This window comes from Bosea sp. Tri-49 (genome assembly GCF_003952665.1).
GTDB lineage: Bacteria > Pseudomonadota > Alphaproteobacteria > Rhizobiales > Beijerinckiaceae > Allobosea.
Genome location: NZ_CP017946.1, coordinates 3350898 through 3405923, shown reverse-complemented (window position 1 = coordinate 3405923; position 55026 = coordinate 3350898). Strand labels below are relative to the sequence as shown.

57 protein-coding genes, 2 pseudogenes and 1 riboswitch (2 of these 60 running past the window's edge) are annotated in these 55026 nt (G+C 66.6%); of the genes and pseudogenes, 35 read left to right on the top strand and 24 right to left on the bottom strand.

Translation table 11 applies throughout. The annotated features are described in order from the left end of the window. Positions 1–921 carry the 5' portion of a [protein-PII] uridylyltransferase gene (locus tag BLM15_RS16610; protein WP_442859462.1) on the bottom strand. It extends 1845 nt beyond the left edge of the window, so 921 of the gene's 2766 nt are visible here — the first part of the coding sequence; its start codon is at positions 919–921; the stop codon falls past the left edge of the window. Between the two features lie 333 nt (positions 922–1254). On the opposite strand from BLM15_RS16610, the gene BLM15_RS16605 reads away from it, so the two are divergent. The 7 genes from BLM15_RS16605 to BLM15_RS16575 all read left to right on the top strand — a co-directional run bounded on the left by BLM15_RS16605 (position 1255) and on the right by BLM15_RS16575 (position 6340). Continuing rightward, positions 1255–2220, top strand: coding sequence for an aliphatic sulfonate ABC transporter substrate-binding protein (locus tag BLM15_RS16605; protein WP_126116219.1), 966 nt, complete (start codon positions 1255–1257; stop codon positions 2218–2220). Between the two features lie 20 nt (positions 2221–2240). Next, positions 2241–3074 carry an ABC transporter permease gene (locus tag BLM15_RS16600; RefSeq protein ID WP_126113791.1) on the top strand — a complete coding sequence of 278 codons (834 nt, stop codon included), beginning with the start codon at positions 2241–2243 and terminating at the stop codon, positions 3072–3074. Positions 3075–3084: 10 nt separating this feature from the next. Next, positions 3085–3867 (top strand): ABC transporter ATP-binding protein, encoded by a 783-nt coding sequence (locus BLM15_RS16595; RefSeq protein ID WP_126113790.1) that lies wholly within the window; start codon positions 3085–3087, stop codon positions 3865–3867. 45 nt (positions 3868–3912) lie between these two features. Further along, positions 3913–4317: a VOC family protein gene (locus BLM15_RS16590; protein WP_126113789.1), complete on the top strand. Its 405-nt coding sequence runs from the start codon at positions 3913–3915 to the stop codon at positions 4315–4317. Between the two features lie 66 nt (positions 4318–4383). Beyond that, on the top strand, positions 4384–4935 hold the full coding sequence (locus tag BLM15_RS16585; protein WP_126113788.1) for a GNAT family N-acetyltransferase: 552 nt from the start codon (positions 4384–4386) through the stop codon (positions 4933–4935). 136 nt (positions 4936–5071) lie between these two features. After that, entirely contained in the window at positions 5072–5785 is a 714-nt protein-coding gene (locus BLM15_RS16580; protein ID WP_164547540.1) for an ATP-binding cassette domain-containing protein, read from the top strand. Between the two features lie 45 nt (positions 5786–5830). Further along, a complete protein-coding gene (locus tag BLM15_RS16575) occupies positions 5831–6340 on the top strand; it encodes an OsmC family protein (RefSeq protein ID WP_126113786.1) in 510 nt (169 codons plus the stop codon). Between the two features lie 10 nt (positions 6341–6350). Here the strand turns inward: BLM15_RS16575 and BLM15_RS16570 are convergent, their stop codons facing one another. Further along, entirely contained in the window at positions 6351–7592 is a 1242-nt protein-coding gene (locus BLM15_RS16570; protein WP_126113785.1) for an MFS transporter, read from the bottom strand. Between the two features lie 314 nt (positions 7593–7906). On the opposite strand from BLM15_RS16570, the gene BLM15_RS16565 reads away from it, so the two are divergent. Continuing rightward, complete coding sequence (locus BLM15_RS16565) at positions 7907–8446, top strand: hypothetical protein (protein ID WP_126113784.1); 540 nt, start codon at positions 7907–7909, stop codon at positions 8444–8446. A 15-nt stretch (positions 8447–8461) separates the two neighbouring features. Here the strand turns inward: BLM15_RS16565 and BLM15_RS16560 are convergent, their stop codons facing one another. Further along, complete coding sequence (locus BLM15_RS16560; RefSeq protein WP_126113783.1) at positions 8462–9646, bottom strand: DNA recombination protein RmuC; 1185 nt, start codon at positions 9644–9646, stop codon at positions 8462–8464. A gap of 114 nt (positions 9647–9760) precedes the next feature. On the opposite strand from BLM15_RS16560, the gene def reads away from it, so the two are divergent. The 3 genes from def to truA are packed head-to-tail and all read left to right on the top strand — an operon-like array spanning position 9761 to position 11998. Beyond that, positions 9761–10294 (top strand): peptide deformylase, encoded by a 534-nt coding sequence (def, locus tag BLM15_RS16555; RefSeq protein WP_126113782.1) that lies wholly within the window; start codon positions 9761–9763, stop codon positions 10292–10294. A 34-nt stretch (positions 10295–10328) separates the two neighbouring features. Beyond that, positions 10329–11258, top strand: a complete 930-nt coding sequence (gene fmt, locus BLM15_RS16550; protein ID WP_126113781.1) for a methionyl-tRNA formyltransferase — start codon at positions 10329–10331, stop codon at positions 11256–11258. Between the two features lie 2 nt (positions 11259–11260). After that, the gene (truA, locus tag BLM15_RS16545; protein ID WP_126113780.1) at positions 11261–11998 is read left to right on the top strand and encodes a tRNA pseudouridine(38-40) synthase TruA; all 738 of its coding nucleotides are present in this window, start codon (positions 11261–11263) and stop codon (positions 11996–11998) included. 7 nt (positions 11999–12005) lie between these two features. On the opposite strand, the gene BLM15_RS16540 is transcribed toward truA, so the two are convergent. The 3 genes from BLM15_RS16540 to BLM15_RS16530 form a co-directional block, all read right to left on the bottom strand. Continuing rightward, positions 12006–12593, bottom strand: coding sequence for a hypothetical protein (locus BLM15_RS16540; RefSeq protein WP_126113779.1), 588 nt, complete (start codon positions 12591–12593; stop codon positions 12006–12008). 67 nt (positions 12594–12660) lie between these two features. Further along, a complete protein-coding gene (gene dapE / locus BLM15_RS16535) occupies positions 12661–13863 on the bottom strand; it encodes a succinyl-diaminopimelate desuccinylase (RefSeq protein ID WP_126113778.1) in 1203 nt (400 codons plus the stop codon). After that, complete coding sequence (locus BLM15_RS16530) at positions 13860–14288, bottom strand: DUF805 domain-containing protein (protein WP_126113777.1); 429 nt, start codon at positions 14286–14288, stop codon at positions 13860–13862. The genes dapE and BLM15_RS16530 overlap by 4 nt, the downstream gene beginning before the upstream one ends. 234 nt (positions 14289–14522) lie before the next feature. On the opposite strand from BLM15_RS16530, the gene BLM15_RS16525 reads away from it, so the two are divergent. The 9 genes from BLM15_RS16525 (at position 14523) to BLM15_RS16485 (ending at position 22793) form a co-directional block, all read left to right on the top strand. Beyond that, the gene (locus BLM15_RS16525; RefSeq protein ID WP_126113776.1) at positions 14523–15137 is read left to right on the top strand and encodes a ribonuclease D; all 615 of its coding nucleotides are present in this window, start codon (positions 14523–14525) and stop codon (positions 15135–15137) included. Between the two features lie 116 nt (positions 15138–15253). After that, positions 15254–15991, top strand: a complete 738-nt coding sequence (lptC, locus tag BLM15_RS16520; RefSeq protein WP_126113775.1) for an LPS export ABC transporter periplasmic protein LptC — start codon at positions 15254–15256, stop codon at positions 15989–15991. 41 nt (positions 15992–16032) lie between these two features. Beyond that, positions 16033–16680, top strand: coding sequence for an LptA/OstA family protein (locus BLM15_RS16515; protein ID WP_236846328.1), 648 nt, complete (start codon positions 16033–16035; stop codon positions 16678–16680). Positions 16681–16877: 197 nt separating this feature from the next. Continuing rightward, positions 16878–17699 carry an LPS export ABC transporter ATP-binding protein gene (gene lptB, locus BLM15_RS16510; protein WP_126116217.1) on the top strand — a complete coding sequence of 274 codons (822 nt, stop codon included), beginning with the start codon at positions 16878–16880 and terminating at the stop codon, positions 17697–17699. 158 nt (positions 17700–17857) lie between these two features. After that, on the top strand, positions 17858–19390 hold the full coding sequence (gene rpoN, locus BLM15_RS16505; protein ID WP_126113774.1) for an RNA polymerase factor sigma-54: 1533 nt from the start codon (positions 17858–17860) through the stop codon (positions 19388–19390). A 188-nt stretch (positions 19391–19578) separates the two neighbouring features. After that, positions 19579–20166 (top strand): ribosome hibernation-promoting factor, HPF/YfiA family, encoded by a 588-nt coding sequence (gene hpf / locus BLM15_RS16500; RefSeq protein WP_126113773.1) that lies wholly within the window; start codon positions 19579–19581, stop codon positions 20164–20166. A gap of 84 nt (positions 20167–20250) precedes the next feature. After that, a complete protein-coding gene (gene ptsN, locus BLM15_RS16495) occupies positions 20251–20712 on the top strand; it encodes a PTS IIA-like nitrogen regulatory protein PtsN (protein WP_126113772.1) in 462 nt (153 codons plus the stop codon). Between the two features lie 135 nt (positions 20713–20847). Beyond that, positions 20848–22464: a fumarate hydratase gene (locus BLM15_RS16490; RefSeq protein ID WP_126113771.1), complete on the top strand. Its 1617-nt coding sequence runs from the start codon at positions 20848–20850 to the stop codon at positions 22462–22464. Next, a complete protein-coding gene (locus BLM15_RS16485) occupies positions 22461–22793 on the top strand; it encodes a hypothetical protein (RefSeq protein ID WP_126113770.1) in 333 nt (110 codons plus the stop codon). Before BLM15_RS16490 ends, BLM15_RS16485 begins: the two co-directional genes overlap by 4 nt. On the opposite strand, the gene BLM15_RS16480 is transcribed toward BLM15_RS16485, so the two are convergent. After that, on the bottom strand, positions 22794–23591 hold the full coding sequence (locus BLM15_RS16480; protein ID WP_335904803.1) for an alpha/beta hydrolase family protein: 798 nt from the start codon (positions 23589–23591) through the stop codon (positions 22794–22796). Between the two features lie 173 nt (positions 23592–23764). Continuing rightward, positions 23765–24628, bottom strand: coding sequence for an AraC family transcriptional regulator (locus BLM15_RS16475; protein WP_126113768.1), 864 nt, complete (start codon positions 24626–24628; stop codon positions 23765–23767). Positions 24629–24882: 254 nt separating this feature from the next. Between BLM15_RS16475 and BLM15_RS16470 the strand changes: the two genes are divergently transcribed. Both BLM15_RS16470 and BLM15_RS16465 read left to right on the top strand, forming a co-directional pair. Then, complete coding sequence (locus BLM15_RS16470) at positions 24883–25539, top strand: MBL fold metallo-hydrolase (RefSeq protein WP_126113767.1); 657 nt, start codon at positions 24883–24885, stop codon at positions 25537–25539. Between the two features lie 364 nt (positions 25540–25903). After that, entirely contained in the window at positions 25904–27361 is a 1458-nt protein-coding gene (locus BLM15_RS16465) for a phospholipase D-like domain-containing protein (RefSeq protein WP_126113766.1), read from the top strand. Positions 27362–27379: 18 nt separating this feature from the next. Here BLM15_RS16465 and BLM15_RS16460 read toward each other — a convergent pair whose 3' ends face one another. After that, on the bottom strand, positions 27380–27898 hold the full coding sequence (locus BLM15_RS16460) for a DUF1993 domain-containing protein (protein ID WP_126113765.1): 519 nt from the start codon (positions 27896–27898) through the stop codon (positions 27380–27382). 86 nt (positions 27899–27984) lie between these two features. Next, positions 27985–28554 (bottom strand): elongation factor P, encoded by a 570-nt coding sequence (gene efp, locus BLM15_RS16455; RefSeq protein WP_091833646.1) that lies wholly within the window; start codon positions 28552–28554, stop codon positions 27985–27987. Positions 28555–28686: 132 nt separating this feature from the next. Here efp and epmA point away from each other — a divergent pair, with 132 nt between their 5' ends. The 6 genes from epmA (at position 28687) to BLM15_RS16425 (ending at position 32987) form a co-directional block, all read left to right on the top strand. Then, positions 28687–29748 carry an EF-P lysine aminoacylase EpmA gene (gene epmA, locus BLM15_RS16450; RefSeq protein ID WP_126113764.1) on the top strand — a complete coding sequence of 354 codons (1062 nt, stop codon included), beginning with the start codon at positions 28687–28689 and terminating at the stop codon, positions 29746–29748. Then, the gene (locus BLM15_RS16445; RefSeq protein ID WP_126113763.1) at positions 29748–30812 is read left to right on the top strand and encodes a lysine-2,3-aminomutase-like protein; all 1065 of its coding nucleotides are present in this window, start codon (positions 29748–29750) and stop codon (positions 30810–30812) included. The genes epmA and BLM15_RS16445 overlap by 1 nt, the downstream gene beginning before the upstream one ends. Positions 30813–30850: 38 nt before the next feature. Next, entirely contained in the window at positions 30851–31525 is a 675-nt protein-coding gene (locus tag BLM15_RS16440) for a DsbA family oxidoreductase (RefSeq protein WP_126113762.1), read from the top strand. 120 nt (positions 31526–31645) lie between these two features. Next, positions 31646–32353, top strand: coding sequence for an orotidine-5'-phosphate decarboxylase (gene pyrF / locus BLM15_RS16435; RefSeq protein WP_126113761.1), 708 nt, complete (start codon positions 31646–31648; stop codon positions 32351–32353). 35 nt (positions 32354–32388) lie between these two features. Then, positions 32389–32676, top strand: a complete 288-nt coding sequence (locus BLM15_RS16430) for a DUF1330 domain-containing protein (RefSeq protein ID WP_126113760.1) — start codon at positions 32389–32391, stop codon at positions 32674–32676. Positions 32677–32678: 2 nt separating this feature from the next. Then, complete coding sequence (locus BLM15_RS16425) at positions 32679–32987, top strand: DUF1330 domain-containing protein (RefSeq protein WP_110490220.1); 309 nt, start codon at positions 32679–32681, stop codon at positions 32985–32987. A 12-nt stretch (positions 32988–32999) separates the two neighbouring features. Here BLM15_RS16425 and BLM15_RS16420 read toward each other — a convergent pair whose 3' ends face one another. The 3 genes from BLM15_RS16420 to BLM15_RS16410 all read right to left on the bottom strand — a co-directional run bounded on the left by BLM15_RS16420 (position 33000) and on the right by BLM15_RS16410 (position 36160). Then, on the bottom strand, positions 33000–34097 hold the full coding sequence (locus tag BLM15_RS16420; protein WP_126113759.1) for an NADH:flavin oxidoreductase/NADH oxidase: 1098 nt from the start codon (positions 34095–34097) through the stop codon (positions 33000–33002). 43 nt (positions 34098–34140) lie between these two features. Further along, positions 34141–35079: an AEC family transporter gene (locus BLM15_RS16415; RefSeq protein ID WP_126113758.1), complete on the bottom strand. Its 939-nt coding sequence runs from the start codon at positions 35077–35079 to the stop codon at positions 34141–34143. Positions 35080–35155: 76 nt separating this feature from the next. Further along, entirely contained in the window at positions 35156–36160 is a 1005-nt protein-coding gene (locus BLM15_RS16410; RefSeq protein WP_126113757.1) for a DUF808 domain-containing protein, read from the bottom strand. A 175-nt stretch (positions 36161–36335) separates the two neighbouring features. On the opposite strand from BLM15_RS16410, the gene BLM15_RS16405 reads away from it, so the two are divergent. The 4 genes from BLM15_RS16405 (at position 36336) to BLM15_RS16390 (ending at position 42488) form a co-directional block, all read left to right on the top strand. Next, on the top strand, positions 36336–37154 hold the full coding sequence (locus BLM15_RS16405) for an ImuA family protein (protein WP_126113756.1): 819 nt from the start codon (positions 36336–36338) through the stop codon (positions 37152–37154). Beyond that, entirely contained in the window at positions 37072–38607 is a 1536-nt protein-coding gene (locus BLM15_RS16400; RefSeq protein ID WP_126113755.1) for a Y-family DNA polymerase, read from the top strand. The genes BLM15_RS16405 and BLM15_RS16400 overlap by 83 nt, the downstream gene beginning before the upstream one ends. Further along, positions 38604–41966, top strand: a complete 3363-nt coding sequence (locus tag BLM15_RS16395) for an error-prone DNA polymerase (RefSeq protein ID WP_126113754.1) — start codon at positions 38604–38606, stop codon at positions 41964–41966. Before BLM15_RS16400 ends, BLM15_RS16395 begins: the two co-directional genes overlap by 4 nt. Before the next feature lie 108 nt (positions 41967–42074). After that, positions 42075–42488, top strand: coding sequence for a (R)-mandelonitrile lyase (locus BLM15_RS16390; protein WP_126113753.1), 414 nt, complete (start codon positions 42075–42077; stop codon positions 42486–42488). Between the two features lie 33 nt (positions 42489–42521). Here the strand turns inward: BLM15_RS16390 and minE are convergent, their stop codons facing one another. The 3 genes from minE to minC are packed head-to-tail and all read right to left on the bottom strand — an operon-like array spanning position 42522 to position 44373. Further along, positions 42522–42785: a cell division topological specificity factor MinE gene (gene minE / locus BLM15_RS16385; RefSeq protein WP_057188104.1), complete on the bottom strand. Its 264-nt coding sequence runs from the start codon at positions 42783–42785 to the stop codon at positions 42522–42524. After that, complete coding sequence (gene minD, locus BLM15_RS16380) at positions 42782–43597, bottom strand: septum site-determining protein MinD (protein ID WP_126113752.1); 816 nt, start codon at positions 43595–43597, stop codon at positions 42782–42784. The genes minE and minD overlap by 4 nt, the downstream gene beginning before the upstream one ends. Positions 43598–43632: 35 nt before the next feature. Continuing rightward, the gene (gene minC, locus BLM15_RS16375) at positions 43633–44373 is read right to left on the bottom strand and encodes a septum site-determining protein MinC (RefSeq protein ID WP_126113751.1); all 741 of its coding nucleotides are present in this window, start codon (positions 44371–44373) and stop codon (positions 43633–43635) included. Positions 44374–44671: 298 nt separating this feature from the next. Next, a riboswitch (glycine riboswitch) is annotated at positions 44672–44772 on the top strand. Between the two features lie 151 nt (positions 44773–44923). Between minC and BLM15_RS16370 the strand changes: the two are divergent. Together BLM15_RS16370 and lhpI are read left to right on the top strand one after the other, a co-directional pair. Next, a pseudogene (locus BLM15_RS16370) lies at positions 44924–46167 on the top strand (D-amino acid dehydrogenase). A gap of 218 nt (positions 46168–46385) precedes the next feature. Continuing rightward, positions 46386–48101, top strand: coding sequence for a cis-3-hydroxy-L-proline dehydratase (gene lhpI / locus BLM15_RS16365; protein ID WP_126113750.1), 1716 nt, complete (start codon positions 46386–46388; stop codon positions 48099–48101). Between the two features lie 22 nt (positions 48102–48123). On the opposite strand, the gene BLM15_RS16360 is transcribed toward lhpI, so the two are convergent. From BLM15_RS16360 to BLM15_RS16330, 8 genes and pseudogenes are all read right to left on the bottom strand, one after another. Then, positions 48124–49065: a DMT family transporter gene (locus BLM15_RS16360; RefSeq protein ID WP_126113749.1), complete on the bottom strand. Its 942-nt coding sequence runs from the start codon at positions 49063–49065 to the stop codon at positions 48124–48126. After that, positions 49055–49867 carry an ABC transporter permease gene (locus tag BLM15_RS16355; RefSeq protein WP_236846327.1) on the bottom strand — a complete coding sequence of 271 codons (813 nt, stop codon included), beginning with the start codon at positions 49865–49867 and terminating at the stop codon, positions 49055–49057. The genes BLM15_RS16360 and BLM15_RS16355 overlap by 11 nt, the downstream gene beginning before the upstream one ends. Before the next feature lie 42 nt (positions 49868–49909). Next, positions 49910–50875 (bottom strand): ABC transporter substrate-binding protein, encoded by a 966-nt coding sequence (locus BLM15_RS16350; protein WP_236846326.1) that lies wholly within the window; start codon positions 50873–50875, stop codon positions 49910–49912. Between the two features lie 97 nt (positions 50876–50972). After that, positions 50973–51965, bottom strand: a complete 993-nt coding sequence (locus tag BLM15_RS16345; protein WP_126113748.1) for an ABC transporter substrate-binding protein — start codon at positions 51963–51965, stop codon at positions 50973–50975. Positions 51966–52086: 121 nt separating this feature from the next. Beyond that, entirely contained in the window at positions 52087–52851 is a 765-nt protein-coding gene (locus BLM15_RS16340) for a LysR substrate-binding domain-containing protein (protein ID WP_126113747.1), read from the bottom strand. A gap of 39 nt (positions 52852–52890) precedes the next feature. Beyond that, positions 52891–52965, bottom strand: a pseudogene (locus tag BLM15_RS32325) (LysR family transcriptional regulator); the annotation flags it as partial. Between the two features lie 127 nt (positions 52966–53092). Further along, the gene (locus tag BLM15_RS16335; protein WP_126113746.1) at positions 53093–53848 is read right to left on the bottom strand and encodes an ABC transporter permease; all 756 of its coding nucleotides are present in this window, start codon (positions 53846–53848) and stop codon (positions 53093–53095) included. A gap of 3 nt (positions 53849–53851) precedes the next feature. Next, positions 53852–54703, bottom strand: coding sequence for an ABC transporter ATP-binding protein (locus tag BLM15_RS16330; RefSeq protein ID WP_126113745.1), 852 nt, complete (start codon positions 54701–54703; stop codon positions 53852–53854). A gap of 313 nt (positions 54704–55016) precedes the next feature. Between BLM15_RS16330 and BLM15_RS16325 the strand changes: the two genes are divergently transcribed. Further along, on the top strand, positions 55017–55026 hold the start of the coding sequence (locus BLM15_RS16325; RefSeq protein ID WP_206438527.1) for a MarR family winged helix-turn-helix transcriptional regulator. The gene runs 497 nt beyond the window's last position; the window shows 10 of its 507 coding nt (coding positions 1–10); the start codon lies at positions 55017–55019; its stop codon lies beyond the right edge, outside the window.

Here is a 55026-nt window from a genome sequence, read left to right as displayed (position 1 = left end):
GCCGGCATAGCCGATGGCGGCTGCGACCTGACGCTGCAGGTCGAAGGAGAGCCGTTCCTCGGCCCGGCCGGTGATGAAATGCATCCAGCAGCGCACCCGCCAGAGGAACTCCTCCGAGCGCTGGAACATCGCGAACTCGCGCGCATCGAACAGCCCGGCCTCGACCAGCTCGGCGGAATCGTCGACGCGGTAGGAATACTTGGCGATCCAGAACAGCGTGTTGAGGTCGCGCAGGCCACCCTTGCCGTCCTTGACATTGGGCTCGACGAGATAGCGCGACGAGCCGGCGCGGGCGACGCGGGTCTCGCGCTCGGCGAGCTTGGCCTCGGTGAAGGCGGCGGCCGTGCCCTCGGCGATCTCTGCGCCATAACGCCGGACGAGATCGGCGAACAGCGCCGCATCGCCGCAGATCAGCCGCGCTTCCAAGAGCGCGGTGCGGATCGTCATGTCGGCCCGGCCTTCGCGGATACAGTCGTCGACCGAGCGCACGGAGTGGCCGACCTTCAGCTTCAGGTCCCATAGCGGGTAGAGCATGGCCTCGACCACGCTCTCGCCCCAGGCGGTCTGCTTGTCGGGGAAGAGGAAGAGCAGGTCGACATCCGAACCCGGCGCCAGCGTGCCGCGGCCATAACCGCCGACGGCGACGACGGCGATGCGCTCGCCGGCAGAAGGGTTGTCGACCGGATAAAAATGCTGCGTCGCTGCTGCGTGCAGGCTGGCGACGACGCTGTCCATCACGCCGGAGAGCCGCTTGGCGCAGGACAGGCCGTTGCGCGTACGGGCCAGGATCTCCCGCGCTGACTGGCGCCCTTCGTCGAGATTGTCGCGAAGCGCGCTGACCAGCGCGCTTCGCAGGCCGTCGCGATCCCCTTTGTCGAATGGCCGCGCCAACCTGCCTACCGCAGCTGTGGGATTATCGATGAACTCGGCGAGGCGGGGCGCTGGCTTGTCGGGGGAGGGCGGCACTGAACGAGGCTCTTCGACGCTTTCGGCTGACGCGCGGCACCTGATCTCTAGCACGATTGCGGTGAGGCGCGGAAACATAATTCAACACGGAATTGATGTGAAAACTGACATCTCACATGAATGTCCGTCTTGTTTGACAAACAGAACGTGCGCACCTAAAAATCGGACACGCGCCGATTTGAGCCAGCAGCTTGCGGGCGCGAAACAAGTGCAGCTAAAGCGGGGGCGCCGGAGGCAATAGCCTCCACCCTTTCGCGCAAAGTCTTCGAAGGGGACGCCATGCCGATCATCTCAGCTTTGACCCGCCGCGCCGTGCTCGCCGGCCTCGCCGCAACCTCGCTTGCCTGGAGCGGCGCTGAGGCGCAGGCGCCCAAGGAGATTCGCGTCGACTACGCCACCTATAACCCCGTCAGCCTGGTGCTGAAGGACCGTGGCATCCTCGAAAAGGTGCTGGAGGCCGATGGCATCAAGGTGCGCTGGGTGCTCTCGGCCGGCTCGAACAAGGCGCTGGAATTCCTCAATGCCGGCTCGCTTGATTTCGGCTCGACCGCCGGCGCCGCCGCGCTGATCGCCAAGATCAACGGCAATCCGATCAAGTCGATCTATGTCTATTCGCGTCCGGAATGGACGGCTCTGGTCACCGGCGCCAAGACCGACATCACCAAGGTCGCCGACCTCAGGGGCAAGCGCGTCGCCGTCACCCGCGGCACCGATCCGCACATCTTCCTCGTTCGTTCGCTCGCCGAAGCGGGGCTGACCGAGAAGGACGTCAAGCTCGTGCTGCTGCAGCACGCCGACGGGCGGCTCGCGCTCGAGCGCGGCGATGTCGAGGCCTGGGCCGGGCTCGACCCGATGATGGCCGCCGCCGAGGTCGAGGCCGGCGCCAAGCTTTTCCACCGCAAGGCTGCCGACAACACCTGGGGCGTCCTCAACGTCCGCGAGGAGTTCGCCGAGAAGAACCCCGAGCTCGTCCGCAAAGTGCTCAAGGCCTATGAGGAGGCACGCGCCATCGCGCTCGCCAACCCGGCCGAGGTCAGGAAGGCGCTGGTCGAGGCGACCAAGCTCTCCGACGCGGTGATCGAGCGCCAGCTCACCCGCACCGAGCTGACCCACAGCACGATCGGCCCGGCGCAGGCCGAGACCATTCTCGCCGCGGGCCTGGCCTTGCAGCAGGCCGGAGTCCTGCCCGCCACTGCCGACGTCAAGGCGAGCGTCGACGCGCTGATCGACAAGCGCTTTGCTGCGACCAACTGAGCGGGCATGATCCCGTCGCGATGAGTTCGATCGAGATCGCAGACGCCATCGACGAGAAGCCGGCCGCGCCGCCTGCGCGGCCGGCTTCTCGCGTCGGCTTGCGGCTCGCCGGCTTCCTGCTGCCCGTCGTCCTCGCGATCATCTGGGAAATCCTGGTCCGCGCCGGTCTCGCCAATGGTCGGCTGATGCCGCCGCCAAGCGTGGTCGGCAAAACGCTCTGGCAGCTCGCCGTCAGCGGCGAGCTCTGGACTCATGCCTTGGCGACACTCTGGCGTGTTGCCGCGGGCTTCGGCATCGGCGCCGCCGTCGGCACCGCGCTCGGCGCCCTGACCGGCGCCCTGCCGCTGGCGCGCGGTCTGCTCGACCCGACCTTGCAGGCCCTGCGCGCCATCCCCTCGATCGCCTGGGTGCCGCTCTTCATCCTCTGGTTCGGCATCTTCGAGGCCTCGAAGGTGGCGCTGATCGCCGTCGGTGTCTTCTTCCCCGTCTATCTTGGCGTCGCCGCCGCGATCCTCTCGATCGACCGCAAGATCGTCGAGGTCGGCCGCGTCTTCCGGCTTGGCCGCCTCGCCATGGTCCGGCGCGTGCTCTTGCCAGCGATCCTGCCCGACTGGTTCACGGCGCTGCGCGGCGGCCTCGGGCTCGGCTTCATGTTCGTCGTCGCTGCCGAGATCATGGGCGCCAGCGAGGGTCTCGGCTATCTCCTGGTCGACGGCCAGCAGCTCGGCCGCCCCGACACGATCATCGCCGCGATCATCGCCTTCGCGGTGCTCGGCAAGCTCGCCGATGGATTGCTGCTCGCCATCACCCGCCCCTTCCTCGCCTGGCAGGACACCGCCAGGGACAGGCTCTGAGGGGACCGCCATGCTGGTCTTCGACGGCCTCTCCAAGACCTATGCCGACGGCACCCGCGCGCTCTCCGCGATCGACATCTCCGTCGCCGCCGGCGAAATCCTGGCGCTGGTCGGCGGCTCCGGTTGCGGCAAGACCACTTTGCTGCGCCTCGTTGCCGGGCTCGATCGCCCGAGCGAGGGGCGCATCCTGCTCGACGATGCCGCCATCACCGAGCCGCGGGCCGATGTCGGTGTGATCTTCCAGGAGCCGCGCCTGCTGCCCTGGCTTTCCGTCGCCGACAATGCCGGCTTCGGCCTCAGCCATCTGCCCGCAGCGGAACGCAACCGCCTCGTCACCGGTGCGCTCGCCCGCGTCGGCCTCGCCGGCTATGAGGCGCGCTGGCCGCGCGAGCTTTCCGGCGGACAGCAGCAGCGCGTCGCCATCGCCCGCGCCCTCGTCACGCGGCCCAAGCTCCTGCTGATGGACGAGCCCTTCTCGGCGCTCGACGCGACCACGCGCGCCAGTCTGCACGGCCATCTCCTCGCCCTCTGGGAGGAGAGCCGGCCGACCGTGGTGATGGTCACCCACGACGTCGAGGAGGCCGTGACGCTGGCCGACCGCATCGTCGTGATGCAGCCGCGGCCCGGCCGCATCTTCGACGAGCTCGACAACCCGCTGACCCGTCCGCGCGACCGGCTCTCGCCCGCCTTCGAGGCGATCAAGCGTGAGGCATTGCGCACGCTCGACCGCTCGCTTACCGACAGTGAGCCGCGTCAGCACAAGGCGGCCGAGAGTGCCGGCATGTGGTGGTGAGCCTCTCGGCGCGGAACAAGCCTGCCCGCGCCGGGTTCACCTCGCATGATCGATCACACCGGCATCGTCGTCACCGATCTCGCCAAGGCGCGCCGGTTCTATGACGCGATCGCCCGGCCGCTCGGCCTCGCCACCGCCTCCAACAGTCCGGAATCTTTCCTGTTTGGCCGCAGCGCTGAGGAGCCGATCCCCTATCTCTGGATCGGTACGCTCCGCCCCTCCTATTGGGTCGAAGGTTCGCGCGCCGGGCTGAATCAGGCCCATATCGCCTTCATCGCACCGGACAAGGCGGCTGTAGACGCATTCTACCAAGCGGCACGATCTGCCGGCGGACGCGACAATGGCCCGCCCGGTCCACGCGAGGGCGCCGGCGACTATTACGGCGCCTTCGTGCTCGACCCCGACGGTAACAATATCGAGGCCTGCGTGCGCGGCGTGCCGGCGCGCTGACCGCGCGGTTCCGCAGGCTCGCGCTTCGTGCCAGCCTGCGCGGGATTGCAGCCGACCGGTCTCACGATGATCTCCACGAAACGTCTTCAGTTGCGGCCGTCGGTTGCGGCAGACGCGCAGCGGGCCTTCGAGATCCAATCCGACTGGGCAGTCACGCGCATGCTGCGGATGGCCTCGTTCCCGCCCGATCGGACGGAGACCGAGGCCTGGTTCGCCGATCACCCCCGCCAATGGCGCGACGGCGAGGCCTATCGTTTCGCCGCGATGCTGGATGGCCGGATGATCGGCTTGGTCGACATCGATGAGATCGCCGGCAGCGAGGGCGAGCTCGGCTACTGGTTCGAGCGAGTAGCCTGGGGGCACGGTTTCGCCTCCGAGTCGGCGAGGGCGGTGGTGCGGTTCGCTTTCGCCGAAGCGGGCCTGTCGGCGCTCCGTTCGGGCCATGCGGCCGACAATGTGGCCTCGGGACGTATTCTGGCGAGGCTTGGTTTCCGCTTGCTCGACCAGGTCGAGCGCAGCTCGCGCTCCCGCGGCGAGACCGTGCTACAATGCCGCTACCGACTGATGCGGGACGAGTTCGTCGAGCGAGATCGTCTGTTTGACAAAACGGACGCCTAGACCGTATGAAAGGACATACGCGCCGATTTGAGCCTCAGCTTGCGGGCGCGAAACAAATGCAGCTAAAGCGCGGGAACGAAGAGATGGCCTGATGCCGTCGACGCTCCCTCCGCCTTGTCTTGGAAGGAGCCAGTTGATGTCGGCCGTTCTTCACAGTCTCCCCCGCTCTCTCGATGCCGCTCTGCCGCGCCCGGCGGCAGGCCAGGTTGTGGCGCTGCTCGGCGCCTCCATTGAGGCGCGCTCGGCGGCGCTTCGTGGATTTGCGGGGCTCGCATCCGGAGAGGGGACGGTTCCGACTCCGGAGATCGGCCTGCTCTGCGCCCGGCCACGCTTCTTCCCCTGGCTCAGCCTCATCGAGAACCTCGCCTTCGCTTTGCCGAAGGCGACGCCGTTCGAGCGCGAAGGCCTGATCGCCAATGTGCTGGTCCGCGTCGGCCTCGCCGGGCAGGCGGCGCAGCGCCCAGCCGCACTCTCGCCCGAGGAATTGCTGCGGCTCGCCATCGCCCGTCTCCTGCTGGTCAGGCCGAGGCTGCTGCTGATCGACGAGCCCTTTGCGGCGCTCGACGCCGAGGCGAGAGAGCGGCTGGCCGCCTTCCTGCCGGAGCTGTGTACGCAGGGGCGCCCCGCCGTCGTTATTGCGGCCGGCTCCGCCGAGGAGGCCGTACGTTTGGCCGACCGCATCCTCGTTCTGCCGCAGGGAGCGGGGCCGGTGGCCTTCAGTCTCGACAATCTGCTGAGCCGCCCGCGCGACGAGCGCTCCGTCGGCTTCGTCGCGCTGCGCCGTGAATTGCGCCGGGCGCTCGAAAAGGAAAGTCGGAATGTCGTGCCGGAGGTGGAGGCAGCCGCCTGAACCAGCTAGACAGGCCGCGACCCGTTTCTGCCGAGGATCAAGATCATGGACGTCACCGCGCTGCGCGCTCTGCAGGCCCCGCTCAAGGACAAGTACCGTGAGGCGCCCGATGCGGCGGTGATCACGCTGAAGGCCAAGGGCGAGCTCGACGACCAGCACATCGCCTGCAAGGTCGAGACCGGCCGGGCGATCGCGCTTGCCGGCCTGCATCCTGCGACCGGCGGCTCCGGCGCTGAGCTCTGCTCCGGCGACATGCTGCTCGAGGCGCTTGTCGCCTGCGCCGGCGTCACGCTGAAGGCGGTCGCGACCGCGCTTGAAATCGACTTGAAGAAGGGCACGGTCCGTGCCGAGGGCGATCTCGATTTCCGCGGCACGCTCGGCGTCGCCAAGGATGCCGCCGTCGGCTTCAAGGCGATCCGCCTTGCCTTCGACGTCGAGACCGACGCGCCGCAGGAGAAGCTCGATACCTTGCTCAAGCTGACTGAACGCTACTGCGTCGTCTTCCAGACCCTGAACGTCAAGCCGGAGCTGTCGGCGGTGTTGCAGACCGCCTGAGCTAACGCGCTCAGCCGGGCAGGGGGCGCGGCGTCCCGTCAGGATCCGTTGCTTCCGGCTCCTGCGAGATCGGCGCGGTCAGCGGGGTGATGATCGCGAAGGGCCGTTCGGCCATCTGCTCTGCGGCCGCCCGCTGCCGGATGCGCAAGCCGGCGACGGCCGCGAGAGCGGCGGTCGCGGCAGCCATCAGATAGAGCAGCCCGTTGATGTCGAGACGCGCCATCACCTGGGCGCCGAGGATCGGGCCGAACGCCGAGCCGATGCCGCTGACCAGGATCAGCCGGCCGCTGACGGCGACGATACGGTCCTGTGGCATGCGATCGAGCGCATGCGCGACGCAGACCGGATAGAGCGTCGACATGAAGCCGCCGAGCAGGGCGGCGACCGGCAGCACCAGCGCCAGATGACGCGGCACGAGATCGAGCAGCACTGCCGCAGCGGAAAAGCCCAGCGCGAGCCCTGCCAGCACGACCCGGCGGTCGCCCCGATCCGACAGCCTGCCGACCGGGACCTGAAAGGCGAATCCGCCGAGCACCGCGACAAGCATGAACAGGGCGATGGTCTCCTGGGGAATGTTGTTCCGGGCCATCCAGGCCGGGAACAGCGCGTAGAAGGCGCTGGTGACGATGCCCGAGACGACGCAGCCGATCACCGAGACCGGCGCCTGTCGCGTCAGCTCGCCATAGGCGAGGGACGTGTCGCTCGGAAGCGGCGGCGCCTCGGCGCGCGTCGCGCTTACCATCATCAGCGCCAGCGCGAAGAGCGCGACGACGATGTTGAACGGCGTCGTCGAGGCGACGGGCAGCTTGCCGATCAGGAGTTGGCCGGCCGCCAGCGCCAGGAACGTGCCGACCATGTAGATCGAGAAGATTCGCCCGCGCTGGTCCGGCGGTGCCTTGGCGTTGAGCCAGCTTTCCGTCGTGATGAACAGGCCGACGCAGCCGATGCCGATCGCCATCCGGCACAGGATCCAGCCGAGCGGCGAGACGAAGAGTGGCATTGCCGCGGTCGCGACCACCACCAGGCCGGCGAAGGCGGCGTAGGCGCGGATATGACCGATGCGCTGGATGACGCGACCGCAGCCGATGGCGCCGATCGAGAAGCCGACGAAATAGGCGCTGAGCACGAGGCCGGTGAGCGTCGCCCCGAAATCCTCGATCGTCAGGCGCAGCGACAGGAACGTGTTGAAGAAGCCGTTGGCGAGCTGCACGAGGCTCGTCGCGGCGATGAGCGTTCCGATCTGGACGAGCACGTCTGAAGGCCTCCGGCGCAAATCTGGGGAGGCCCCAGCTCAACGCCGGAATGTGCTCTCGCCATGGCAGGCCGGGATCAGGCGTGTGCTGCGTGGGTGCCGGCGGGACGCTGAAGGCGGTCGATATCGAGTTGAGAGAAGGTGTTCGCCGAAGCGTGGAGCGCTTCATCCCGGCCATCCGGAGCGCGGCGGGTAAAAAGGCCGATCTCGTCACAAAGGCGTTTCTGCAGCTGCGATACAGGCTCTGATCAGGCCAAGCTCGAACCGTCCTGCATTGCTCGCCCCGATTGCAGGCGCCGCAACAGGAGATGCGTATGCCGATTATCGCGACCATCGTCGGCGCTATCACCACCGGTGTGATCTACTGGATGATCTGGGGCGGCGGCATGGAATATGTCAGCCAGCGTCTCAGCGCCGGCAGCGAGCAGAAGCGCCGCGAGCTCCTGAGCAAGCGTCGCGCCGAGGCCGAAGCCGAGGCGCGCCGCACCGCGTTGAAGACGCTGCCGGAAAGCCGCGACGGCGCCGTCGCGCTGATGTGCCTCGTCGCCAATGAGCGCGGCGAGCCGACGACCGAGCAGCTCGACCTGATCCGCAGCGAAATGCGCGTCATGCTGGAATACGGCGCCGATCTGGAGGAGCGCCTCGTCCTGGCGCGTCATGCCGTGAAGGCGTCTCCCTCGAAGACGATCGCCCTAATGGATCTGCGCGACCTGCTGCGGCCTCATCTCAACCGGGCGGAGTTCGAGGAACTCTTTTCGATGCTGCGCCGGGTCGCTGCGCTTCACGGCGGCCCGACCGACGGTCAGGACAGCCTGATTGGCGAGGCCGAGCGGCAATTGCCGCGGCCACGCTGAGACCGGTTGCGGCTCCTACTCCGCCGCCTTCAGCTTCACCTCTTTGGCGAAGGGCAGCGCCGGCTCGTTGGGGCGAGCATCGTCGAATTCGAGCGCGCCGATCCTCTCGGCCCGGCCGGTGACCTTGCCGGCCGAGGTCTTGATCTGGGTGACATCGTCCTGCGCCTGGCGGAAATGATTGTCGAGCTTGTCGACGCGCTCGCCGAGGCGGCGGACATCGTCGAGCAGTTTGCCGACCTCCGACTGGATCACCTGCGCCTCCTCGCGCATGCGGGCATCGCGGACCAGCGACTGCATCAGCTGGATCGCTAGCGCCAGCAGCGAGGGCGAGACGATCATCACCCTGGCGCGATGTGCCTTCTGGATGACGTCGTCGAAATGCTCGTGCAGGTCGGCATAGATCGATTCCGAGGGCACGAAGAGCAGCGCCATGTCCTGCGTCTCGCCCGGCAGGAAATAGCGCTCGGCGATGTCCTTGACGTGCTGGCCGACATCGCCGCGAACCCGCGCCGAGGCCTGCTTCTTTGCCTCGTCGCCGCGCGCTTCGCGCAGCATGGTGAAGCTCTCCAGCGGGAACTTCGCGTCGATGACGAGGCCGCGCCCGTCGCCCGGCAGGGTAACCAGGCAGTCCGGTCGCTTGCCACTCGAGAGTGTGGGCTGAAACGAAAAGAACGCGGCCGGAAGCCCGTCGCGGATGATCGCCTCCATCCGGCCTTGGCCATAGGCGCCGCGCGCCTGCTTGTTGGAAAGCACGTCCTTCAGCGTCACCACCTCGCCGGTGAGCTCGGTCAGGTTCTTCTGGGCGCTGTCGATGACGGCGAGCCGCTCCTGCAATTTGCCGAGGCTCTCGCTGGTCTGGCGGACATTCTGCTCCAGCCCGGCGCCGACCTGCTGGCGCAACCCGTCCATCCGGTCGGCCATGACACGGGCGAGGTCGCCCTGCCGGGTCGAGAGGATCTCGGCCATGGTCTGCATCCGGCCGGTGAGCTCGGCTTGCAGCCGGTTCATCTCGGCGACCTTGTCATCCATTTCGCGGGCGCGCTCGGCCGCCATCGCCGCTTCCATCTCGCGCCGGCGCGAGCCGCGCCAGGACGAGAGCAGCGCCAGCAGAAGCAAAGCAAGGGTCAGCCCGGCAAAGCCGAAGGTGGCCTCGGCCCAGCTCACCGGGCGCTCCAGCAGGACGAAGGCGATCTGGTTCATCCCGGGAGCCTACACGATTCGCGTGGCAATTCTGGAACGAAAGCGGAACAGTTTGACCGCTTCCCCACAAGAGCTTATGTCGCCGCAACTCCCGACAATTGTTTCGAGCGCCCTATGGCTATCCGTCCTCTCGTCATCCTGCCCGACTCGATGCTGCGCAAGGTTTCCGCACCGATCGGCGACATCACGCCGGAGATTCGCAAGCTGGCGGAAGACATGCTCGAGACGATGTACGACGCGCCGGGAATCGGCCTGGCCGCGATCCAGATCGGCGAGCCGATCCGCCTCGTCACCCTCGACGTCTCGAAGAAGGCGGAGGAGGGTGAGGAGCAGGCGCGCGAGCCGATGGTCCTCATCAATCCTGAGGTGACCTGGAGTTCGAAGGAGCTCAGCTCCTATGAAGAAGGCTGCCTCTCGATCCCCGAATATTACGAGGAGGTCGAGCGGCCGGCGCAGGTCAAGGTCAGCTATCGCGATCTCGATGGCAAGGCGCAGGAGATCGAGGCCGACGGCCTGCTCGCCACCTGCCTGCAGCACGAGATCGACCACCTCAACGGCGTGCTCTTCATCGATTATCTGTCGCGGCTGAAGCGGGAGCGCGTGACCAAGCGCTTCGCCAAGGCAGCGAAACGGGACAGCGCGGCCTGAACGGCAGGCCGGTAGCTATGGACAGCGTCATCGCATGAGTTTGCGCGTCATCTTCATGGGCACGCCGGATTTCGCCGTGCCCACTTTGACCGAGATCATCGGCCAGGGCCACGAGGTCGTCTCCGTCTACACCCGCGCCCCGGCGCCGGCCGGACGTGGGATGGAGCTGCGGCCCTCGCCGGTTCAGGTCACGGCCGAGCGCTTCGGCATCCCGGTGTTCTCGCCGAAGACGCTGAGGACCGCTGAGGCCGTCGAGATCATGGCCTCGCACCAGGCCGATGTCGCCGTCGTCGTTGCCTATGGCCTGATCCTGCCCAAGGCGATCCTCGAGGTGCCGGAGCTCGGCTGCCTCAACCTGCACGCTTCGCTGCTGCCGCGCTGGCGCGGCGCCGCGCCGATCCAGCGCGCCATCATGGCCGGCGATGCCGAGACCGGCGTCTGCGTGATGAAGATGGAGGAGGGGCTCGACACCGGCCCCGTCGCCATGGTCGAGACGCTGGCGATCGACGGCAACGCCACGGCCGGCGACATGCACGACCGTCTTGCAGAGCTCGGCGCCGATCTGATGGTCCGGGCGCTGCCGGCCCTCGGCCGCGGCGGCCTGCGCTTCACGCCGCAGCCCGAAGAGGGCGTCACCTATGCCAGCAAGATCGGCAATGACGAGGCCAAGCTGAGCTGGAACCGGCCGGCGCAACAGGTCCACGATGTCGTGCGCGGCCTCTCGCCTTTCCCGGGCGCCTTCGTCGAGGTCGATCTCGGTAAGGGGCCGGAGCGTTTGAAGTTGCTGCGCACCGCGCGCGCCGGCGGCGCGGCAGAGCCCGGCACGCTGCTCGACGATGACGGCACGGTCGCCTGCGCGGTCGGGGCGGTGAAGCTGCTCCAGGTCCAGCGCGCCGGCAAAGGGCCGATGAGCGCCCAGGAGTTCCTGCGGGGGGCACGACTCTCGGCGGGCGCGAAGCTGTAGCGATGCCGCGTTACAAGCTCGTCATCGAATATGACGGCACGCCCTTCTCAGGCTGGCAGCGCCAGCTCAACGGGCCGTCGGTACAGCAGAGTGTCGAAGAAGCGATCGAGGCCTTCTGCGGCCACGCCGTGCGCCTGCATTGCGCCGGGCGCACCGATGCCGGCGTCCACGCCACCCATCAGGTCGCCCATGTCGATCTCGACAAGGAGTGGCGCACCGATGTCGTGCGCGACGCCAGCAATGCCAGGCTGAAGCGCCTGCCGGTGGCGGTGCTGAGTGCCGAGGCGGTGCCCGATACGTTCGATGCCCGCATCTCGGCGCTGCGCCGTTATTACATCTATCGCATCCTCGACCGTCGGGCGCAGCCTGCCCTCGATGCCAACCGCGTCTGGCATGTCCCGGTCAGGCTCGACCACGAGGCGATGGACCGCGCCGCCAAGGCGCTGCTCGGCCATCACGACTTCACCACCTTCCGTGCCGCCGAATGCCAGGCCAACAGCCCGATGCGCACGCTCGACCGGTTCGACTGCCGTCGCGAGGGGGCCGAGATCGTCGCCTATGTCCATGCCCGTTCCTTCCTGCATCATCAGGTCCGCTCCATGGTCGGCTGCCTGAAGATGGTCGGCATGGGGCGCTGGCCGGAGAACAAGGTCGGCAAGGTGCTGGTAGCGCGCGATCGCTCGCAATGCGCCGCGCTGGCGCCGCCGACCGGGCTTTACCTCGCCGGCGTCGATTACTGAGATCGGATCAGAATCCGGCCAGCCCGAAGCTCTTCAGCACCGCATAATCGGCAACCAGGCTGGCGCAGGCGATCGCCCCTGCGACGCGGCTTTCGGCGCCAAAGGCGGCCCTCGCTACGCAATAACGCAGCCGCAGCACGATCGCCGCGAAGGCGAGGCTCTGGAAGCCGGCGATGCCAGGATTCGACCAGCCCAGCGCGAAGACTGTCGCCGGCACCGCCATCAGTGCCGCCGAGAGGATGCCGGCCCAGTTCCAGGCGATGATGAAGCCGGTGAAGCGCGGATTGTGGGTGAGGTTCGGCACGAGCCCGACCAGCAGCGCCGGCACTGCAAGGATCGCCAGTATCTCGGCGGTGACGATGGTGGCGACGAGGCCGGGGGCGTCGAAGAGCCCGCCGCTGTTCGAGAGGCCGGCGAGCGTGCGCTCGGCCGCCAGTGCCGGGATCATCGATGGCACGACCAGCACCAGCGCGAGATAGGAGCGCCAGAAGCCGTCGCGGCTGAGATCGAGATCAGGCAAGGCCTTCGCGTCGGCCCGCAGCAGGCGCCAGGAGGCGGCGAGCGATCGCGTCACATCGTCGGCAGCAAGCCTCATGGCCCAACCCTCCGGACGTCACGGTATTAGACTTTCGTCTAAACTGTGGGCATCAGGGTCGGTTCCGTCAAGCGCGCCGCGCTGCGGCAAAATAATCCGTCAGTAAACGATGCGTGATCCGCTCCAGCGTCATCAAATCGGCCGTGGCGACCCGCTCGTCGATCTGGTGCATGGTCTGGCCGACGACACCGTATTCGACCACCGGGCAGTAGTTCTTGATGAAGCGGGCGTCGGAGGTGCCGCCGGTCGTCGACAGGGCAGGGCGCTTGCCGGTCTCGGCTTCGACTGCATCCGCGACCATGGCGACGAACGGTCCCGGCTGGGTCAGGAAGGCGACCGCATTGGTCGGCTCGAAGCTGACCTCGTAGCGCACCGCATTGCCGGCCGCCTCGCGCAGCCGCCGCTCGATCTCGGCGGCCAGCGTCTCCGGCGTCCACAGATCGTTGAAGCGGATGTTGAAGACGGCCCTGGCCTGCGCCGGGATCACGTTCGTCGCCGGATTGCCGACATCGAGCGTTGTCACCTCGAGATTGCTCGGGTCGAAATGCTTGGTGCCGGCGTCGAGCGGCGTCGCGTCCAGTGCCGCCAGCAGCCGAACCATGCCGCGGATCGGGTTCTGGGCCAGATGCGGATAGCCGACATGGCCCTGCACGCCCTGAATGGTGAGCTTGCCGGTCAGCGAGCCGCGTCGGCCGATCTTGATCATGTCGCTCATCGCAGCCGGATTGGTCGGCTCGCCGAGCAGGCAATGGTCGAAGCGCTCGCCGCGCTGATCGGCCCAGGCGAGCAGCTTGACCGTGCCGTTGACGGCCGCTCCTTCCTCGTCGCCGGTGACGAGGAAGGAGATCGAGCCGGGCGCCTGCGGGTTCTTGCGGCGATAGCGGATCGCGCCAGCGACCATGGCCGCGAGCCCGCCCTTCATGTCGCAGGCGCCGCGACCATAGAGGACGCCATCGACGATCTCGGCGGCGAAGGGATCACGTGTCCAGGCGGCGAGATCACCGGGTGGCACGACATCGGTATGGCCGGCGATGACGAGGACCGGTCCCTCGCTGCCGATGCGGGCATAGAGGTTTTCGATGTCCGGCATGCCGGGCTCGGAGAAGATCGGGCGCTCGACGCTGAAGCCCTCGGCGCTCAGCACGGCGCCGAGCAACGCGAGCGCGCCGCCTTCTACTGGCGTCACCGAAGGACAGCGCACCAGAGCCTGGGTGAGGGCGATCGGGTCGGCGGGATCGAAGTCGAGGAGGGCGGGCGCGTTCGGGCTCATGATGCCCGTTTAGCAGCCCCTTCTTGCTCCGCAAGCGTCGCATCTGGGTTGATGCCCGGCATCAGGCCGAGATCGATCAGCGCGACCAGCCAGGCCATCGTCGAGATCGCGACCAGCGAAGGCGCCCAGGCATAGCCGAGCAGCGGTTGCAGTTCCCGCGGCAGGACGATGGCGCAGATCAGCAATATGCCGAAGAGCGACGAGCCGCCGCGGTCGGTGGCGCGCTTGGCAGCTAAGGCAGCCCAGGGAAATAGGGCGAAGGTGTTGGCGAAGGCGACAATCATCGCCGCACTGTGCCTGTCAGTCAGGCGCGGTGCGCCCCACTGGATCGCCAGCAGGCAGAGTGCGAGCGCGATACTGCCAAGCCAGAACTGGCGTAGGCCGATGCGGCCGTCGAGATCGGTGAACAGGCGGATTGCGGACATGCGTCAGGCTCCGATTCCGCATCCTTGCATGCCCGCACGCTCGAATGAAGCATATGCTTAATAAAAGGTTAATGCGCCCGAACCGGTTGTGTTGCCAGAGAAAAAGCTTGAATGCGGCCGGGCGCGCCGCTAGCTGCGAAGCGTTCTCCGGAATTCTGAGGAAGCCATTCGGCGTGACTGGCGGATGGCGGGTTGATTGAGCGGCGCGCGGCGCTGCCGAGCGAGGTTTTGGGCATGACCATTCGTCTGCATCGCGGCGATCTGCCGGAGGGGTTCCAGCCTGGGCCGATCCTGGCGATCGACACCGAGACCCTGGGGCTTAACCCGCAGCGCGACCGGCTCTGCGTGGTTCAGCTCTCGCGCGGCGACGGCACCGCCGATGTCGTGCAGATTCCGAAAGATGCGCCGGCGCCGGCCAATCTCTGCCGCGTCCTTGCCGATCCCGGCGTATTGAAGCTCTTTCACTTCGCCCGTTTCGACATCGCTGCGCTGGAAAAGGCGTTCGAGGTCGTCACCGCGCCGGTCTACTGCACCAAGATCGCCTCCAAGCTGGTACGCACCTATACCGACCGGCACGGTCTGAAGGATCTGGTCCGGGAGCTACTCGGCGTCGACTTGTCCAAGCAGCAGCAGTCCTCGGATTGGGGCGCCGAGACGTTGACCGAAGCGCAGCTCGGCTATGCCGCAGCCGACGTGCTGCATCTTCATGCCTTGAAAGCGAAGCTCGACGTGATGCTGGAGCGCGAGGGGCGCGGGCATCTCGCCAAGGCCTGCTTCGATTTCCTGCCGACGCGCGCCGAGCTCGATCTCGCCGGCTGGCCCGAGGTCGACATCTTCGCACATACGTAAAGTTGAGTTATCTGAACTAAGCTATTCGCCGAGCGGCTGCCGAACCGGTCGCGCGCGCCTGTTGGGACGCGCCGGTTCGACATGAAAAAGCCGCTGGCGGCTGGCAATTGGCGGGCATGACCTTGGCGATCACGACCCCTGAGACACGAAGCCCGGCAGCGATGCGGGCGCAGATCCGGCAGCGTGCCTTCCAGGCGGCGCGCCGGCATTCTGCACTCGTGCGCTTGCTGCGGCGGCTGATCCCGGTCGGAGCCGTCGTCGCGGTGGTCGGCCTGATCGTCGTCCCCTTCTTCAATCCGTTGCGTCAGGTCGGCAATGTCTCACTGGGCGGAATCAGCCTGTCGGGCGGCAAGGTCGTGATGGAGGCTCCGAAGCTCGCCGGCTACCGCAAGGACAATAGCCCCTACGAGGTCACGGCCGATTCGGCGCTGCAGGACGTGCGCAATCCGACGCAGATCGAGCTGGTCAAGATGACGGCCCGCGTGCTGATGAAGAACGAGGGCTGGATCAACATCAACGCCCAGAGCGGCCATTTCGATCAGCAGAAGGAAAAGCTGAAGCTGGTCGACGATGTGAAGATCCGCACCGAGTCGGGCTATGATGTCCGCATGCGAACGGCCGATGTCGACTTCAAGGGCGGAACGGTCAACTCGCGCGAGCCGGTCAAGGTCAATCTCGGCACCACCACGGTCGACGCCGACACGCTCGACGTGAAGGACAATGGAGCGCTGATCACTTTCGAAGGCCGCGTGCATGTCCTGATCGAGAATGCACCGGCGCGCAGCCTCGCGGGGCCGGAGCGCGAAGGCAGCACGCCGAACCTCGAAGCCCTTCGTTCTACTGCGAAGCCGTGAGATCATCGTACCGAGCCATGCAGGTCAACCACAGGTCACCGATGAAACCCTTCGTTCTTGCTCTCGCTGTTCTGATCGCGCCAGCGCTCGCGACGGCGACATTCGCTCAGCAGCCGGCTGCCAAGCCTGCCAAGGCGCGTGGCGGCGCGCCGGGCTCGCCCTTCGGCGGCATGGGCGGCGACAGCAAGGAGCCGATCAAGATCGATGCGAACAAGCTCGATGTGCTCGACAAGGACAACAAGGCGGTCTTCTCCGGCAATGTCGTCGCCGTGCAGGGCGAGACCACCGTGCGCTGCTCGGTAATGACGGTGTTCTACGAAGGCCGTGGCCAGGGCGGCACGCCGAAGCCGGCTCAGCCGGCCGCGCAGGGCCAGGGTCAGGGCAATGACGGCGCGATCAAGCGTATCGAATGCGCTGGTCCTGTGACCGTCGTCTCGAAGACGCAGGCTGCGACCTCGGACAACGCCGTCTTCGACCGCGCCAACAACAAAGTGATCATGACCGGCAATGTCGCGTTGAACGATGGCCCGAACATCACGCGGGGCGACCAGCTCGTCTACGATACCCAGACCGGCGTCGCCAACGTGACCTCGAAGGGCCGCGTCCAGGGCTTCTTCGTGCCGAACTCGGGAGAGGCCGGCAAGGACAACAAGGCGGGAGCCAAACCGGCGGCCGCACCGACCAACTGAATTCCTTTGCGGCTGGGGCGGCCGCAGGAAGGCGTTGCCAGTTGGGCGCGCCTCGCATACCAGAGCGGACCCATGTCGAACGCCAGCAGCTCGCGCTTTTTCCTGTGACGGTGTCTCTTTCTCCTCCTCCGGCGGCTGGCCAGCAGGCGCAGCCCGGCGTAACGCGGCCGGCCAAGGCGCCGGCGGCGCGCTCTGGCCTGTTCACCAGGCTCGGCGGGCTCTTCGGCAAGGGCAAGGACAAGCTGGCGCCTGAAGAGGACGTGCAGCCTGGTCCCATCGCGAGTGCTGTCGGCGGCAGCGGTATCCTGGCCGTCAGCGGCCTGCGCAAGACCTATGGTGCCCGCAACGTCGTGAGCGAGGCCTCGCTCTATGTTCGCAACGGCGAGGCGGTCGGCCTGCTCGGGCCGAACGGCGCCGGCAAGACCACGATCTTCTACATGATCACCGGCCTGGTCAGCGCCGATATGGGCGTGATCTCGCTCGAAGGGAACGACATCACCACCCTGCCGATGTACCAACGCGCCCGGCTCGGCATCGGCTACCTGCCGCAGGAGGCCTCGATCTTCCGCGGCCTCTCGGTCGAGGACAATATCCGCGCCGTGCTGGAGGTGGTCGAGCCGAACCGCAAAAAGCGCGAACGCGAGCTCGACAAGCTGCTCGACGAGTTCAACATCGCCCGCCTGCGCAAGGCGCCCTCGATCGCGCTCTCGGGCGGCGAGCGGCGGCGCTGCGAGATCGCCCGCGCGCTCGCCGGCCGCCCCTCGTTCATCCTGCTCGACGAGCCCTTCGCCGGTATCGACCCGATCGCGGTCGGCGACATCCAGGAGCTGGTGCGGCAATTGACCGATCGCGGCATCGGCGTGCTGATCACCGACCACAATGTCCGCGAGACTCTGGGCCTCGTCGACCGCGCCTACATCATCCATTCGGGTCGTGTGCTGACCGAAGGCTCGCCGGCCGAGATCATCGCCAATGCCGATGTCCGCCGCGTCTATCTCGGCGAGGACTTCCGGCTCTGAGCGGAATCGGTGGGCGCTCTGCCTGCCGATGTTGCAGCGCATTAACTTCCCGGGGCGAAAGCCCCCGAAGAGCTTTGACGCCGCCGCGGCCTCCGGCTAGTCTGGCTGACAGGCAAGAACCGTGCCGAATTGCCGCAGGCTGAGGAGTCAGGGTCGCGATGGCGATGATGCCACGCATGGAGCTGCGCCAGGGCCAGTCCTTGGTGATGACGCCGCAATTGCTGCAGGCGATCAAGCTGCTCCAGCTCTCCCATCTTGAACTGCAGAGCTTCGTCGAGGGCGAACTCGAGCGCAATCCGCTGCTCGAACGCAGCGACGAGGCTCCGGAGCCGGGCTTGCTGAATGGCGCGGGTGAAAGCCCGCATACAGCCGACGCAGAAACCTACGCTCGCGCCGAGAGCCTCAACACCCAGGAAGGCATGGAAGGCAGGCTTGGCACCGGGCTCGACAACGTCTTCCAGAACGAGCAACCGCAGGCGGCGCGGCTCGAGACGCAAGGGGCCGACAGCCTGCCGATCATCGGCGGGAGTTATGGCGGCTCTGGCGGCTCCTTCGAGGAGGGGCCGGAGGGCTTCGAAAATGGCCTGACCAGCGAGCTCTCGCTGCACGATCATCTCAGCGCCCAGCTCGATCTCGCGATCACCGCGCCGGCGGAGCGGCTGATCGGCAGCCACATTATCGATGGCGTCGACGATTCCGGTTACCTGACGGAGCCGCTGCCCGATATCGCCGAGCGCCTCGGCGTCGATCTTGTCAGGGTCGAGGCAGTGCTCACTGTCGTCCAAGGCTTCGACCCGAGTGGCGTCGCTGCCCGCGACGTCAGCGAATGCCTGGCGATCCAGCTGCGTGACCGCAACCGCTACGATCCGGCCATGCAGGCCCTCATCGCCAACCTGCCGCTGGTCGCCAAGCGCGACTACGCCGCCCTCAAGCGGATTTGCGGCGTCGACGACGAGGACATCGCCGACATGGTCGCCGAGATCAGGCGGCTCGATCCCAAGCCCGGACGCGCCTTTGGCGGCTCGGCGGCGGAGACTGTGGTGCCGGACGTCTTCATCCGTGCCGCGCCGGACGGCTCCTGGCTGGTCGATCTCAACCCCGACACGCTGCCGCGGGTGCTGGTGAACCAGACCTATCACGCTCGTGTCTCGAAGGTAGCACGCAGCGATGCGGACAAGGCCTTCATCGCCGAATGCCTGCAGACGGCGAACTGGCTGACCCGCTCGCTCGAGCAGCGCGCCCGTACCATCCTCAAGGTCGCCAGCGAGATCGTGCGCCAGCAGGACGGCTTCTTCGCCCATGGTGTCGAGCATTTGCGCCCGCTCAATCTGAAGACGGTCGCCGATGCGATCGGCATGCATGAATCGACCGTCTCGCGCGTCACCTCGAACAAATACCTCGCCTGCTCGCGTGGTGTCTTCGAGATGAAGTACTTCTTTTCCGCCGCGATTGCCGCAACCGGCTATGGCGAGGCGCATTCGGCCGAGGCCGTGCGCCACCGCATCAAGCAGATGATCGACGAGGAAGCGCCAAGGGATGTGCTCTCGGATGATGCGATCGTCGCCAAGCTGAAGGATAGCGGCATCGACATCGCCCGCCGCACCGTAGCGAAGTATCGGGAATCGCTGCGCATTCCGTCCTCGATGGAACGACGTCGCGAAAAAGCGGCGATGGCGTTCGCCGGGCGCTGAGCCTCCGGGAGCTCGCTGCCGCCCGGCGTGGGCGGCATCACGCCGCGGCGGCTACCGCAAGTCGCCCGTCTTCCGTCATGTCGTCTGTGCAGCTCCCCCCGCCGATGCATTGACAACCTCGGGGGCCCGTCCTTACCTCCTCAGGATGGTCGGCTACTGACCATGGCGACAAGAAGGGGAAGCACTCCATGAGCTTGCGAATCTCCGGCAAGAATCTCGATGTCGGCGAGGCCCTGCGCGGCCAAGCCGAGACCAGGGTCGCCGCAGCATTGGGTAAGTACTACGAGGGTGGCTACCAGGGCCACGTCACCGTCGGCAAGGACGGTACCGCCTTCAAGACCGATGGCGTCCTGCATCTCTCTTCCGGCATCACGCTCGAAGCCTCGGCCACGGCACATGACCCGTATGCCAGCCTCGACAAGATGGCCGAGCGCATCGAAAAGCGCCTGCGACGCTACAAGCGCCGGCTGAAGGATCGCGCTGCGGCCGCCAATGGGCGCGAGCCCGCTCTCGAAATCCCCAGCTATGTGATCGCCGCTCCCGATGAGGACATCGAGGAGCACGAGGCTGATCACGCTGGCGAGAACCCCGTGATCGTGGCGGAGTCGACCAAATCCCTGCATCAGATGACGGTTGGCGATGCGGTCGCCGAGCTCGATCTGACCGGCGCGCCTGTGGTTATCTTCCGCCATGCTGGCAATGGCCGCATGAACGTCGTATACCGCCGCCGCGACGGCAATATCGGCTGGATCGATCCGCCGGCTTCTCTTTCTTGAAGTCCCGCCGCTGACGGAGTTCGGGTGCCGGCCAGGATGCCGGTGGTGCCTGCATTCCGGCACGGGACATGCATGGATTGGCCTATGACGCTGACCGATCTTCTCCGGCCCGATGCGGTGATTTCGCCGTTACGCGCCAACTCCAAGAAGCAGGCTCTGCAGGAACTGGCGCAGCACGCCGCCCTGCTCACCGGACTTCCCGAGCGTGAATTGTTCGAAGCCCTGCTCCAGCGCGAGCGCCTCGGCTCGACCGGCATCGGCGACGGCATCGCGATTCCGCACGGCCGCATGGCCGGCATCGATCGGCTCGTCGGCCTGTTCGCCCGTGCCGAGAAGGCGATCGACTTCGAGGCGCTCGACGGTCAGCCGGTCGACATCGTCTTCGTGCTGATCGCTCCGGAAGGGGCGGGGGCCGACCACCTCAAGGCGCTGGCCCGCGTCGCCCGCGTGCTGCGCAACCAGGCGGTTCTGGAGCAGGTGCGTCATGCCCATGACCCGGCCGCGATCTACGCCATCCTGGCGGAAACGGCAGCCAAGGCGGCCTGAAGACGGGCCGCCCGAAGCGGCCCTTCCTTTGAATGATGACAGTCTAGGCTTGGAGGCCTCGCCTCGAGCGGCTATGACGCGGCCGAAGTTTTGAGGTGCCGCACACGGCGCCAGTGAACCGCCGGAGCCCCGCCGATGGCCTATACCCATGTCGATCTCTTCCCTCTTGGCGAGGACAAGACGCCCTATCGTTCGCTCGGCAACGACGGAGTCAGCGTCGAAACGGTCGGCGGGCGCGAGGTCCTGAGCGTCTCCCGGGAAGCGATCAAGCGGCTCTCCGAGCAGGCTTTCATCGACATCAATCACCTGCTGCGCCCGGGCCATCTCGCCCAGCTCGCAAAAATCCTCGACGACCCCGAGGCGACCTCGAACGACCGCTTCGTCGCCTACGACCTGCTCAAGAACGCAGGGATTGCCGCTGGCGGCGTGCTGCCGATGTGCCAGGACACCGGCACCGCGATCATCATGGGCAAGAAGGGCCGCAAGGTCTGGACCGACGGTGACGACGAGTCGGCGCTCGGCGAGGGCGTCTACGACGCCTATCTCAAGCGCAATCTGCGCTATTCGCAGGTGGCGCCGCTCTCCATGTTCGAGGAGAAGAACACCGCGACCAACCTGCCGGCGCAGATCGATATCTATGCCGAGGGTGAGGACGCCTACAAATTCCTCTTCGTCGCCAAGGGCGGCGGCTCGGCCAACAAGACCTTCCTCTTCCAGGCGACGCCCTCGCTCCTGACCAGGGATCGCATGATGGCGTTCCTGAAGGAGAAGATCCTGACGCTCGGCACCGCCGCCTGCCCGCCCTACCATCTCGCCATCGTCATCGGTGGCACCTCGGCCGAGCAGAACCTCAAGACCGTCAAGCTTGCCTCGACCAAATATCTCGACGCGTTGCCGACAGAGGGCTCACCCTCTGGTCACGCCTTCCGCGACCTCGAGATGGAGGAGGAGGTCCACAAGCTGACGCAGGCGCTTGGCGTCGGCGCGCAGTTCGGTGGCAAGTATTTCTGCCATGACGTCCGTGTCATCCGCCTGCCGCGCCACGGCGCCTCGCTGCCGATCGGGCTCGGCGTCTCCTGCTCGGCCGACCGCCAGGCCAAGGGCAAGATCACCAGGGACGGCATCTTCCTCGAGGCGCTCGAGACCGATCCGTCGAAATATCTGCCCGAGATCGACGAGGCGAACCTTGGCGGCGCCGTCGTCAAGGTCGATCTCAACCGGCCGATGAGCGAGATTCTCGCGACATTGACGCAATACCCGGTCAAGACCCGGCTCTCGCTGACCGGGACGATCATCGTCGCGCGCGACTCGGCCCATGCCAAGATCCGGGAGCGGCTGGAGAACGGCCAGGGCATGCCGGACTATCTGAAGAACCACCCGGTCTATTATGCTGGCCCGGCCAAGACGCCGGAGGGCTTCGCCTCCGGCTCCTTCGGCCCGACTACGGCCGGCCGCATGGATTCCTTCGTCGACCAGTTCCAGTCCTTCGGCGGTTCGATGGTGATGCTGGCCAAGGGCAATCGCTCCGCCCAGGTCCGCGAAGCCTGCAAGGCCCATGGCGGCTTCTATCTCGGCTCGATCGGCGGCCCGGCGGCGCGTCTCGCCCAGGACTGCATCCGCAAGGTCGAGGTGCTCGAATATCCCGAACTCGGCATGGAGGCGGTCTGGCGCATCGAGGTCGAGGATTTCCCGGCCTTCATCGTCATCGACGACAAGGGCAACGACTTCTTCAAGGAGCTGAACCTCGGATGATCGTTCGTGCTGCCGTCGCTGCTCTGCTGACCCTGTTGCCGACCTTGGCGCTGGCACAGCCTCGTCCCGTTCCGGCGACGTGCACGCGCGACCTGTTCCAGAACGAGGCGGCGATGCGCCAGCGGCAATATCGCATGCAGCAGGTCGCCGCTGCCGATCAGCCGACGCAATGCGCCGCCTGGCGCGACCATGTCGGCTTCCTGCAGAAAGCACGCTCCGTCTTCGCTACCTGTCAGAGCGGGCGAGAGCGCGAGGAGAATGTCGGCCAGATGGATCAGTCGCTGGCCGACTACCGCGTGCTGCTCGCCAATCGCTGCGGGCGCCGCTGACTACCTGATCTCGGGCGGCTGGCCGAGCTGCGCCTTGAAGAAGGCGAGCACGCGGGCGTTGAAATCGGCGTGGAATGCGGCCCGGTCGAAGCCGGGCTGATCGCTGCAGAGCTCGCCAGCCGACTGGGCCAACTCGGCCGGGCAGGGCGGCAGGAAGGAAAAATGCTGGGAGCCGGGCACGACGTGAAAATCGGGCTTCGTCGGCAGCAGGCCGGCTATGCCAACGACACTGGCCGGAGTGACGCCGTCGCCGCCGCGTTCGGAACCCCAGAGCTGAACCGGCACCCGCACGTTCTTGAAGCTCTCCTGCGTAAAGAAGACGCTGAGCGGGTCGGCGATGACCGCCGCCCTGATGCGCGGATCATGGCTGAGTTCCGGAAGCTCTCCCAGGCGGACCTGCTCGCAGAGCGGGTCGCTCTTGTCTTCACAAAGCCTGAGGCGCTTGCCAAAATATGGATTGGCGCCGATGGCGACGAGTCCGGTATAGCCGCCCCGCGAGAAGCCGAAGAACCCGACGCGCCCGGCATCGATCCTTGCCGCATCGGGCCATGAGCCGAGCATGTAGTCGATTGCGCGCTTGATGTCGGCCGGCCGCTCGACGAAGACCGAAAACTCGCGCGTCCGGCTCTGGTCCAGGCTGGTATCGCCAGGGTGATTGATCGCGACCACGATGAAGCCGGCATCGGCCAGAACCTCGGCCGTGTCCCGGTGTCCGAGGAAGCTCCCGGTCCTGCCGTGCGAGACCACAATGAGCGGGCGCTTCTCGCCCGCGAGCGGGCAATTCATGCTGACGGACATGGCAAAAGGCCCGAGCCGTATCTCGCTTTTTGGCTGAGTGCATGGATACCAGACCGCTCCCTTGAGCGGCTGGAGTGCTCCATCGACGGGGATGTCGACGGACTTGAATCCGGCTGCCTGCGCCAAGGAGGCAACAAGGCAAAACGCTAGGCCGGACAAGAGACGGTGGAGATTCATGGCTTGCTCGCGCTGCGGATAGGGATGAGCAGGTCGGTGCGCAGGGCGGCGGGCGCTATGCCGCGCGACGACGTATCGAGATAGTGTTCCAGCGTGGGCCGATCATCCGGCTCGTAGCCGCTGCCCGGCATCCATCTTGTGTAGAGAGCCTGCGCGGCGGCGTTGATACGGGTGTACGGACCCACCAGCCGCTGCACGGCATAGTGGCCGCCGGGAATCTCCAGCGTTTCGACGTCGGAGTCTTCTGGCCAAGGATCGGGCGAGGCGACGGCGGCGTAGTACCTGAAGCGGTCGGCGTATTGGGGATTGCCGAAGGAAGCGCCCCATTTCTCCGATATGGCGCGCGTGCCGGCGCGCAGACGCAGCTGCCGATGCGTGTGAGGAATGGTCGCGAACGATCCCGTATGCCGCAGCGCATGTAACCGCTGCGCCGGTCGTTCGACGATCTCGACAGTCGGCGTGGCTGCATCGTCGCCATCATTGTCGACCGCCCCGTCGACAGTGAGGATCGTGCGCCTCATCTGCTGCCGGAATGCACGCGGCGACTGCCCGGTAAACTGGTGAAAGGCGCGGGTGAAGGCTTGCGGGCTGTCATAGCCGACAGTCAGTGCGATTTGCGTGATGCTTTCATCGGAACCGGTCAGAAGGCGTGTCGCGAGAGCCAGCCGGACGCGACGGAGCGTGGCAGTCACGGTCTCGCCGACCACGCCGGCATAGACGCGGTGAAAATGGAAAGGAGAGAAATGCGCGAGGCGTGCCAGATCATCGAGATGCAGATCAGCCATCGGATTCGCGATGATGGCCGCGACCGCGCGAGCCACGCGGGCACGATAATCCTGTTCTGTTCGATCGCTGGCCATCTAGAACAGCCTGCCCCATCTGTAAGTCGGAAACTTAGCTGATTTTGCTAAACTGCCCGATGCGGGGCCGGGTGCGCTCCCCCATCGTGCATCCCGATTCACCTCATGGATGTGAATGCCGCAATCCCCTCATCCTCGAAACGCAGCGTGGCGAACGGGTTTGGGCAAGGCGACATTTGGAGTATGGCTGTCGCGCCGCCGCCCTGCCGTGTTGCACCGCTGGGTTTCTGATGTGAGCAGCCACGGGATGATGGATGACTAGCGATACGACCTCTCCGCTCGGCATCGCCGTCGTGCCGGTGACGCCTTTCCAGCAGAACTGCTCGATCGTCTGGTGCACGCGCACCAAGGAGGCGGCGGTCGTCGATCCCGGTGGCGATGTCGAGCGCATTCGCGGCGCGCTGAAGGAGCTTGGCGTAACCCCGGTCGCGATCTGGCTGACCCATGGGCATATCGATCATGCCGGCGGCGCGACCGAACTTGCGGGCGTGCTGAACCTGCCGATCATCGGACCGCACGAGGCCGACAAGTTCCTGCTCGACGCGCTGCCGCAGCAGGGGCTGATGTTCGAGATGCGCGGCGTGCAGGCGGTTGCACCGACACGCTGGCTCGCCGAAGGCGACAGCGTCTCGGTCGGCGATGTCAGCTTTTCCGTGCAGCACGTCCCGGGGCACACGCCCGGCCACGTCACCTTGTTCGAGAAGGATCTGCGCTTCCTGCTCGCCGGCGACACGATCTTCGCCGGTTCGGTCGGCCGCACCGATTTCCCCTATGGCAACCACAAGGACCTGATCGGCGGGATCAAGGGCAAGTTGCTGCCGCTCGGCGACGATGTCCAGTTCCTGCCCGGCCATGGTCCCGCCAGCACGCTCGGCGAGGAGCGTCAGACCAATCCGTTCCTGCAGGGATAAAAGGGCTGGCCGTCATTCTCGGGCGGAGCGAAGCGCAGACCCGAGAATCTCGTGACGGGAGGGCGGATAGGAGTCCTCTCCGGCCTGAGATGCTCGGGTCAAGCCCTAGCATGACGAGATCAAAGGACTCTAGAAACGCTAACGGCCATGTCCGGAAGGGCGCGCGTACATCCGGCGTCGCTGCCTTCGGGTTCATGGCCGTCTTCAACGGAACGGAGGGCGGTGGAACGCCCTCGACATCACCGTGCTCCCGATATGGGAAGATGATCCTGTCATTGCAAGGGGCGGTTCCATGAAAGTCGGGCCATGTCCTTAGGCGCCTGACCGCGTTGCCGGTTTCGCGGCCCATGCGATAGTCGCGGTCATGTGGGAGATTCTCTCCGCCTATTGGCCGCATATCCTCGGCGTCGTCTCGCTGGCGCTGACCGTGGTCGCGGCCAGCCATGCCGCGATGACCAAGGACGAGGTGCGCGCCGCCATCGGCTGGGTCGGCGTCATCGTCCTCTCGCCGATCATCGGGCCGCTGATCTATGCGGTCGGCGGCATCAACCGCATCCGCCGCGCCTCGATCGTCTCGCAACGCAAGCCGAAGCTTGGCAACGCTCCGCTCGCACAGACATTCGAGGTCTCGGATGCCGAGATCGCCGGCGATGTCGGGCGCCGCTTCGCCGCGCTGAAGACTCTGGGCGACAAGGCGACGCGTCGCCATCTCAAGACCGGCAATGCCATCGCGGTACTGCGGACCGGCGATGAGGCCTATGCCGCGATGATTGCGGGGATTGCGGCAGCTGAGCGCTCGATCATCCTGGAGACCTACATCTTCGATCGCGATCCGCTTGGCCTGCGCATCGCCGATGCGCTGATCGCGGCCGTCTTACGCGGCGTTGAAGTGCGTGTGCTGATCGACGCCGTCGGCGCGCGCTATTCGGTGCCGAGCATCGTCGGCCATCTGCAAAAGAGCGGCGTGCCGACCGAGGTCTTCAACGGCAACATCATCATGGGCCTGAGATTGCCCTATGCGAACCTGCGCACCCACCGCAAGCTGCTGATTGTCGACGGGCGGATCGCCTTCGCCGGCGGCATGAACATCCGCCAGGGCTTCACCTCCGAATTCGCTGGTGACGCGGCCGCGCACGATACGCATTTCCGCATCGAGGGGCCGGTCGTCGAGGATCTGTTCGGTGTCGCGGCCGAGGATTGGCGCTTCGCCTCGGGCGAGGAACTCGCCGGTGATGCCTGGGCGGTCACGCCGCAAGCCGCTGCGCAGGGGCCGACTGTGCTGATGCGTGCGGTCGCCTCCGGCCCCGACGCCAGCCTCGAAACCAACCACAAGCTGCTGATCGGCGCCTTCTCGGTGGCGCGGACCTCGATCCGGATCATGTCGCCCTATTTCCTGCCGGATCGCGAATTGATCAGTGCGCTGGTCACCGCGGCGCGGCGCGGCGTCGCCATCGACATCGTCGTGCCCGACGTCAACAATCTCGTTCTGGTCGACCGCGCCATGCGGGCGCAGTTCGACCAGGTGCTGAAGGATGGCTGCCGGGTCTGGCGCGCCACCGGCTCCTTCGATCACTCCAAGCTGCTCGCGATCGACGGAACCTGGGCCTATGTCGGCTCGTCCAATCTCGACGCACGCTCGCTCAGGCTGAACTTCGAGATCGACCTCGAAGTGCTCGACGAAGGTTTCGCTGTTGGTATCGAGCAGCGTATCGATGCGACGATCGCCAAAGCGCGACCGGTCACGCTGAAGGGGCTGCACTCACGGCCCTTCCCCTTGCGGCTGCTCGACCGGATGCTCTGGCTCTGGTCGCCCTATCTGTGAAGGGCGTGACGTCTGATCTCAGGCGTCGAACACGCCCTTCAAGAAATCCTGCTTGCCGACCTGGAAGCCGTTCTCACGCAGGATGTCGTAGGCCGTCGTGGCGTGGAAATAGAAGTTCGGCACGGCAAAGCGCGTGAGGTAGTCGACGCCCTTCATCGTCACGGTCGCCGAGGGGCCACGCGGGAAGGTGACGTCCTTGTCGAGCCCGGCGTCGAGCGCCGCCTTGTCGACCGAGGCGATGAAGTCGAGGGTTTTCGCGATCCGCGCTTTCAGCTCGTCGAAGCTCTTCTCCTCGTCGGGGAAGCGCGGATTCTCGGCTCCGCTCACGCGAGCGGCCGCGTTCTTGGCAAAATCCGACATCAGCTGGATCTGCCGGGTGAAGGACAGCATGTCCGGGGCGAGCCGGCTCGACAGGAGCACCTCCGCCTGGATCTTGCGCTCGGACGCCTCCGTCACCGCCTTGTCGAGGATGGCGTCGAGCGCCTTCAGGGTCTGGATGAACCCGGGGAAGACGGCGTCATAGGCGGAAAGCGGCATCGAGGAGTCCTCACCAACGAAAACGGGCCCGGAAAGGGCCCGCTGCAATCATCGATATAGGGCTTCTCCGCCGATGTCAGCGGGGATCAATCCTTGGCGCGCTCGACATAGGAGCCGTCGGCGGTCATCACCACGATCCGGGTGCCGGCGCCGATATGTGGCGGCACAGCGGTGCGCACGCCATTGGTTAGGATCGCCGGCTTGTAGGAGGAGGAGGCTGTCTGGCCCTTGGTCACCGGCTCGGTCTCTGCGACCTCGACCGTGACGCGCTGCGGCAGCTCGATCGCGACGGCCCGGTCCTCGAACACCGAGAGCGAAACCTTCATGCCTTCCTGGAGATAGGGCGCCATGTCGCCGACCACGTCGCCATCGACCGGAATCTGGTCGTAGGTCTCGGGGTTCATGAAGACGTACTGCTCGCCGTCCTGGTAGAGATAGGTGAAGTCGCGATCCTCGACATAGGCGCGCTCGACCTGCTCCGTCGTCTTGTAGCGCTGGGTCATCTTCACGCCGTCGGAGATGCGGCGCATGTCGATCTGCGTCGTCGGCGTGCCCTTGCCCGGGAAGAAGCTCTCGGCCGAGATGACCGTGCAGAGATGCCCGTCGAGCTCGAGGACGTTGCCCTTGCGGACGGAGGAGGCGATGACCTTGACCACGTGGATTTTCCTTGGCTGGCGCGGGCGCTGTCCGCGCGCTATGCGAATTCCTGTGCCGCGCCACTACCGCATTCGGGGCGCAAACGGAAGCGCGCAGGCCGGTTTGCGCGGCTTTCGCTATAGAGAGATGTGATGAGCCAGACCCACCCGCCCTTCTGGCGGCCGGATATCCATGCCGACCGGCGCCCTGCGCTTCTGGCGCGGGGGCGGATCAAAGCGGCGCTGCGGCGCTGGTTCGAGGCGCGCGATTTCATCGAGGTCGAAGCCGCGATCCTGCAAGTCTCGCCCGGCAACGAGACGCATCTGCACGGCTTTTCGACCATGCTGATCGACGATGCCGGCGCTGGCCATCCCTATTACCTCCATACCTCGCCGGAGTTCGCCGCCAAGAAGCTGCTGGCCGCCGGCGAGCCGCGCCTCTTCGATTTCGCCCGCGTCTTCCGCAATCGCGAGCGCACGGCGCTGCACCATCCTGAGTTCACCATGCTGGAATGGTATCGCGCCGGGGAAGGCTACGAGGCGCTGATGCGGGATTGCTCCGCGCTGCTGGCCGAGGCTGCACGCGCAGCCGGCGTCACGACCTTGCGCTGGCGTAACAGCGAGGTCGATCCCTTCGCCGAACCGGAGCGGCTTACACTGCATGAGGCCTTTGCCCGTCATGCCGGCATCGATTTGATGGCGACGCTCGCCGATGACGGCGCGACCGATCGCACAGCGTTGGCAGCTCAGGCGCAAGCCGCCGGCATCCGCCTCGCCGATGACGACAGCTGGTCCGACATCTTCAGCCGCATCCTCTCCGAGAAGATCGAGCCTGAGCTCGGTCGCGGCCGCGCCACCATCCTGTGCGAATACCCGATCTCCGAGGCGGCGCTGGCACGGCCGAAGCCCGGCGATCCGCGTGTGGCCGAGCGCTTCGAGCTCTATGCCTGCGGTGTCGAGCTCGCCAATGCCTTCGGCGAATTGACCGATCCGGACGAGCAACGCCGGCGCTTCGAGGCTGATATGGACGAGAAGCAGTGCATCTATGGCGAGCGCTATCCGATCGACGAGGATTTCCTCGCCGCGCTCGCAGCGATGCCGCAGGCTTCGGGCATCGCCCTCGGCTTCGACCGGCTGGTCATGCTCTGCACGGGCGCGCGCCGGATCGAGGATGTGCTCTGGACGCCGGTCGCGGAACCGGGCAGGGGAGGGTGATGACGATCCACCAGCTGCCCGGCCAGCCGCTCAGGACGGTCGACGCCCTCGTCGAGCGCGGCCTCGTCGCGCCCGCAAAGCGAGAGGCGCTGGCCGAGGTTGCGAAGCGCTATGCCGTCTCGGTGACGCCGGCGATCGCGGCGCTGATCGACCCGTCCGACGAAGCCGACCCGATCGCCCGTCAGTTCATTCCCGCTCCGGCCGAGCTCGAAACGCTGCCGGAGGAACTGGCCGATCCGATCGGCGACGAGGCGCATTCGCCGGTCGAAGGCGTCGTCCACCGCTATCCGGACCGGGCTTTGCTCAAGCTGGTCCATGCCTGCCCGGTCTATTGCCGCTTCTGCTTCCGCCGCGAGATGGTCGGCCCCGGCGGCGATGCGTTGACGGGTGAAAAACTCGACGCTGCGCTCGCCTATCTCGCCTCCCACCCGGAGATCTGGGAGGTGATCATGACCGGCGGCGACCCGCTGATCCTCTCCGCCCGGCGGGTGCGCGAGGTCGCGAGGCGCCTTGCCACGATCCCCCACATCAAGGTGGCGCGCTGGCATACGCGCGTGCCGATGGTCCAGCCAGAGCGCATCACCGAGGACTACGCCCGCGCGCTGCGCATCCCCGGCAAGGCGAGCTACATCGCCGTCCACGCCAACCATCCGCGCGAGTTCACCGAGGCCGCGAAGGCTGCGCTGGCACGCCTCGTCGACGCCGGTCACGTCCTCGTCAGCCAGAGCGTGCTGCTCAAGGGCGTCAACGCCGATATCGGGACGCTCTCGGCATTGATGCGCGCCTTTGTCGAGAACCGGGTCAAGCCGTATTACCTGCACCATCCCGATCTCGCGCCGGGCACCAGCCATTTCCGGCTGTCGCTGGCGGAAGGACAGGCCCTCGTCAAAAGCCTGCGCGGCAACCTTTCCGGCCTGTGTCAGCCGACCTATATCCTCGATATCCCCGGTGGGGCCGGCAAGATCCCGGTCGGGCCCGCCTTCCTTTCGGGCTGCGAGACGCCCGGCGCGCAAGGCTTCGCGGAGGATCGCCATGGCGACCTCCATGCCTATCCGCCGGTCTGAAGACGCCCTTGTCGCGGCGATCCGCGAAGGACTGAGCCATGTTGAATCCTACAGCGCCCGACAAGATGCCGCTCGCGATCGTCTCCGACATCGCTTGCCCCTGGTGCTTCATCGGCAAGACCCGGCTGGAGACCGCGCTCGCCAACCACAATCTCACCGAGCGCGTCGCCGTCACCTGGCTACCTTATGAGCTGAATCCGGAGATGCCGGCCGACGGCATGGACCGCACCGCCTATCTCGACGCCAAGTTCGGCCCCGGCAAGCGCCGCGAGATCGAACTCCGTCTGTCCGAGGCGGCGCTGGAGAGCGGCGTTACCTTCAACTGGGCGAAGGTGACGAAGAGCGTCAACACCCGCATGGCGCATATGCTCGTCGCCGCCGCCGCGACCGTGCAGCGCGGCAGCGAGATGACCGCGGCGCTGTTCAAGGCCTATTGGCAGGACGGGCGCGATATCGGCGATATCGAGACGCTGGTCGCGATCGCCGGCGAGCAGGGCTTCGACGAGCAGGCGGCGCGCGACGAGTTGTCCAATGACGAGCTGCGCGAGACCGTGATCGGGCTCGAAGCGCATGCCCAGAAGGTCGGCGTCACCGGCGTGCCCTTCTTCATCGTCGACGGCAAGCTCGCGGTCTCCGGTGCCCAGCCGCCGGAGGTCTGGACTCAGGTTTTTGCGCAGGTGCTGACGGCGAAGCCTAGTGTCGAGGATGAGTGACGCATTCCGCGGCGCGCCTTTGCCGTTCGATCGAAAAAAAGACCTGTCTCAAAAATGAGAAATCCTTGCGCCGCCACTCGAATCGTGCCTTTCACCCCGTAGCAGGTGGAGGGCAGGGCGATGACGCAGAAGATCAATGATCTCCGGGACCGCATGATCGTCGCGCTCGATGTGCCGACGGTCTGGGATGCCTACCACATCGTCTCCACGCTGGGCGACGGAGCGAGCTTCTACAAGATCGGTTATCGGCTTGCCTTCGCCGGCGGGCTCGACCTCGCCCGCCAGCTCGTGACCGAGGGCAAGAAGGTCTTCCTCGACCTCAAGCTGCACGACATCGGCAACACCGTCACCGAGGGCGTGGAATCGCTGACCAAGCTCGGCGTCACCTTCCTCACCGTGCATGCCTATCCGCAGACCATGCGCGGCGCGGTCGAGGGGCGCGGCGATGCGGCGTTGAAGCTGCTCGCCGTCACCGCGCTGACCTCCTATGACGATGGCGACCTGAAGGACGCAGGCTACGGCCTTGCGGTGCGCGATCTCGTGCGCATGCGTGCCCAGCAGGCCCGCACCGCCGGCGTCGACGGCATCGTCTGCTCGGCTGCCGAGACCGAGATCGTGCGCGGGGTGATCGGCCCCGACATGGCCATTGTCACCCCCGGCATCCGCCCGGCCGGAAGCGCTGTCGGCGACCAGAAGCGCACGCTGACCCCGGCCGAGGCGATCCGCGCCGGGGCGGATCATCTCGTCGTCGGGCGTCCCATCATCCGCGCGGCTGACCCGCGTGCAGCGGCCGCCGCGGTCATGGACGAGATTGCGGGCGCCGCTTAGTCTGCCGCTCCTTTCCTCCGGATACGGATACGGCAATGCCCAAGGGATATGTGATCGGTCGCGCCAAGGTGACCAATGCGACGCAATGGGCGGTTTATGCCGCAAAGGCCTCCGAGGCGATCAAGCAGTATGGCGGCACGCCGCTGGTTCGCGGCGGCCAGATGACGGTCGGCGAGGGCGAGGGCCGGGCCCGCAACGTCATCCTCGAATTCCCCGACTACGCCACGGCGAAGGCTTATCTGCTCTCGGCCGAATATGCCGAGGCGCGCAAGCTGCGCGAGGGCGCCGGCGAGATCGACCTCGTCGCGGTCGAGGGCGTGTGACCATGGCGAAAGGCTACTGGATCGCTCGCCTCGACGTGCAGAACGAGTCGGAATACGCGACCTACCGCTCGCTCAATGCCATCGCCTTTGCCAAATACGGCGGCAAGTTCCTGGTGCGCGGCGGCGAGTACAAGCTCGCCCGCGGCGAGGGCCGCAAGCACAACGTCGTCATCGAGTTCAAGGATATCGAGACGGCGCGCGCCTGCTACGAATCGCCGGAATACCAGGCGGCCGTGCAGCATCTCGCCAAGGTTGGCGCGGTCGATCTCGTCATCATCGGCGGCTATGACGGGGCGCAGCCGGGCGACTGAGATCGCCCAGGCTCAGCTTTCGAACAGGTTGCGATAGCGGCTCGGCTGCGAGCGCAGATACTGCTTCGGCGCCTTGATGCTGGCGCCGAGATGGGCGGCGGCATGCCATGGCCAGCGCGGCTCGTAGAGGATGCCGCGGGCGAGCGCGACCATGTCGGCATCGCCACCGGCGACCACCGCTTCGGCATGCTCGTAATCTGTGATCAGGCCGACGGCGATGGTCGGCACGCCGGTTGCCGCCTTCACCGCCCGGGCTAGCGGCACCTGATAACCCGGCGAAAGCGCGATCTTCTGCGCGGCCGAGACCCCGCCGCTGGAGACATGGACGAAGCTGACGCCGCGCGCCTTCAACGCCTCGCAGAAGGCGACGGTCTGCGCGATGTCCCAGCCGCCTTCGACCCAGTCGGTGCCGGAGACACGCACGCCGACCGGGATTGCAGCCGGAACCGCCTCGCGCACCGCGTCGAAAACCTCGAGCGGAAAGCGCATGCGGTTCTCGAGCGAGCCGCCATAGGCATCGTCGCGCTGGTTCGCCAGCGGCGACAGGAACTGGTGCAGCAGGTAGCCATGGGCACAATGCAGCTCGATCGCCTGCAGGCCGAGCCGCACCGCCCGGCGCGCCGTCGCGACGAAGGCCTCGCGGATCCGCTTCAGCCCGGCGGCGTCGATCGGCAGCGGCGGCCGGTCCGTGGCCTGCATCTGCAGCGCCGAGGGAGCCAGCGTCTGCCAGCCACGATCGTCGAGCGGGCGCTGGCCGCCGCCGGTCCAGGGGGAGTGGACCGAGGCCTTGCGACCGGCATGACCGAGCTGGATGCCGATCGGCATGTCGGAATGGCGACGGACCGCATCGAGCACGCGCGCCAGCGCCGCCTCGTTCGCATCGCTCCACAGGCCGAGATCGTCCGGGCTGATCCGGCCGTCCGCCTCGACCGCGGTCGCCTCGATGATCAGGAGCCCGGCACCCGACAGAGCGAGGTTCCCGAGATGGATCAGGTGCCAGTCCGTGGCCGAGCCGTCCTCTGCCGAATACTGGCACATCGGCGCGATCACGACCCGGTTCGTCAGATGAAGGCCGTCGAGATCGAAGGGCTGGAAGAGCTGGCTGGGCATGAACGTCTCCGGACGGGCGGTTTTGGACCCGTATGATGGCGGCTCAGGGCGAGATCAGCCAGATCGCTAGCGGGAAGGTGAGTGCGGCTGCGGCGGTCGAGATCACGATCGCAGCCGCGAGCGGGCGGCTGCCGGTGTCGAAACGTTCGGAGATGACAAAGACATTGGCCGCGATCGGCAGCGCCGCATAGAGCACGCCGGCCTGGACCCAGAACGGATCGAACTTCAGGACCAGCGCCAGCACCACCCAGGTCAGCAGGGGATGCAGGACAAGCTTGCCAACGACGAGCGGCAGGACGCCGCGCAGAGGCAGCTTGCCCTCGCGGCTCCACTGGAAGGCGGCGATGCCGAGCGCGAAGACGCCGACCGGCGCCGCCGATGCACCGAGGAAGAGCAGGAAACGGTCGACCGGCTCGGGTAGCGCAACCCCGCTCAGCGACAGGGCGATGCCGGCCATGATCGAGAGCATGAACGGGTTGACGATCGTGCCGCGCACGAGCTTGAGCGCGATTGAAAACGGCGAGCCCTGGCCGCGTCCGGCCTCGATCAGCCCGATCGAGAGCGGCACGATCAGGGCGGTGTCGCAGATCAGGCCGATCGCGATCGGCGCCGCGGCGCTGTCGCCGAGGAAGGCGAGCATCAGCGGGATGCCGAGGAAGGCGAAATTGCCGCCGACCAGCGCTTGGCCCCGCGACACGGCATTGGGGAAGGGCAGGCCGAGCAGGCGCCGCTGCAGCGCGATGGCGAGGGCGAGCACCGCGACCCCGATCAGCGCCAGCGCCGCGAAGAAGATGCCGTTCCACAACTCCGCGATCGGCTGGCGCGACATCACCCGCAGCACCATCGCCGGTGTCGCCACCATAAAGGCGAAGGTGTTGAACACCCTCACCGCGTCCGCCGTGAACAGCCCGCGCCAGGCGGTGAAGGCGCCGAGTGCGATCACCGCGAAGAAGGGCGTGCTGGTGGCGAGGAATTGCAGCATGAGGGCACCGCGGCCCGCAAGCCGGACCGGTTGCCGGCTCTAGCAGATTTCGGGCCGCGGTGTGTTCCGTTGCTGCCTAGTGGCCCTGCTTTTCCGGCAGGGCTGTCGGCTTCACTTCACTGCCGCGCCGGGCCTTCAGCACCGGCTCGACGATGAAGTGCATGCCGACGAGGCAGAGCCCGCCGACGCCGAGCCCGAACACTGCCGAGGCGGCTGCGGTCGTCAGCCATTCGAGCGCGCCGGTAAGCGCCGGCCAGACTTGCCCGACCGCGACGGCGACGCCGTGGATGCCATGCTCGATCCCGGCGAGCCCGTAGCCGGCGAGGCCGTGGATGATGATGCCGCCACCGACCCAGAGCATCGCCGCCGTGCCGACCGCGCTGAGCACCTTGAGGAAGGGCGGCATGCCGGTGACGAGGCCGCGGCCGATGAGCCGGACCGGCAGGATGCCGCTGCGCGACAGGGCGACGCCGGCATCGTCGGCCTTCACGATCAAGGCGACGACGCCATAGACCAGCACGGTCATGCCGAGCCCGACCACGGCCAGCACCAGCGCCTGCATCCAGAAGGAGGAGGCGGTGACACCGGCGAGCGTGATCGCCATGATCTCGGCCGAGAGGATGAAGTCGGTCTTGATCGCGCCGGCGATCTTCTGCTCCTCGAGTTCCTTGGCGTCGAGGATGTCGGTGCCGCCCTCGCCGGCCGCCTCGTCATGATGCGCATGTGGCATGATGAGTTCGTAGACCTTCTCGAAGCCCTCGAAGCAGAGATAGGCCCCGCCTGCCATCAGCAGCGGCGTGATCGCCCAGGGCGCGACGAGGCTGAGCACCAGCGCCGCCGGCAAGAGGAAGAGCAGCTTGTTCTTTAGCGAGCCGAGCGCGATCTTCCCAATGATCGGCAATTCGCGCTCCGCCGCGAAGCCGACGGCATAGCGCGGCGTCACTGCCGCGTCGTCGATGACGATGCCGGCCGCCTTGGCGCCGGCCTTGGTCGCTTGCGCCGCGGCGTCGTCGAGCGCAGCCGCGGCGACCTTGGCCAGGGCTGCGACGTCGTCGAGAAGGGCGAACAGTCCCGAACTCATGGCGTTCTCCAGGCGAGGCCGCAGGATGGGCGGCTGCGGGGCTGATAGGCGATCCGGTTTGCCCTGATATGACAGCAGCGAGGCGCCTGCAGGCAAGCGAGAGCGGATGCGGGCTTGACTCCGGAGTGCTTTGGAGTCGCTCTATGCTTGGAACAAAAAGTGAACATATACTCCAATGGCCGATGCACCCACCCGATCCCTGGCTGCCCTGCGGCAGAGCCTCGCTCTGGCGGGGCTGGCGCGCGAGCTTTCGCCAGTGGAGCGCGTCGCCTTCGGGACGCCCTCGCTGGACGAGCCGCTGGGTGGCGGCATCGCGCGCGCCGCTTTGCATGAGGTCTACGCCTCGGCCGGCGCCGACCTTCCTGCCGCGACCGGCTTCGCCGCGGCCCTGGCGCTGCGCGCCGCCGGGTCGCGGCCTCTGCTCTGGGTCCGGCAGGATTTCCTCGATGCCGAGGCCGGGCGCCTGCACCCACCGGGCCTGGCCGAGCTCGGTCTCGATCCCTCGCAGATCCTGCTCGTCAGGGTCAGGGACGGCGAGGGGGCATTGCGGGCCGGCGCAGAGGCGGCGCGCTGCGCCGCGCTCGGGGCGACGCTGATCGAGCCCTGGGGCGCACCGCGCCAGTTCGACCTGACAGCCAGCCGCCGCCTGGCGCTGGCGGCGGAGACCTCCGGCGTTCTGACCCTGCTGCTGCGGGTGGCGGCCGAGCCGGAACCCAGCGCCGCGAGTACGCGCTGGCAGGTCCGCGCCTTGCCGTCACGGCCGCGGGAGGCGCAGGCGCCGGGCGATCCCGCCTTTGGATTACGGCTGCTGCGCCATCGCGGCGGCCTTGGTGAGCGTGAGTGGCGTGTGGAGTGGGGCCGTGACGAACGATGTTTCCGGGACAGGATCGGGAGCGAGGGAGGCAAAAGGGATGCAGCGCCGCTATCTCGCCCTCTGGTTTCCCTATCTGGCGAGCGAGCGCCTGCGCCGGCGGGGCTCCGCCGGGCCGGATGAGCGCCCGCTCGTCCTGGTCGAGAAGGATCGCGGCGCGCTGCGCCTCGCCGATTGCGACATTCGTGCCGTCCGGCTCGGCTTGACCCGCGGGCTGACGTTGGCCGATGCCCGCGCCCGCATTCCGGAGCTCACGGTGGTCGAGGCCGATCCGGCCGCCGACCAGCGCCTGCTCGAATGGCTCGCCGCGCTCTGCGACCGCTTCACCCCGCTCGTCGCGCTCGATCCGTCGCACGGGCTCGTGCTCGACATCACCGGCTGCGCCCATCTCTTCGGCGGCGAGGTGGCTCTGCGCCAGCGGCTCGGTCTCGGCATGCGTCGGCTCGGCCTGAGCCTGCTCGCCAGTATCGCTGGCACGCCCGAAGCGGCCCGCGCCCTTTCCCGTTTTGGCGATTGCGCCGTCTCCCGTCCGGGCGAGGATGAGCAACGGACGCTGCCGCTGCCGGTCTCGGCATTGGAGGCTTCGGCCGAGACGGTGATCGCCCTGTCGCGCGCCGGGCTGAAGACGCTGGGCGACCTCGCCGGCCGGCCCTCGCACACGCTCGCCGCCCGCTTCGGCGAGGCGTTCGTCACGAAGCTGCGCCGCATTCTCGGCCGTGAGGATGCTCGCATCACGCCCTTGCGGCCACCGCCCGATTGCGTGGTCGAACGGCATTTTCCCGATCCGCTGCAGGATACCGACGGGCTCGAGGCGATCGTCGCCCGCCTGCTCGGCGAAGCCGGGCGCCTGCTCGAGGCACGTGGCGAGGGCGGGCGCGCCTTCGAGATCAGCTTCTTCCGCAGCGATGGCGCCGTGCGCCGGCTGGCGCTGGAGACCGGCCGGCCCTCACGCGATGCCGGCGCGATCCTGCGACTCTATCGCGAGCGCATCGACAGCCTGGCTGATCCGCTCGATCCCGGTTTCGGCTATGACGCGATCCGGCTCGCCGTGCCGGTCTGCGAGCCGCTCGGTACGCCGCAGGCGAGCCTCGACGGGCGCGCCGTCAAGGAGGAGGCGGTGGCAGATCTGGTCGACCGGCTGGTCGCCCGCTTCGGCCGCGAGCGTGTCCTGCGCTTCGTCGCGCAGGACAGCCATCAGCCTGAGCGTGAAGCTGCGCTGGTTTCGGCCGCGTCCGGCAAGGCGGACGCGGCATCCTGGCCCGTCTCGCAGTCGGACGAGCCGCCGGCCCGCCCGCTCCAGCTCTTCGAGCCGCCCCAGCCGGTCGAGACCCTGGCCGAGGTGCCGGATGGCCCGCCCTTGCGCTTCCGCTGGCGGCGCGTGCTGCACGAGATCGCCCGCGCTGAGGGCCCGGAGCGGATCGCGCCGGACTGGTGGCGTGATGGGCCGGGCGAGCACACCCGCGACTATTATCGCGTCGAGGATGCGCAAGGGCGCCGCTTCTGGCTCTTCCGTGCCGGCCTCTATGGTCGTGAGACGACGGCGCCGCGCTGGTATCTGCACGGGCTGTTCGCATGATCACCTATGCCGAACCCGTCGCCGCGAGCAATTTCTCCTTCCTGCGTGGTGCCTCGCCCGGACCGAACCTGGTGATGACCGCGCTGCTGCTCGGCCAGACCGGCCTCGGCATCGCCGATCGCAACACGGTTGCCGGCGTGGTGCGGGCCTGGAGCGCGCTGCGCGACCTGCGCGAGGACGGCGTATTGGCCCCCGAAAAGATTCGCGAGGGTGGCAGCCCCGGCGAATACATCTGGGTCGAGAACCCGGCCTTCGCCGATTTGCCCTTCACCTTGCCTCAGCTCCAGGCGATGGCGAAAGCCTTCAAGCTCGCCACCGGCAGCCGGCTCGTCTTCGCCGACGGCTCGCCCGACATCGTCGTCTACCCCGCCAATCGCGCCGGCTGGGGCCGGCTCTGCCGCCTGCTCACGACCGGCAATCTGCGCGGTGGCAAGGGCGAGTGCATCCTCAACCTCGAAGACCTGCTGAACGATGCCCGCGATCTCCTGCTGATCGTCATGCCGGAGCGCCGGCTCGATGGCCTGTCCGAGATCCTCGCCCGGCTCGATGCCGCTGCACCCGGCGCGGTCTGGCTCGCCGCCACCATGTCGCGCCGCGGCGACGATCGCCGCCGTCTTGCCCGGCTCAAAAGCATCGCGGCGCCGACCCGCACCCCTCTGATCGCCAGCAACGACGTGCTCTACGACGCTCCCGAGCAGCGCGACCTGCAGGATCTGCTGACCTGCATCCGCGAGGGCACGACGATCGACAAGGCCGGTCGCCTGATCGAGGCCAATGCCGAGCGCCATTTGAAGGCGCCGCAGGAGATGGTTCGGCTCTTCAAGGAGGCGCCAGAGGCGATCGAGGAGATCCAGTATCTCTTCGGCCGCATCGAGTTCGATCTCACGGAGCTGAAATACGAGTACCCAGACGAGCCGATTCCACCCGGCTGGAGCCCTCAAGCCTGGCTCGAAGACCTCGTCCAGAAGCGCGGTGAAATCCGCTATCCTGAGGGGGTGCCGGAGAAGGTCCGAGATCTGCTGGCCAAGGAACTCGCCCTGATCGCGAAGCTCGATTACGCCCGTTATTTCCTCACGATCCGCCAGATCGTCGACTTCGCCGAGAACAGGGGCATCCTCTGCCAGGGACGAGGCTCTGCCGCCAACTCTGCCGTCTGTTACGTGCTCGGGATCACCGCCGTGAACCCGGCCGAGAGCGACGTGCTGTTCGAGCGCTTCATCTCGACCGAGCGGCGTGAGCCACCCGACATCGACGTCGATTTCGAGCACGAGCGGCGCGAGGAGGTGATCCAGTGGATTTATGAGAAATACACGCGTGATCGCGCCGGGATTGCCGCGACCGTGATCCATTACCGGCCACGCAGCGCCATGCGCGAGGCCGGCAAGGCGCTAGGGCTGACCGAGGACGTCACCGCTCGCCTAGCCTCGACGCAATGGGGCAGCTGGGGCTCCGACATCACCCGCAGCCAGATCCGCCAGGCCGGGCTCGATCCCGACAACCCGGTGATCGCGCAAGCCGTGCGCTTCGCCGTGCGCCTGCTCGGTTTCCCGCGCCATCTCTCCCAGCATGTCGGCGGCTTCGTGCTGATGCGCGGCCGCCTCGACGAGACCGTGCCGATCGGCAATGCCGCGATGGACGACCGCACCTTCATCGAATGGGATCGTGACGATATCGATGCGGTCGGCCTGATGAAGGTCGATGTGCTCGCGCTGGGCATGCTGACCTGCATCCGCAAGGCGTTCGATCTGCTGCGCGATAAAGAGAGCATCGATCTGGGGCTCGCGGATGTCCCGCAGAACGACAAGGCGACTTACGACATGCTCTGCGAGGGCAAGTCGCTCGGCGTCTTTCAGGTCGAGAGCCGGGCGCAGATCAACATGCTGCCGCGCCTGAAGCCGCGAAAGCTCTATGATCTCGTCATCCAGGTCGCGATCGTCCGCCCCGGCCCGATCCAGGGCAATATGGTGCATCCCTATCTGAAGCGCCGCGCCAAGATCGAGGATGTCACCTACCCGTCTCCCTCGCCGGAGCACGGCCCGCCGGACGAGCTCTTCGAGGTCCTCAACAAGACGGAGGGCGTCCCGCTCTTCCAGGAGCAGGCCATGCGCCTCGCCATGGTCGCGGCGAAGTTCAGCGACATCGAGGCCAATGGTCTGCGCAAGGCGATGGCGACCTTCCGCAATGCCGGCACCATCGGCCAATACGAGGCGATGATGGTCGAGCGCATGGTGACGCGCGGCTATGAGCGCGACTTCGCCCAGCGCTGTTTCGAGCAGATCAAGGGCTTCGGCAGCTACGGCTTTCCCGAAAGCCATGCCGCCTCCTTCGCCAAGCTGGTCTATGTCTCCTCCTGGCTGAAATGCCACCACCCGGCGATCTTCGCCGCGGCGCTGCTGAATTCGCAGCCCATGGGCTTCTACGCTCCGGCCCAGATCGTCCGGGAGGCGCAGGAGAATGGTGGTGTCGGGCCGCGCCCGATCGATGTGAATTCCAGCGCCTGGGACAATCTCCTGGAGCCGGGAGGGCCGGGCTGGAAAAGCCGCTGGGCGCTGCGTCTTGGTTTTCGCCAACTCGACGGCTTCAAGGAAGACTGGGCGGAGCGCCTCGTCGAAGCCCGGACCGAGCCCTATCGCGATGTCGAGGAACTCGCCCGCCGCGCCCGCTTGCCGGCCCGCGCCATGCGCTTGCTCGCCGATGCCGACGCCTACCGCTCGATGGGGCTCGATCGGCGCGAGGCGCTCTGGGCGGTGCGCCGCCTGCCGGATGACGAGGCGCTGCCGCTGTTCGAGGTGGCACAGGCGCGCGAACTCGGCGCCGAGCAGGCCGCTGCACTGCCTGCTATGCCACTCGCCGAACATGTCGTCGCCGACTACCAGACGGCGCGGCTCTCGCTGAAGGGCCATCCCATGGGCCTGCTGCGGCCCCGCTTCGTCCGCGAGCGGATTGCCAGCTGCGAGCAGATGTCAGCGATGCGCGACGGGACCTGGGCCAGCGTCGCTGGCGTCGTGCTGGTGCGCCAGCGCCCCGGCAAGGGCAATGCCATCTTCATCACGCTGGAGGATGAGACCGGAATCGCCAATGTCGTGCTCTGGGCCCGCGATTTCGAGCGCTTCCGCCGCGAGGTCATGGCGGCGCGGCTGCTACTGGTCGAGGGCAGGGTGCAGAAGAGCCCGGAGAACGTGATCCACCTGATGGCGAAACGCGTCGTCGATCGCTCGGCCGAGCTGCTCAGCCTGTCCGATACCCATCGCGCCGAGATCGTGCTGACCCGTGCCGACGAGTTCCAGCATCCGCAGATTCCGCGGGCGCGTCATCCGCGCAATGTCCGCATCCTGCCGAAATCGCGCGATTTCCATTGAGGCCGGGAGCCTCATCACAACTGTGTCCAGCCGCCATTCTTTGAATGCTCTGGCGTGGCTAGGTTGTCGGCCTCACTGTCGGTTCGCACGCAGACCTAAGGAGACACCATGAACATCATCCGTGCCGGAACCCGGCCATCGGCGAAAGGCCCGAGTGACTGGTTCAGCGGCACCGTCCGCATCGATCCGCTGTTCAATCCGCATGCGCCCGAGCGCGTACAGGGCGCCAGCGTCACCTTCGAGCCGGGAGCCCGCACAGCCTGGCACACCCATCCGCTCGGCCAGACGCTGATCGTGACTGCGGGCTTCGGCCGCGTGCAGCGCTGGGGTGGTCCGGTCGAGGAGATCAGGCCGGGCGACGTGGTCTGGTTCCCGCCGGGCGAGAAGCACTGGCACGGCGCCGGGCCGGAGACAGCGATGACCCATATCGCCGTGCAGGAATCCCTGGACGGCAAGGTCGTCGACTGGCTCGATAAGGTCTCGGACGCCGAATATGACGGTCGCGGGCCTGCGGTGATGTGAGGCCGCCGCGCCCTGGAATGGGAAAGGCGGCCCTCAGGCCGCCTTCTTGCCCGCATCGAACGGGATTTCGATGTCGACGGCGAGCGTCGAGACCTGGGGTCCGCGCTCCATCCGGACGGTGACCTTGTCGTCGTCGACCTGCACATGCTTGGCGATCACGCGCAGGATCTCGTCGCGCAATTTGGTCACGAGGTCGGAGCCGTCGGCCGACAGGCGCTCATGGGCGAGCAGGACCTGCAGGCGCTCGCGCGCGGCGGGAGCCGACTGGGGCCGGAAGAAGAGACGACGCAGGTTCATGCCGCTTTCCTTCCGAAGATCTTGCCGAAGAAGCCGCGCTTCTCGCCGGGGATGGTCATCGGCAGGTTCTCGCCCTTGAGGCGACGCACCGCGTCGAAATAGGCGAGTGCAGGGGCGCTGCGCTCATCCGCCAGGGTGACGGGCGAGCCGATATTGGAGGCGCGCAGCACGTCCATGCTCTCGGGGATGATGCCGAGCAGCGGGATCGACAGGATCTCGAGGACGTCGTCCACCTTCAGCATGTCGCCGCGCTCGGCGCGGGCGGGGTCGTAGCGGGTGAGGAGCAGGTGCTTCTCCATGCGCTCGCCGTTCTCGGCCTTCAGCGTCTTCGAATCGAGCAGGCCGATGATGCGATCGGAATCGCGTACCGAGGAGACTTCCGGATTGGTCACGACGATCGCGATGTCGGCATGGCGCATGGCGAGGGTGGCGCCGCGCTCGATGCCGGCCGGGCTGTCGCAGATCACCCAGTCGAAATGGCTCTTCAGCGCGCCGATGACCTTCTCGACGCCCTCGGAGGTAAGGTTGTCCTTGTCGCGAGTCTGCGAGGCCGGCAGCAGGTAGAGCGTCTCGACCCGTTTGTCGCGGATCAGCGCCTGCGTCAGCTTGGCCTCGCCCTGGATCACGTTGACGAGGTCGTAGACCACCCGCCGTTCGGCACCCATGATCAGGTCGAGATTGCGCAGGCCGACATCGAAGTCGACGACCACGACCTTGTCGCCGCTCTGCGCCAAAGCTGCGCCCAGGGCGGCGGAGGACGTCGTCTTGCCGACGCCGCCCTTGCCCGATGTGACCACGATGACCTTGCCCATTGACCTCTCCTAGTTCCGGTGGACGCGTTGTCGTTTCAGGCGAGTGATCCGGCCGTGAAGATTTCACCTTCGAGCCAGAACTGGACGGGCTTGCCGCGCAGGCCGGGCTCCAGGTCCTCTGCCGTCTTGTAGTAGCCGTCGATGCCGACCAGCTCGGCCTCGAGCTTGCGGCAGAAGATGCGGGCCTCTGCGTTGCCCAGCGTGCCGGCCATCGCCCGCCCCCGCAGGGTGCCGTAGATATGGATCGAACCACCGGCGATGACCTCGGCGCCGGAGGCGACAGACCCGACGATGGTCACGTCGCCCTCGGCGAAGATCGACTGCCCCGAGCGCACCGGCTGGGTGACGACGAGCGACGCCGGCGCGGACCTCGCGGGCAGCGGCGCGGGGGGAGCCTCTGCCACGGTCTCGGCGACAGGGGCTTCCTGGGTCGGCTCGGCCGCTGGCTCCTCGATGTCTCCGGTGGTCTTTCCGCCCGACATGGCCGGCGGCAGATCGTTCCCGAGCATGGAGGGGCGTGCGCCCTCGATCCCCATGATCCGGACATTGCGCGCGCCGAGCTTGCCGACGAGATCGCGCAGCTGCGCGCGGTCGATATCGAGGCCCTCGACGTCGAGCACCACCGGCCGCCGCAGGAAGAAACCGGCGGAGCGGCCGGCGAGATCGTCGAGCCGCACCAGCCAGTCCTCGAAAGGCAGCTCGGGTGTCAGCGTCAGCGCAAGGTAGGATCGCCCCTTGAGGCGGATCGGCCGGGGTTTGGTTAACACGGCGGTCATCTTGGTAAATTTTCGGTTGCTCAGATGTAGGAATCGAATGGTTAACGAGCGGTAAATCGCTGGGGCGATTATCGGGGAGAACTGCTTGGAGAAGTGCTGGAATACGATATAAAACCGTTATTTATCAAATATTTATCTTTTTTGTCGCGTTCACGTTCTGCCGTAAAACCGATGAAGAGACGCCTTGCGGGATTACGTTGCTGTGTCGGTGGCTGTCCCGCGGCCAGCGCTGAAGGTTGGCGAGCCTGGTCGTGCTCCGGCCCGATCGCCCTTGACAGAAATCGCAGGCGCACTAGCACTCGTGGCAGCGGGAGAGATCGGTCCGACGTCAAAATCGGATCGGCGCCGACGGAGCAACCACCCCGGAAACTCTCAGGCAAAACGTACCGCTGCCGATGATTCGACTCTGAAAAGCAGAACCGCAGTTCTGCGCCGATGGTGCAAGTCGACAGTCCAGCTGATTGGGCGCGACGAAGCTCTCAGGCCAATGACAGAGGGGGTGCTGACGACCCGCATTGCGCGGGCAGGAGCACCTATGAGCACATCCGACATCTCGCGCGTCGCCGTGATCGGCGCGGGCATTACCGGCATCACCACCGCCTACAACCTTGCTCGGCGCGGCTGCGAGGTCACGGTCTTCGACCGCCAGCCCTATGCCGCGATGGAAACCTCCTTCGCCAATGGCGGCCAGCTCTCGGCCTCGAATGCCGAGGTCTGGAACAGCTGGGCCACGGTTCTGAAGGGTATCAAGTGGATGTTCACGCCGGGAGCCCCGCTCCTCGTCAATCCCAAGCCGTCCTGGCACAAGCTGTCCTGGATGGCGCAGTTCGTCGCCTCGATCCCGAAATACGAGGAGAACACGCTCACCACTGCCCGGCTCGCGATCGAAGCCCGCGCTCACCTCATGCAGATGGCGCGGGAGGAAGGCATCGCATTCGATTGCGAAGAGCGCGGCATCCTGCACTTCTACCACAGCAAGGCGGAGTTCGAGGCCGCGGCCCGCGTCTCGGCGCTGCTCGCCAGGGGAGGGCTCGAGCGCCGTGCCGTCACCCTGGAGGAAATCCGGGCGATCGAGCCGTCCCTGAAGGGCGAGTTCTACGGCGGCTTCTACACCCCGTCTGACTTCACCGGCGACATCCACAAATTCACCAACGGGCTCGCCCGCGCCTGCGAGCGCCGGGGGGTGAGGATGCGCCTGTCGAGCGAAGTGCTCTCGATCGAGCACGGCGCCGGTGAGGCTGTTCAGGTGACCTGGAGGCCGACGGAAGAGGCGGGCGAGGTCGGCACGCAAAGCGACCGGTTCGACCGCATCGTGGTCTGCGGCGGTGTCGCATCCCGCCAACTCGCCGCCGATCTCGGCGATCGCGTCAACGTCTATCCGGTGAAGGGCTATTCGATCACGGTCGATCTTCCGGAAACGTCGGATCAGCGGGCGGCACCATGGACGAGCCTGCTGGATGACCGCGCGAAGATCGTAACCAGCCGGCTCGGCGCCACTCGTTTCCGCGTCGCCGGAACGGCCGAGTTCAACGGCTACAACAAGGACATCCGGGCCAGCCGGATCGAGCCGCTCGTGCAAGGTGCCGCACGCACTTTCCCGGAATGAGCACGCGCCAGGTCACGCCCTGGGCCGGCTTGCGGCCGATGATGCCCGACATGCTGCCGAGGGTCATGCGCGGGCGCAATCCGCGTGTGTTCTACAACACCGGCCACGGCCATCTCGGCTGGACCTTGTCAGCCGCGACGGCCGATGCCGTGGCGGCGCTGGTGACCGCGCGGCCGAACGCCGTCTGACCGAGAAGACGGGGCAGGCGACCGGCGCTCTTGCGTTCGGGCGCCTGCCCGATTGTCATGGCAGCTTCAGGTTGCGGTAGGCGGAGAAGAGCGAACCCAGGACGGCGAGTGCTGCTTCAACACGTGCCTACCATTCGATGATATCACTTGTGTCGGGAGGGACGGTTTCGCACCCTGCCTTGTTCCGATCCCGCATTTGTTTCCGCTAAACAGCCTCCATGAACTCTCCTGCACGACACGATAACGGGATCGCGGTCGCTCCCGGGGACGCGGCCGGGCCGATCGTCGTCCTGAACGAGGCCCTGAGCTTCTGGGGTGGTGTCGATCCCGCGACGGGAGTGGTCATCGACGTGCACCACCCCTCGCACGGCGTCTCGCTCGCCGGTGCGGTCGTGATGATGCCGAGCAGCCGAGGCTCCTGCTCCGGTTCGGGTGTGCTGCTGGAACTCGCGCTTTCGGGCAGGAGCCCCGCGGCCCTGATCTTCACCGGTCCGGAGGATACGCTGACGCTCGGCGCGATCGTCGCCTCGGAGATGTTCGGGCGCCGCATTCCCGTCATTCGCCTTCCGGACGAAGCCTTTGTCACCCTGTCCTCCGCGGCCGGCGCGACGATCGCACCGGACGGCATAACTGCGGACGGCGGGCGTGTGCGGATCCCCCTCTCTGCGACGGGCCATGGCGACCTGCAGCTGTCCCCTGCCGACAATCGCATGCTCGCCGGGGCCGACGGGATCGCTGCCCGGCAGGCGATGAGCATCATCTGCGCCATGGCGAGCCAGCAGGGAGCGACCGACCTCATCGACGTGACGCGGGCCCATGTCGATGGCTGCATCTATGCCGGCCCGGCCAATCTGATCTTCGCCGAGAAGATGGAGCAGCTCGGAGCGCGCGCCCGCGTCCCGACGACGATGAACGCCATCTCGGTCGATCATGCCAACTGGCGCCGCCAGGGCGTGGCACGCGATTTCGGCGAGCCGGCGACGCGCCTCGCCGATGCCTATGTGCGCATGGGCTGCCAGGCGAGCTTCACCTGCGCGCCTTACTCCCTGCCGGATCCGCCGGGTTTCGGAGAGGCGATCGGCTGGTCGGAATCAAATGCGGTGATCTTCGCCAACTCCGTGCTCGGAGCCCGGACGGCGAAGCATCCGGACTTCCTGGATTTCTGCATCGCCGTTACCGGCCGGGCACCGCGCGCCGGAGCTTTTCTCGACGAGGGCCGGCGGGCGCGCCGTGCGGTCCGGATCGACCTGCCTGACGGCGCGGACTCCTCGGCCTGGCCCCTGATCGGCTATCTCGCTGGCCTTGCCTCGCCCGATCGAATCCCGCTGATCAAGGGCCTCACAGAGACGCGGCCGTCACGAGACGATCTCAAGGCGCTCTGCGCCGCCTTCGGAACGACTTCCGCTGCGGCCATGCTGCATATCGAGGGCATCACGCCGGAAGCGGACAGCCTCGGAGGCGCTATCGAAGACGAAGTTTTGGTGACGCGCGAAGACCTTGCCGCCGGCTGGCGCAAGCTGAGCAGCGGCCCCTCGGAGGTCGATCTTGTCGCCATCGGCAGCCCTCACGCCTCGCTCGACGAATGCCGGGCTGCCGCGGAACGGCTCGATGGCCGCCCTCTCGCCAAGACCGTCTCGGTCATCATCACGGCGGGAAGAGAGGTTGTGGCCGCAGCAGAGGCCGACGGAACGATGACGAAATTGCGGGAGAGCGGCGTCGACGTCATTCCCGACCTCTGCTGGTGCTCGATCACGCGCCCGGTTTTCCCGGAGCAGGCCAGGGTCGTCCTGACTACCTCTGGAAAATACGCTCACTACGGGCCGGGGCTCTCCGGCTGCACGGTGAGGCTCGGGACCCTCGACGACTGCATCGAGGCTGCTCTCACCGGTATCGCGCCCGCCCGTTTGCCGGCCTGGCTTGCCGGGCCAGGCTGAATTTGGCTGGCGCTATCTACGGTCATGCTTTGCGCGGTGCCGATGTGACCAGCCAGATGCCGAGAACGATGACGGCGAAGCCTGCCAGGTGGAACCAGGCGATCTGCTCGCCGAGCACGATGAAGCCCAGCGCAGCGCTGGTCGGCGGCAGGAGGTGCATGAACATGCCGGTCCTGCCGGGGCCGAGCACAGCGACCGAACGGTTCCAGAAGACATAGGCCAGGATCGACGGGAAGAGCGCGAAATAGACCAGCGCGCCGGCGGTCGCCATGGTGAGCCGGAAGCCGCCTTGCATTGCATATTCCCAGGCGACGGCCGGCAGATGGAACAGGGCGCCGAAGAACACGGTCACGCCGAGGAACGCCATCGCAGGCAGCCCTGCCGACCGCCAGCGGATCAGCACGGTGTACAACGCCCAGCAGCTCATGCCGGCGAAGACCAGAATATCCCCCCGGTTGAGCGAGACATTCAGAAGCATCCTTGGATCCCCGCGGCAGATCACCAGAACCGCCCCGCAGAGCGAGAGTGCGATCCCGGCAAGTTGCTGCCGCGTCAGGCTCTGCTTCAGGATCAGATAGGCCAGCAGGAAGGTCACGACGGGGAGCAGGGAATTGACCAGTGCTGCGTTGGCGACTGGTGTGTAGTGCAGCGCCGCATAGACGAAGCAGTTGAATGCGGTCACGCCGATCGCGCCGAGCAGCGCGAGGAATGGGATGTTGCCGCGAATGCGCGGCCAAGCGTCGACGACTGGCCGCCAGCAGAACGGGAGCAAGATGAGAAGGGCGAGACTCCAGCGCCAGAACGACATCTGTACAGGCGGTATCGTCTCGCGCATCAGCCGTGCGATCAGGAAATTGCCCGACCAGAACAGCGGCGGGAGCGTCGCCAGCCAATAGGCGCTGCGCGGGATGCCTGCCTGCTCCTTCGAAGCCGGGATCGTCCCGCCGACAGGGTCAGTGCGCATCCGAGGGGCGCCTGGTGCCGGGCAGCTCCGTGTAGCGTCCGAGGATCACATTCACGCCGACGGCCAGCAGGAAGACGACGATCAGCAGCGCGTACATGCGCGGCATGTCGAAGGTCGCATAGGTCTGGATCACCGCGTAGCCGAGCCCCTGATTGGCGAGCTTGGTCTCGGCCAGCAGCGTGCCGATGATGGCGACGCCGAGCCCGATGCGCAGACCGTTGATGACCGGAGCGCGCATCGCCGGAAGGTAGATCTTGGAAATCATCTGCCCAACATTGAGCCTGAAGCTGAGGCCGACCCGGATGAGCACGGTGTCGATCTCGCGCATCGCCGCGGCGACACTGATCGCGACCGGAAAGAACGAGGACAGCGCCCCCATCGCGACCTTGGAACCCGGCCCGACGCCGAACCACATGATCAGCAGCGGAAAGAAGATGATCTTCGGGGTCGGCCCGAGATAGTGCAGCAGCGGTTCATAGGCACGCTGCAGGAAGCGGTTCGTCCCGAGCAGAATGCCGACCGCGACCCCACCGCCGCCGCCGATGAGGATCGCGAGCGCGACCTCGCCGGCGGTGACGCCGAGATTGGCATAGAAGGTCGGCTCGACCAGGAGATGGGCGAGCGCGCGTAGGATGAGTAGCAGCGACGGCACGACGTCGCGGTAGAGCAATCCCGAGCGCGCTGCGATCTCCCAGATCGCCAGAAGTACCACGACGATGCCGATCCGCGTGATCAGCACGGCGCGTGCCTGGTCCATCTTCGCCGGGCGAGTTTCCGTCCGGCCAAGCGTTGTTGTCGTCATCGCGCCGTCACTCCGGGTAGACGAGGCCGTCGATGCGCCGGCTCATTTGCGCGGCGGAATCTGGATCAGCTCGGCGAGCTGTTCCTTGGTCAGCGGCTGGGCCGTATATTTGAGCGCCACCGCGTCGGGAACGATAGTGTCCAGCCCAACGATCTTGTCGGGGTCGAGTGCTTCCTTCGGGAAGAAATCATCCCGCGTGCGCCTGGCGATGGCCTCCGGAATCCCGACGAAATCGGCATAGGCCTTGATTGCCGCGTCGCTGGAATACATTGCGTCGATGGTCTCGCGGTAGGCGGCCATGTAGCGATCGATCACGGCCTTCTTGTTCTGGAGCGCGCTGGTGTTGGTGATCAGCAGGCGGACCGTCTGGCTCTTGAAGGCCTGGGTGTCGTTACCGGTTGCGACGACGCGGATCTCGCCCTTATCGAGTTGCGGCAGGCCGAAGGGCGGCGCAGCCCAGCCGACATCGATCTGGCCGGACATCACCTGGGTCAGCGTCGGCGCCGGGCCCCCGGTCGCGGTCGGCCGGATCTTGAGGCTGTTCTCCTTGATGAAGGCGTTGACGACGCCATGGGTCGACGAGCCATTGGTCGAGAACGAAACCGTATGGTTCTGCAGGTCCTTGAGCGCCTTCACCGGAGAGTCGCTTTTGACATACCAGTAAAGATCCTTCGCCCCGGTGGTCTCCGCGCCCATGATGCGGATCGGCGCGCCCTTCGAATAGGCCGAGAGCGCGCCCATGATGCCGCCGGCGACGCCGATGTCGACGCTGTTGGAGAGCACCGCCTGCTGGGTCTCGCCGCCGCCCTGGGTGTAGAGCATCTCGAGCTCGAGATTGTGCTTCTTGAAGATGCCGAGCCTCGTGCCGACTTCCGACACCGAGGTATCCCAGTTGCCGCGCTGGCCGATCGCCAGCTTGAGCTTGTCCTGGGCGGCAGCGTCCTGCGCGATCGAGAGCGCGAAGCCGAGTGCCGCAAGCGTCGACATGACCGTCTTGAATGTCGTCATCCTGTCCTCCCCTGGCGCCAGCTCGGTGCGGCTGGCCTTCGTCGTCTTGCCTTCGCTTCTGTGGCGAAGTGGAAACTCTGGAGATTGTTCGGCTCCCTCAGATCTTGAAGGCCTCCAGCGTGCTGGAATGAAAGAGCTCCTCGACCGAAAGCCGCCGCGAGGACAGTCCCTGGCTATGATGGGCCTGAAGGAACGCTTCCAACGCGTGGCGGTTGGGGCCGACACCATAGGACCAGAAATCCTGGCCCATCAGGCTGCGTGCCGCCTGCAACTGCTCCTCGACGAAAGGCAGCGTGATCTTGGTGGCGGAGGTGTCCGTGAGCTTGGCGAGAGCCGCGGCCTTGGACTGCTCGAAGGCTTTCAGCAAGGCGGCCGGCAGCCAGGGCTGGGTCTCGACGATACTGCGCCGTACGCACAGCACATGCATGATCGGAAAGATGCGGGTGCGCCGATAGTAGTCTGACGCGGCAGCGGTCGGGTCCGGGAACAGGCGCGCGATCTTGGGGTGCCCTGCCTCGAAGGCCGGTGGTGACCGCGGCCCGATATAGGCATCGATCTCGCCGTCCATCAGCATCTCGTTGAGCGAGCGGTCGGCCGGCGCTTGCACGACCGTGATCTCCGGCGGCAGCTCGATGCTGATCTTCTCGGCGCGGCCCGGCTGCTCCAGGCCGCCACGAACCCAGGTCGCCTCGCTAGGCTTCACGCCATAGTCGTTTTCGAGGATCGCGCGGATCCAGACGCAAGCCGTGAGCTGATATTCCGGGCAGCCGATGCGCTTGCCCCTGAGATCCTCGGGACGAGCGATGCCGCGGTCGGTCCTGATGAAGATGCCGGTGTGGCGGAAGGCGCGCGACAGGAAGGCGGGAACGCCGACATAAGGGCTGTCGCCACGCGCCGTCTTGAGAGTGAAGCTCGACAGCGAGGCCTCGCAGACGTCGAACTCGGCATGACGGAAGGCACGGAAGAAGATTTCCTCCGGCACCAGCTTCATGAAGACGGGGTCGACGCCGTCGATCTGGACCGCGCCGTCGAGCAGGGGGCGATTGCGATCATAGTCGCCGATGGCGATGGACAGGCGCAGATCGGACACGCATTCCTCCCGGCCGGCACGTCGGGCGCGCCATCATTTTGCGGCAGAGTGCGCCGCGCCGGCGGAGGGCACAAAGACTTCCGCGAAATGAGAACAAGACGCAGGCCGTATGGCAGGCAGTTCAGGAGCCGACGCGACGGGCGAGCGAGCCCAGCGATTCCAGCAGGTGTTCGGTGACCGAGGCGAAGAAACGATCGACCGCCTCCTGCTGGCGGAAAGCCGGTGCGTTGCCGGGCCTGATCAGGTAGAGCGTCCGCTTCGGCGGCTGGTCCGAGATGCGCTGCATGGCGAGCTTGCCGGCGCGCAGCTCCTCGATCGCCGTGCCATAGGGTATGACGCTCGCCGCCGCGCCGCGCACCACGAGAGCGCGCATCGCCGGAATGGATTGCGCTTCGTAGACGATGCGCAGCGGCAGCGAGAATTTCTCGGCAGCGGCCTTGAGCAGTTGCTGGACCATGTCGCGCTCGCCGGCCTGCACGAGGTCGTGGCTCAGGGCCTCGGCCAGGGTCACCGTCTCCGGCAGCGGCCCGTCGGCGATCGGCCGGATGAGCACCAGCTCCTCTTCGAACAGGGCCGTCCGTTCGATGCCCGGGCGCGGCTGGTCGATGCCATAGGCGAAGGCCGCGTTCAGCTCGCCGCGCTCCATCGCGGCGATGAGGCCGTGGCTCAGCTCCTCGACCAGGCTGAGCGAGACCGAGGGCATCTTGTTCTTGGCGTCGATCAGCAAGTCGGGGCCGAGCTGGAGCATGATGCTCGGCGTCAGCCCCATCGTCAGCATTTCCTGATCGTTCCCGGACAATGCCCGAACATCGCGCCTGGCGTCCTCGACCTCCTTCAGGATGCGTCTTGCGCGCTCCAGCAGCAGCTCTCCAGCCTGCGTCAGCACGACGCCGCGCGAATGGCGCAGCAGAAGTTCGGTCTGGAGGTTCTGCTCGAGCTGCCGGATCTGCAGGCCCAGCGCAGGTTGCGCGACGTTGAGCTGCTCCGCTGCCTTGGTGATGTTCCCGACTTCGGCGATCCCGACGAAATATCGAAGCTGGCGGAGATTGATCGCGGCCTCCCGGGCATGTCTTGTTGGAGGCCATCATGCGGCGCTTCAGCAGTCGCGACAAGGCGCGGCCTGGCCGCTAGCGACCCGGCCGGAACCAGCGTTCCATGCGCTCGAGTGCCGCGAAAATGACGACGCTGACAAGAATGACGAAGACGATCGTCGCGAAGACGCCGGCGAGGTCGTAGCGTTCCGCGAGATCGTTGATCAGCTGGCCGAGCCCACCGAAATTGATCAGGAACTCGACGCCGATCAGGTTGATCAGCGCGAAGACGAGCCCGAGGCGAACGCCGACGAAGATCGTCGGTATGGCGGCGGGGAATTCTATCTTCCAGAACTGCTGCGAAGGCGTGAGATTATAGCTCAGCCCGACATTGATCAGGCTCTTCCTGACGCCCTTCAGCCCTTCCAGCGTCTTGAGGATGACCGGAGCGAGGCCAGCCACGAAGCCCATGGCGATGATCGTGGCCGCGCTGCGCCCGAAGATGACGAGGAAAAGCGGATAGGCCAGCACCACGGGCGCAGCGGCCACTGCGGCGACCCAGGGCTCGGTTGCGAGCGCGAGGATCCGAACCTTGTAGAGCAGCACGCCGAGCGAGACGCCGACGATGGCGACGAGGACGCTCGCGGCCAGCGCCTCGCTCCCCGTCATCATCAACCGCTCCAGCAACTGTTCCTCGGCGAACAACCGGCCGAAGCTGCCGAGCACGGCCGAAGGCAACGGGATCACGAACCGGTTCAGGAGGCCAAGCAGCAGGAGAACCTCGACCACTCCCAGAGCGAGGCCGACCGTGGCGAAGCCGATCGCGAGAGGCGGAATTCCGGCGAGCCGCATGGTTCAGCCCTTCCGGCGGCGGGCGCCCGCCTCGGATTCGGCCATGCCGCGCGAGGCCTCCTCGCGCAGATCGTTCCAGATCTCGGCGACATGGCGGCCGAAAGCCTCGCTGCCGACGACGTCGCCGGTGCGCGGCCGCGGCAGGCGGATGTCGACGATGCGCTTCACCTTGCCGGGGCGGAACGTCATGATGATGACCCGGTCGGAGAGCTGCACGGCCTCGGTGATATTGTGGGTGATCAGCAGGGTGGTCTGCTTCAGCGTCTCCTGAATTTTCAGGACCTTGTCGCCGAGCAGCAGGCGGGTCTGCTCATCCAGCGCGGCGAAGGGTTCGTCCATCAGCAGGATCTTGGGCTCGAACACCAATGTGCGGGCGATGGCGACGCGCTGGCGCATGCCGCCCGATAGTTCGGCCGGGTAACGCTGCTCGAAGCCGTTCAGGCCGACCATGTCGATGAAGTGCCGTGCCGCCTCATGTCGCTCGGCCTTGCGCACGCCCTTGACCTCGAGCGGGAAGGCGACGTTGTCGAGCACAGTCCGCCAGGGAAAGGTCGATTCCTCCTGGAAGACCATGCCGATCGAGGGATGTGGGCCCGAAATCACGTCGCCGCCGACGCTGACCTTGCCCTCATAGCCGCGGACCAGCCCGCCCAGAATGTTGAACACGGTCGACTTGCCGCATCCCGACGGCCCGATGATCGAGACGAACTCGCCGCGCTCGACCGAGAACGACATATCGTCGACGGCGATGATGGCGCCCTCGCGCGTCTCGAAGCGCATCGTCACGCCGTCGATGACCAGGTCGGCCTCTTTCACGGTCTCGGCTAGACGCAGTTTGGCGGCCGAAGCGGGCATTGAGCGCTCATCCCTTGGCTGGCCGTCGCTCATCGCTCCAACCCTCGCCGAGCTGCGACGGCAGCTGGATGGCGCGCAGTGCGGACGCGCCCGGAGCGGTCGAGGCCCGACTGAGTCGGCGGCATGTCATCCTTCCCTCGCGCGGCCGTCTTCGCTTCAGTTCGCGGCCTACGCAGTCGCCACGTTAGTGAGGCGGCGCGGGCAAGGTCCAAGATTATCTTGCTTGGCCAGTCAAACTTTTCAGGATGGGCGGGTGCGGGCGCTATCGAGAGCGCGGTTGCGGCCTATACTGGCCTCGGAGGCGTGAACGATCGTGGCGACGA

Coding starts and splice junctions, on each gene's coding strand:
- BLM15_RS16600 (WP_126113791.1), top strand. CDS start 2,241: ATGAGTTCGATCGAGATCGCAGACGCCATCGACGAGAAGCCGGCCGCG.
- BLM15_RS16595 (WP_126113790.1), top strand. CDS start 3,085: ATGCTGGTCTTCGACGGCCTCTCCAAGACCTATGCCGACGGCACCCGC.
- BLM15_RS16590 (WP_126113789.1), top strand. CDS start 3,913: ATGATCGATCACACCGGCATCGTCGTCACCGATCTCGCCAAGGCGCGC.
- BLM15_RS16585 (WP_126113788.1), top strand. CDS start 4,384: ATGATCTCCACGAAACGTCTTCAGTTGCGGCCGTCGGTTGCGGCAGAC.
- BLM15_RS16580 (WP_164547540.1), top strand. CDS start 5,072: ATGTCGGCCGTTCTTCACAGTCTCCCCCGCTCTCTCGATGCCGCTCTG.
- BLM15_RS16575 (WP_126113786.1), top strand. CDS start 5,831: ATGGACGTCACCGCGCTGCGCGCTCTGCAGGCCCCGCTCAAGGACAAG.
- BLM15_RS16565 (WP_126113784.1), top strand. CDS start 7,907: ATGCCGATTATCGCGACCATCGTCGGCGCTATCACCACCGGTGTGATC.
- BLM15_RS16560 (WP_126113783.1), bottom strand. CDS start 9,646: ATGAACCAGATCGCCTTCGTCCTGCTGGAGCGCCCGGTGAGCTGGGCC.
- def (WP_126113782.1), top strand. CDS start 9,761: ATGGCTATCCGTCCTCTCGTCATCCTGCCCGACTCGATGCTGCGCAAG.
- fmt (WP_126113781.1), top strand. CDS start 10,329: ATGAGTTTGCGCGTCATCTTCATGGGCACGCCGGATTTCGCCGTGCCC.
- truA (WP_126113780.1), top strand. CDS start 11,261: ATGCCGCGTTACAAGCTCGTCATCGAATATGACGGCACGCCCTTCTCA.
- BLM15_RS16540 (WP_126113779.1), bottom strand. CDS start 12,593: ATGAGGCTTGCTGCCGACGATGTGACGCGATCGCTCGCCGCCTCCTGG.
- dapE (WP_126113778.1), bottom strand. CDS start 13,863: ATGAGCCCGAACGCGCCCGCCCTCCTCGACTTCGATCCCGCCGACCCG.
- BLM15_RS16530 (WP_126113777.1), bottom strand. CDS start 14,288: ATGTCCGCAATCCGCCTGTTCACCGATCTCGACGGCCGCATCGGCCTA.
- BLM15_RS16525 (WP_126113776.1), top strand. CDS start 14,523: ATGACCATTCGTCTGCATCGCGGCGATCTGCCGGAGGGGTTCCAGCCT.
- lptC (WP_126113775.1), top strand. CDS start 15,254: ATGACCTTGGCGATCACGACCCCTGAGACACGAAGCCCGGCAGCGATG.
- BLM15_RS16515 (WP_236846328.1), top strand. CDS start 16,033: ATGAAACCCTTCGTTCTTGCTCTCGCTGTTCTGATCGCGCCAGCGCTC.
- rpoN (WP_126113774.1), top strand. CDS start 17,858: ATGGCGATGATGCCACGCATGGAGCTGCGCCAGGGCCAGTCCTTGGTG.
- hpf (WP_126113773.1), top strand. CDS start 19,579: ATGAGCTTGCGAATCTCCGGCAAGAATCTCGATGTCGGCGAGGCCCTG.
- ptsN (WP_126113772.1), top strand. CDS start 20,251: ATGACGCTGACCGATCTTCTCCGGCCCGATGCGGTGATTTCGCCGTTA.
- BLM15_RS16490 (WP_126113771.1), top strand. CDS start 20,848: ATGGCCTATACCCATGTCGATCTCTTCCCTCTTGGCGAGGACAAGACG.
- BLM15_RS16485 (WP_126113770.1), top strand. CDS start 22,461: ATGATCGTTCGTGCTGCCGTCGCTGCTCTGCTGACCCTGTTGCCGACC.
- BLM15_RS16480 (WP_335904803.1), bottom strand. CDS start 23,591: ATGTCCGTCAGCATGAATTGCCCGCTCGCGGGCGAGAAGCGCCCGCTC.
- BLM15_RS16475 (WP_126113768.1), bottom strand. CDS start 24,628: ATGGCCAGCGATCGAACAGAACAGGATTATCGTGCCCGCGTGGCTCGC.
- BLM15_RS16470 (WP_126113767.1), top strand. CDS start 24,883: ATGACTAGCGATACGACCTCTCCGCTCGGCATCGCCGTCGTGCCGGTG.
- BLM15_RS16465 (WP_126113766.1), top strand. CDS start 25,904: ATGTGGGAGATTCTCTCCGCCTATTGGCCGCATATCCTCGGCGTCGTC.
- BLM15_RS16460 (WP_126113765.1), bottom strand. CDS start 27,898: ATGCCGCTTTCCGCCTATGACGCCGTCTTCCCCGGGTTCATCCAGACC.
- epmA (WP_126113764.1), top strand. CDS start 28,687: ATGAGCCAGACCCACCCGCCCTTCTGGCGGCCGGATATCCATGCCGAC.
- BLM15_RS16445 (WP_126113763.1), top strand. CDS start 29,748: ATGACGATCCACCAGCTGCCCGGCCAGCCGCTCAGGACGGTCGACGCC.
- BLM15_RS16440 (WP_126113762.1), top strand. CDS start 30,851: ATGTTGAATCCTACAGCGCCCGACAAGATGCCGCTCGCGATCGTCTCC.
- pyrF (WP_126113761.1), top strand. CDS start 31,646: ATGACGCAGAAGATCAATGATCTCCGGGACCGCATGATCGTCGCGCTC.
- BLM15_RS16430 (WP_126113760.1), top strand. CDS start 32,389: ATGCCCAAGGGATATGTGATCGGTCGCGCCAAGGTGACCAATGCGACG.
- BLM15_RS16425 (WP_110490220.1), top strand. CDS start 32,679: ATGGCGAAAGGCTACTGGATCGCTCGCCTCGACGTGCAGAACGAGTCG.
- BLM15_RS16420 (WP_126113759.1), bottom strand. CDS start 34,097: ATGCCCAGCCAGCTCTTCCAGCCCTTCGATCTCGACGGCCTTCATCTG.
- BLM15_RS16415 (WP_126113758.1), bottom strand. CDS start 35,079: ATGCTGCAATTCCTCGCCACCAGCACGCCCTTCTTCGCGGTGATCGCA.
- BLM15_RS16410 (WP_126113757.1), bottom strand. CDS start 36,160: ATGAGTTCGGGACTGTTCGCCCTTCTCGACGACGTCGCAGCCCTGGCC.
- BLM15_RS16405 (WP_126113756.1), top strand. CDS start 36,336: ATGGCCGATGCACCCACCCGATCCCTGGCTGCCCTGCGGCAGAGCCTC.
- BLM15_RS16400 (WP_126113755.1), top strand. CDS start 37,072: ATGCAGCGCCGCTATCTCGCCCTCTGGTTTCCCTATCTGGCGAGCGAG.
- BLM15_RS16395 (WP_126113754.1), top strand. CDS start 38,604: ATGATCACCTATGCCGAACCCGTCGCCGCGAGCAATTTCTCCTTCCTG.
- BLM15_RS16390 (WP_126113753.1), top strand. CDS start 42,075: ATGAACATCATCCGTGCCGGAACCCGGCCATCGGCGAAAGGCCCGAGT.
- minE (WP_057188104.1), bottom strand. CDS start 42,785: ATGAACCTGCGTCGTCTCTTCTTCCGGCCCCAGTCGGCTCCCGCCGCG.
- minD (WP_126113752.1), bottom strand. CDS start 43,597: ATGGGCAAGGTCATCGTGGTCACATCGGGCAAGGGCGGCGTCGGCAAG.
- minC (WP_126113751.1), bottom strand. CDS start 44,373: ATGACCGCCGTGTTAACCAAACCCCGGCCGATCCGCCTCAAGGGGCGA.
- lhpI (WP_126113750.1), top strand. CDS start 46,386: ATGAACTCTCCTGCACGACACGATAACGGGATCGCGGTCGCTCCCGGG.
- BLM15_RS16360 (WP_126113749.1), bottom strand. CDS start 49,065: ATGCGCACTGACCCTGTCGGCGGGACGATCCCGGCTTCGAAGGAGCAG.
- BLM15_RS16355 (WP_236846327.1), bottom strand. CDS start 49,867: ATGACGACAACAACGCTTGGCCGGACGGAAACTCGCCCGGCGAAGATG.
- BLM15_RS16350 (WP_236846326.1), bottom strand. CDS start 50,875: ATGACGACATTCAAGACGGTCATGTCGACGCTTGCGGCACTCGGCTTC.
- BLM15_RS16335 (WP_126113746.1), bottom strand. CDS start 53,848: ATGCGGCTCGCCGGAATTCCGCCTCTCGCGATCGGCTTCGCCACGGTC.
- BLM15_RS16330 (WP_126113745.1), bottom strand. CDS start 54,703: ATGCCCGCTTCGGCCGCCAAACTGCGTCTAGCCGAGACCGTGAAAGAG.